Genomic DNA, 57671 nt, shown 5'->3' with positions numbered 1-57671 from the left:
TAATTCCTGTAGTTTATTGTACATTTGCTGTCTTATTTCAAATATTACATTTTGAGATACACGCTCAAAAGTCATCTGGTAAGTATACCTTATTATTGCTTTTATCACTGTTACCAAAATCATTATTCCTAATATATAAATGAGCATATTTAATTTATTTTTCATTATTACTTCATCAACAAGTTTTCCACTTAAATACGGATTAATCATTGATATAAGTGAACTTATCAATACAGCTACGAATGCGAAATAAAATCTAATCTTATACTTATTTATATATCCAAATATCCACCTAATACTACCCATTAATAATTCCTCCTTATTGCGTTTAATTCATCATTTTTAACATGTTAATTATCTAATAAAAAACTTCAAATAAAAATGTACTTTTTTATTTATATGATGTATATTCTTATATAAAAGGGGAGGAAATTATTAATGTGCAATGTAGGAATTTCAATAGAGAATTTTAATCCTGAGATTTTATATTCATTTAATTGTAATAATACAGATAGCTTTGAAGGGCAATATCATTGCCATGATTTTATAGAATTTAGTTATGTTGTATCAGGCAATGTAAATTATAAAATAGGTGATAAATTTTACACAGTAAAAGAAAGAACTTTACTTCCGTTTAACCCTGGCGTATATCATAAAGAATCATTTACAAAAGGCATTAACAACGATATAACTGAACTCCATATTGGCTTTAGAAATGTGAAAGTGGACGGACTTCCTATTAACCATATTTTAAAAGATTCTTCAGATGTACCCATGCAATTCCAGCAATATGGTGAGGACTTTCATAAATGTTGCTTAGAAATAATAGAGGAACAGGAAGCTTGTGAAATTGGAAAAGAATTAATTTTAAAAAGCCTTATTATGAAACTTATAGGTCTTTTTTTAAAAGAAACAAACTATGTAAAGAACACAAAGAAGATTAACAGATGTAATTTACCTTTTTACGATAAATCAAACATAGTTAAAATTATTATAGATTATTTTGAAAATAACTATACTGATAACATTTCTTTAGATGATATAGCAAGAAATATGTATATGAGTTCTGTATATATCTCTAAGATATTTAAAGAAAAAACTGGAGAACCTCCAATAAATTATTTGATAAATCTAAGATTGGAAAAAGCAAAGAATTTATTGCTTACTACTGAAGCACCTGTAAAGGTTATTGCTCAGTCAGTTGGATATACTGATGCTTATTATTTTAGTAAATTATTCAAAAAATATTATGACTATTCTCCTCATAAATTTAGAATTATAAATTCTAAATAAAAAGATAAGATATCTTGAAGTTAGTTTTCTTGGATATCTTATCTTTTTCAGATCTTATTTATTTTTTCCACAACATTTTTTATATTTCTTACCGCTGCCACAAATGCAAGGTTCATTTCTTCCAATGTTTATTTCATTTTTTACTGTAGATTTTAAAGCTTTAATATCATTAATGCTATAACCTTTATATTTCCATATTCTAATCTTATTAGCAAACTTACTCATTAGATTTGCTGCTACATTTCTCACATTCTCCTCATCAACTTCCATTACATCAAGTATCTTGTCAATTGACTCATTAACTTCATTTTCTTGAATATCTATTGATAAATCATCCATTATTGCTTGCAACATTTCTCTATTTGAATTAAAGGTATTGCTAAATTCCTTGCAAAAAGCTTTACCAGCTTTAGTAGAAAAACCATAATCTCTATTTGACATTACAAGTAATTCTTCTTTTGAAATTTTGGCATATTCTAATTCAGCACACTCTTTTTCTATAGTTTCAACTAAACTATCAATATCTTGTATCTCATTGTTCACGAATAGCTTGCTATCTTCTCTATATTCAGAATAATAATATCCACTTTCTCTAATTAATTCTTCAATATTATCGTTATATAAATCATACTGGCTCAATATACTTTTAATGCTTTCTATATTTAAAATTCCATAAGCCTTATTCATTCCTCTATACACATTAATTATTTCACCATTTTGTTTAATGATTCTTCTATAATCAAGTGTATTCTTATCCTCAATAATCTTTTGAACTATTTGTGGCATCAAAAATACTGCTATTCCATCTTTAAGCGTAGGATAAATAAATCCTTGTTGAATGAAATATGCACTCTTTTCAACTTCTTCTTCATCTATATCATTAAATATTTTTACTCCATCTTTATCTAAATAGCTTCTAAGCAATCTATATCTCTCTTCTTCAAATAAAAGAAGTCTTTCTTCTATTAAAGACTCGTAGTTTTCAATTAAATTGTTAAGCAATTCATCTTTCTTTAATCCCGAAATTTTTGCTAATCCTAAATTTCTTGCTATATTATATATTTCATCTTTAGATAAGCAGTTTAGTAGTTCTGCTATATCAAATGAATATACTCTTTTATTAAATTTCTTTTCTAATCTTTCTGAAATCTTTTCTAACTCTTCTTCTTCATTTTTGCAGTTTTCACATAACCAGCAATTCAATTCATCAATATAATATAAAGCTTCTGCTCCACATTTTTCACAAATGTTATTTTCATTTAAACTCATGTCCTTAGTATCCAAAAATCTAACTCCTTTTTGCAATTTTGCTTATCTCATCTTTATGTCATAATCTTGATTTTATATTTTCTTTATATTTTAGTCAACAAGCTTCAGTGAAAAAAGGGTTTACTTTGCTGTTAATAAATTGATTATTTGCTCAATTTATAAAAATTCTAATATTTTTTCTTTATTTTCTATAACTAAGTCATATCCATTATTATATATATTTCTTAATTTAACTTTATCACGCTCAAATCTACCTACATCCATTGGAATCGTTGGCCTTAAAACTATTGCATTGCCCTTATTTTCTAATTCATTACAAAATTCAAGTTCTTTATTATATTCTATGTGTCTTTTGGCTAATACTTCAGCTAACTTAGGATATTTCTTCTTATATACTTTATAAGCTATTTGATTTGCTTTAGATTTTTTCTTTCTGTAATCTATATTTCTAGTTAAAACTATAATATTTTTATCATTTCCATCTTCTATTGATTTATAAATTGGTATAGGATTTGACAGTCCACCATCAGCATAATATTTATCTTCTATATTTACAAACGGAAATAATAATGGTATTGAACAGCTTGCTTTTAATATTGTATTCTTTTCATCAAGTTTATCTTTATCAAAATATTCAACTTCACCAGTTTCAACATTAAATGCTCCTGCTAAAACTTTTCCATCATATTTATAAAACTCATCATAATCAAATATAGAATGTTTATTAGGTATTTCATTAAATACATAATCAAAATCCATTAACGAACCGCATCTAATCAAATTTCCATAACTAATATATCTTTTATCACCCATATACTTTTCCATAATTTCCAAATTTCTTCCTCTTTGTTTAGAAATATATGAATAAGCATTAGTTATACCTGCTGATACACCTATTACATATTTTAATTCAGCTTTTATATCTAATAATCCATCTAAAACTCCTGCTGTAAATAAGCCCCTAAAGGCTCCTCCTTCTAATACAAGTCCAGTAGACATTATCAATACTCCTCTCTCTTAATTGCTCTGAAATTTTCCTTATTTAATTATTATACCCTAGTGTTGTCAATTTTAACACTTGTCTTTACACTTCACATTCCATTAGATATATTTATACGCGGATGATTTACTTTTGAAAATATTATTACTAGGCAGCATAAAATAAGCATATTCTTATTTAATTTTATTGATTTTTAAATATTTAAGCAGCTTACCTTTAAAATATAATAAATGGATCAAATCAAAATTAAAAAGTAAAACTTTATAATTTCAATATGATCCACCACTAAAAAATGAGGTATTTTATGATAGGCTAATTTTATTTTAAATATTTATTTTTTATCTTAGTTGAAAATATTTCTAGTAATATTGCGCAAACAAGTATACCTATTGCAATAAATCCTACTTCTCTAACATTATAGTAAAAGTTACTTGCCATGAATAATTCAAATCCAATACCACCAGCACCTGCTGCCGCTCCCATAGCAACTGCATTCGTAAAGTTAATTTCAAATCTCATAAATGTCCATACCATTATATAGCTCATAGATGATGGTAATACAGCTTGAAATACTATCTGCCACCAGCTTGCGCCACTTGCTTTTAATGCTTCTATTATTCCTTCATCTAATTCTTCAAATGCTTCTGAATAAGCCTTAATTAAATATCCTACTGTATGGAAAACCATACCTATTACTGCTGCTTCACTTCCAAGACCTACAGTTACAGCAAATATAAGTACCCAAAGTACTGTTGGTATTGCCCTAATAAATGCTACAATTGCTTTTATAATATTTGATGCCCTAAGAGTTGAAAGATTCTTTGCAGCAAATAAGCTTAAAAATAATGCTATTACTCCTCCTATTAAGGTAGTTAGAAATGATAATGACATAGTTATCCCAACCTGCTTAATAGCATCATATATGGTAAAGTGCGTTAAGCTTGCTTCTAAAAACATGGTTTTTATATTAACTAGCGTTTCTCCTAAAGCCTTGATTATATCTATTCCTTTATAATCAAATGTAGCAAATCCCAATACAGTTAATGCTAAAAGTGATAATAAAGTTATTTTTACGTAACTTTGTGAGGGATCTTTTGATTTTATTTTTATCTTACCTGAAATACTTTTTTGTATATGAAAATCTAATGGCTTAGCATAAGTTTCAATCATAATATTACCCTCCTAACAGTATTAGAAATAAATTCTATTACAAAAACAGCTGCTACTATAGATAAAACAACTAAACTAGCCACATTATATTTCATACTTTTGTAATACAAATCAAATATAAATCCTATTCCTGTTCCTGTTAATATTCCTATCAAAGTAGAGCTTCTAATATTAGTTTCTATCATGTATAAAATCCAACTTATCATTTGAGTTAGACTAGATGGTATTACTGCTTGATAGATTATTTGTGAATAAGATGCACCTGTTGCTTCTAACGCCTCTATTGCTCCATTACTCACCTCATCTATAGTCTCAATAAATGCTCTTGTAAGTACACCAAATGATGCAAAAAACAATGCAAAATAACCAGTTAGTACATTTTGCCCAAAAGATAATAAGAATATCATTGCCCAAACAGCATCTGGTATATTTCTAAAAGCTGATGCTATAAATCTGCTGAATGTACCCATAAAATTATTTATTCTTGTAGCTTTTGAGCCCATAACGCCAAATATTAACGCTAGTATTCCAGCTACAGTTGTCGCAGCTATTGATAGTAATATGGTTTCAATAAGTTTATCCACTATGTCAGGCATTTTACTTAATGCACTAGCATTTGGAACAAAATTTACAGCCATCCATTTTATTGCCTTAGGTATTGATGATATTCCCTTAATAACATTAAACTCTGTAGCCGCTGAGCACACCATAAATAAAATAATTATAAAAATCATTACCACTGTAATAATTCTATTTCTCTTTTTTAGCGTTTTAATTTCCATTATTACACCTCTAGTCTATTATTAGACTTCCTTCATCAGATCCATATATCTCATGTACTTTTTCTTTAGTAAGCTCTGATGGAGTTCCAATGAATACTTTATTTCCACTATTAATTCCAATAATTTTATCAGAATACTTTATTGCAACATCTACTTGATGCAAATTTAATATACATGTAATTCCCATTTCTTTATTAATAGTTTTTAAATGATCCATTATTATTTTTGATGAATTTGGATCAAGAGATGCTATTGGTTCATCACATAAAATCAGCTTAGGGTTTTGAATTAATGCTCTAGCAATACCAACTCTCTGCTTTTGACCTCCACTTAATTGGTCACATCTTTTGTAAGCTTGATCTTCAAGACCTAACTTTTCTAATATTTTAAAAGCTTGTTTCTTTTCATCTTCTGTATATCTGCCTATCATTCCATCAATAGATGATTTGTACCCTAATCTTCCATGTAATGCATTTTCAATAACGCTTAGTCTTTCTACTAAATTATAATGTTGAAAAATCATACCAATCTTAGTTCTAAGACTTCTAAGTCCTTTTTTATTTAAGTTTCCAACATCGGTGTCATCAAATATGACATTTCCATCAGTTACATCTATCATTCTATTTATGCATCTAAGAAGTGTGGATTTTCCTGCTCCTGAAGGTCCTATTATTGAAATAAATTCTCCTTCTTGTACTGAGAAGCTTATATTTGATAATGCTTTTGTTCCACCTTTATATTCTTTACTAATATCATTTACCTTTAGCAGTTCCATATCATAATTTCCCCTCACTTAATTAAAGTATGCTGTATATTTAGAAATTCCACCTAAGTGGAATTTCCATACTTTATTAATTAACGATTAAAATATTACTTATTTAGATAATTCTCTTATTGGATCAAACCAAGAATCTTCTACAGTTATAAATTTTTCATCACCTGATTTTGTAAAGAATCCTTTTGTATCACTGTCTTTTTCAACAAATACCTTTTTATTATTTGCTACTTCATCTGAAGTAAATGCATCTATTAATTTTTGTTTATCTTCTTCACTTATAACTTCAGTATTTATAACAAATGGTGCATTTAATACTGGAGTGCTTGAAATAGCTACAAATTCTTTTCCACCTAATGTATTAAATGGCTCTGCTGCATCAGCTTTTACTTTATAAGTAGTTCCTACTTCATTTATTTTTCCATCAGCAGCATCAACATAATTGACTAAATTAGTATCACAAAATGCTGCTACATCTGCTTTATCTGTTAAAATATTAACTGCAGAACCTTGATGTGATCCACCATATAGAACCTCACTAAAGAATTTATCACTTCCACCTTCCATTAAATCTTCAGCGGTCAAATTCTTCCACTTATCTTCTTTAGAAAAATAAGAAACTATATTTGTAGTTGGAACCTTAAATCCCGAAGTTGAACTGTTTGACACATATGACATTCTTTTTCCTTGAATATTATCTATTGAATATTTACCATCTTTTTTATAATCTTCTGCTTTTTCCTTAGATACCGAAAGCCAACTATAATAAACAGCATCGTCGATAGTTCCTGACTCACCGCTTGCTATCATAAGTGGCAGTACCTTATCATTTTTTGTATGGGCTTCGACATATCCCTGAGCTCCCATGAATGCAATGCCTCCTGTTCCATTGGCTATTGCTTCTATTGCTATTGAATAGTCTGTTGTAAGCTTATGTTCTACTTTTTTTCCTGTAGCTTTTTCTATAATTGTTCCAATTTCATTTCTTGCTTCTTCTAAATCTCCACCTGATTCATTAGGATACCATACCATAGTAATAGTATCTGATTGTGCTTTATTACCAGTAGCCCCTGCATCAGAAGTAGCCCCTTGTCCATTTCCTGAACATCCTAAAAACATTGTCATTCCAATTGCGCAAGTCATAACTAGTGCTAATATTTTTTTCATTAAATTGACTCCTCTCAAATTTAAAAATACTTCTTATATTTTGTTTAGTTATGCATGCCATATAATTTTTCATTATTTGTATTAGGAAGGCACTTTTACATTTCAAATACAGCATACATAACAATTTTAAATAGATATTATATTACACTTAAAATATTAATTTATCTTAATTAACCCTATATTATATTAGAGTTAAATTTTGTTGTATTTTCTTTAAATTTTAAATAAAATAAAATACTAGAAAAGATTCAACGCCTCCATTGGAGATAATATTTGGCCAATATTAATATCTTCTTCTCCATATGTTCCATGAAAGTCGCTTCCTCCAGTTAGAATCAATCCATATATCTGACTAAATTCAATTACTTTTTTAACATCTTCATCATTATGGCTAATATGATTAACTTCAATGCCATCCAATCCATTAGAAACTAGCTCAGGTATTAAATCATAAGAATTGAGCTGTCCAGGATGTGCTAAAACAGCTAGTCCTCCATCATCTTTTATAGCTCTTACAGCATCTTTCGCATCAACGTACTCTATATCATGTGCACATATGCCATTATTTTTAAACAGCCTTTTATATAAATCTGAATATATGCTTGTGGTATAATCTTTTTCAATTAAAGCCTGCATTATATGCTGCTTATATAAAACTCCACCCACCTTGCTTTTTTCCTGTACAGACTTAACATCTATGTCATATCCATTTTCTATTAAGGTTCTCATTTGCCACATACTGTTTTCATTTCTTGCTTCTAATGTTGGATTACATAATTTTGAAATGTTAGCTCCTTTAAGCTCAAAATTATATCCAAGAATATGAACTTTTCTATTATTTTTAAAATCATAAGCAGATATCTCTATGCCTGGTATAACTTTTATTCCAAACTCCTTTCCCATTTCAACTGCTTCTGAAAGTCCTTTTACAGTGTCATGATTAGTTATACCAATATGTGTTAACTCGTTTTTTTTTGCCATTTCTAACACTTCTTTAGCGCTATAAGAACCATCTGAAATATTAGTATGAATGTGTAAATCACCTTTCATTTTTTCACCACCTCTTTCAATTCACAGTTCATAATTCATACCCCTTAGGGCACCCTGAACAATAATTCACAATTTTAATCAGAATCTCACAGTGTACTCTAAAATTCATAAATTCTGCATTGTGCATTTTGAATTATGAATTGCTTAAAGTTTTCCATTCTGCATATTATATGTCTTATCACATACTCCATCCATGAATTCAATATCATGAAATATTCCAACCATTGTAGTTCCTTCAGCTTTTAGCTGCTCAATTAGTTCTTTTACTTTCATTTTAGATGCATTGTCCAAACTTGCAGTTGGTTCATCTAATAGTAATAATCTAGGATGCTTTACCATAGCTCTTGCAATATTTAGTCTAAGTTTTTCTCCTCCAGAGAAATTATTAGGATAAGTATCCCAAAGTTCTTTATCTAATTCAAAATGAATAAGCATTTTTTCAGCTTCTCTTTTTGCAAGTTCCTCATCATATCCCATTTCTAAAACAGCCTGTTCAATTATTTCTCTTGCTGTCGTTCTAGGCATTACATTTAAGAATTGTGATACATACCCTATTTCATATTTTCTCAGATAGATTATTTGCCTCTCACTAGCTTCAAGTAGATTTATGAGTCCAAATTTTTTTGAGTTATACCATATTGCGCCTTCTTGTGGTATATATGTTCTATAAAGGCATTTTAAAATCGTTGATTTTCCACTTCCACTTTTACCTACTATACCTATAAATTCACCTTCATTAAGTGAAATATTTATATTTTGAGAAGCAACTATATGCTTGTTTACTGTATAAAGCATGAATGATTTTGATAAGTTTTCAATACTCAATAATTGTTCCATTTTAATTTCACCTACTTTTAATACTTTTTTATAAATTCATCTGCATCCAATAAGAAATCGTCAAATCTTTCTTTTATCTTTTCATGTGGCCAGTCCCACCATTTTATTTCTTCTAACTCATGTATTACATCCTTTGAAAATCTGTCTCTTATTTTCTTTATTGGAACTCCAGCAACTATTGAATAATTTTCTACATCATGTGTTACAACAGCTCCGCTTCCAATTACAGCCCCATTGCCAATCTTAACACCTGCCATAATTGTAACTCCATGACCTATCCATACATCATTTCCTATAATTACCTTATTGTTTTTTCTATTCTCAAAGAATTCCTCATCATCCTTATCATCAAACCCATACATTTTTCTTCTATATGTAAAATGATGAAGACTTGCTCTCTTAATTGGATGCTGAGTTGCTCCTATTCTTGCCATAGCCGCTATATTTACAAACTTCCCAATTTGAGCATTTTGAATTATGCAGTATTCTGAGCAGTAAGAATAATCATTCATAAATGAATTTTCTAAACTGCATCCTTCAAGAACATAAGTGTATTTTCCAAATGAACTATTTATTATTTTACTATTTTCATGTATATAACCGTCTTCTGATAATATTAAATCCATAATATTAAATCCTCGCTATACTCTATAATTAATTCTTGACATAAGCTTCCCATCAACAAATACTGATGTTATCACAGGTACTTCATCTAATTTTTCTATTATTAAAAGATCTGCCTTCTTACCTTCTTTTATAGAACCAATTACATTGTCCATCTTTACAGCTTTTGCTGGGTTTATTGTTACATACTTAAATGCTTCGCATAAATCAATATCATAATTTTCATTAAGCTTAAATATTGAATGAAGCATTGCTGCTGGATAATAATCACTACATAAAATATCGATGCATTTTTCCTTTATAGCTTCTGCTGCTGAAAGATTACCTGCATGCGATTTTCCGAGTAGTACATTTGGAGCACCAGCAATAGTAAGCATGCCTTTCTCTTGTGCAGCGCTTGCAACATCCATTGTAATTGGGAATTCGCTTATAGTTGCTCCAAGCTCTTCTACAAACTCGATCTTTTCTACACTATCATCATCATGTGATGCAATAGCTATATTTCTCTCCTTTGCAAGCTCTGCCATTTCTTTCATTACATCAACAGTAATAGTTGTCTTGTTACGTCTTGCTTCAACCATATCATCAATTTCACTGTCACTTACGTTCTTATATCCCTTTAAAATTTTTCTATAAGTATCAATATCACTATACTGTCCTTGCCCTGGAGTATGGTCCATAAATGATAATAGATGTACATTTCCTTCTTTTATATAATTCTTGATATTTTCCACTTCATCTATGCTGTCAATTTCAACTCTTGCATGAAATCTATGTCTTATAAGATGTTTCTCATTATGAGTCTTATTAATTACATCCATTAATTTAATTACATTTTCTCTTTTTCTAACTGGTTTATTTTCAAATAAATCTAGTCCATAAAATGATAATGAATGAAACATTGTTGTAATTCCATTATTTAAAAGGACCTTTTCAGCTTCTCTTAAACTAATGTTGAAATCCATAATACTAGTTGGTCTTGGTGATGCCATATTTTCTATATAATCAGAATGAACGTCAACAAATCCTGGCGCAATATACGAACCTTTAACATCAATTTTTTCTACTCCTATAGTTCTTACTGATCCTCTTTCCGCTATCTTTCTTATTACATCATCTTCAATTAATAAATCATATCCTTGCAGTATACCTTCTTCTGTAACTATTCTTCCATTAGTTAATAAATACAAATCTAATTCCTCCCCACTTTGCTGTAACTTTTAAGATAAATTAAAAGTTTTGCCATTCCCTAACTTTCTAATTTTTACAATAATGACTGAACTAATTGTTGTGTATATTCATGTTGTGGATCTTCTAAAATTTGATCTGTTAATCCAGCTTCAATTATTTTTCCATTGAGCATAACTATTGTTCTATCAGCAAGCATTCTTATTACACCTAAATCATGTGAGACAACAATCATGCTTATTCCAAGATCTCTTTGAAGTTTTTTTATCAAATCTAAAACATTAGCTTGTACTGATAAATCTAATCCTGTCGTTACTTCATCTAAAAGAAGTATAGGTGGATTATTTGATAAAGCCTTAGCTATTTGAACCCTTTGTTGCATTCCTCCGGAGAAATTCTTAGGTGCCTCCTTCATTCTAAAAACAGGTATATTAACTTTTTCTAATAATTCCTTTGCTCTTTCGATCATAAAAGTTACATTTCTATTACCTGATGCTATAAGATTTTCTGCTATATTTCCTATACACGAAAAGTCCATCTTTAATCCAAGCATAGGATTTTGATATACTTTTCCTAAAACATTATTTCTTATATATCTTTTTTGCTGAGAAGATTCTTCAAAAATATTTTTTTCTCCATCCTTATAATTTGATAGATACGCTTTTCCATCGGTAACTTCTTTATCAAAGTAAAGGCACTGCATCATTGTTGATTTTCCACTTCCACTCTCACCAACAACTCCTAAAATTTCGCCTTCATATACTTCAAAATTCAAATTCTGGCATGCATATACTGTTCCACATTTAGGACAATAGTTCTTTTCTAGATTATTTTCATTTAAATCCCTGCAATAGCTACACCCATCTCCAAATTGCTTTTTAAGATTCTTTACTTTTAAAATAGGCTTTTCACTACTCATTACATTTATCCCCCTATCCTTCATTTAATGAACTTATACAGTTGCTGGTATCATTACATTGATAGTATGTTTCTCCTGTAATTTCATCCACAAGCTCATCCATGTAAACTCCAGTTTTTCCACATAACCTACACACTTTTCCCGTAACATTTTCTCTTTTAAATTCATAATCCTCAAAAGCTAAGGATTCGACTTTAGTATGTGGTGGAACTGCATATATCTTCTTTTCTCTACCAGCCCCCAAAAGTATCAATGCTTCGCTATCATTCATTTTAGGATTATCGAACTTTGGAATAGGACTTGGGGCCATAACATACCTGTCATTGACCATTACAGGATGATCTGCACCTGTTGCCATCTCTCCATACTTTATAATCTGCTCAAAAAGCATAAGCCAGGCTGCGCTATATTCTTTATCTGCATGAAGTCTCTTTGTTACATATTCACTTGGTTCTACTTCTCTTAGTGGTTCTGGAGTTGGAACTTGTAATACTAGAATTTGATCTGACTTAAGTGGAACTTCTGGGATTCTATGTCTTGATTGGATTAATGATGCTTTTGATGTGTCATCTGTTGTTTCTACATCCGTTGTTTTATTTATTAATTTTTTAATATTTACTGCATTTACAGATTCATCTGAACCTTGGTCTATTACTTTAAGAACATCTTCTTTCCCTATGAGCGATAATGTAAGCTGAAGTCCACCTGTCCCCCATCCTCTTCCTATAGGCATTTCTCTTGATGCAAAAGGTACTTGATATCCTGGAATTGCTACTGCTTTTAATGTCGCTCTTCTTATTTCTCTTTTTGATCCTTCATCAAAAAATGCAAAATTATAGTTATTTTTCACAACTTTCACCTTCCTTTTCCTCTTGAATTTTACGAGCACTATCAAGCTTAGATTGGAAAGTAACGTAGTGCGGTAATTTTAAATGTGATATAAACCCAGTTGATTCTACTGAATCGATACTTAAAAGTACAAACTCTTCATCACCTGTTGGATATTTTTTATTTTTTCTTTGAAGACATTGATCTAATATGCTCATTGCTATGGCTTTACTTTCATTTTGTCCATAACAAATCCCATATCCAATATCAAATTTTCTTTCATTTTCACCTTTATCATTTATCACCGTTGTTGGCATGAAATTTTCTACTTCGGTTACCTTTATTTCTCCAATATAATAATCTTCTTCGTGTGATCCTTCTTCTATAGGATCTGAAATATATAATGGTATATTTCCAATTCTTAATTCTCCAACTGTTGGGTGGTCATCAAGGCCTGAAGTCCTTAAGCTTGAATAACCTAGAGAAATTACCCCACCTGTCTGTCCTCTTGTTAATACCTGTAATCTTTGATCTCTCGTAGATGGAAACTGCAAGCTTTCTTTAGTTACATCTTTAGGTTCTTCATTATTTTCTTCACAGTCTTCTATTAAATTCTGGCTTCTTAAATAATCTAAAACTTTGGGTAAATGTCTTAAATCATACTTTGTTTCTTTATTCTCTGATATTTTTTTATTAAATTCTTCTACCCACTTTCGTGCATCTTCTTTACTTTCATCTGCAATACTAAAATCTATAAGTCTGTGAGTATAGTCATAAGATGCTCCTAGTATTTGTCCGCCTAGTATGTCTTTAAATGATGCAGATATTCTTCTTTCAACAAACATATCTTTAGTATCAACAACATTTGTATAATGTTTTCTTGGAAGAGTAGATCTATATGCTCTTAATAAAAATACCGCTTCTTCTGCATTACCTTCTGACTGTTTTATTGCAATTGAAGCAAGCTCTTTTGAATATAAACTAGCTTCTGACATAACTACATCTATAAGTCCTCTCATTCCAGAAAATATTCCATTTATATCTAATACTTCTTTATCTTTAAGTCTTTCATATTTTAATCTTTCAATGGAAGCCTCGATAGCTTTTGTTCCACCTTTTACTGCAACATATGCCATTAGCTAAACCTCACTTTCATTTATAGAAGTAGTTCTTGGAATGCAAATAACATTATTTTTTTCATCAACATAAATCAAATCAATTCCAAGTGGGTATTCTTCATTTTTTAAACTTCTCTCTTTTATCCATTTTGTTTCACCGCTAATTTTAACCTCATTCAAATTCTTTATTCCAGGGCCTTTAAAATTAAGAATATTTGCCTCATTATTATCATTATCCAAGCATTTAAATTCAGCTATTATTGTTGCTGAATTATTAGGGTCAACTAAATCTCCTATCTTTGCTTTTTTTATGACTATATCTAAATCTTCATCACAAAAATCATCTAATACGAATATATAATCAGCTTCTTCTAGCGGTTTAACCTTTGCATAAGTAATTTGACTTATTAAACTTGAAACATCAATTGACATTTCAGAAACCACATTAAAGCTCACTTCCCTATCTAACAGCATCATCATAATTAGGAATGTACTCTTATAACAATTAATATCTATATCTACTTTATCCGCTTCTTTTTGTAGGTTTTCAATCACTCCTGGCTTAGCCATGGCATTCAATACTTTTCTATAAACACTTTGAATATCATGAACCATATTAAGCTTCATTATTTCTTTCCTCCTTGACTGTTTTATCTATTAAGAATCCATAGTAGTAAAATCAACTTTTGTTTCTAAAATTTTTTGACTTAACTTATATTCTTTTTCTTTAATAATCTTTTCTTCATTTAGTAAAAGTTCTTCCCATTTACTTATCTCTTTTAAGTTTGCTTTATACGCTCCATCTATAATTGCTAAATTAATAGCAACTTCCTCATTATCACCTGCAACAATTCCCATCCCTACGTGTCCATTAATATGTATTTTAGCTTCAGTTACTAAAACTTCTCCTAAATAGAACAATTGCTTCTTAGCTGTTTCCCTCATCTTAATCATCACTAATCCATTGTTTGGTTCATCAATGGTTTTAATATCATATTTTTCTTCTATTTCTCTTGCTAATTTTCCAGCTAACTCTTTATTACCTCTAATAAGAATTTCAGTTCTTTTTCTTCTATTCATTTGGAATTCCCCCTCACAATTTGAATTATATCTTGGTGCCATGTTAAGTGATGCTAAGAGTATGTAAAATAATGTTAAGAATTTGTTAGACATCATTTGCTTTTATAAAATTGAATTAATTATTCATATTTGAATGAAATTTTTCTGCACAAAAATAGAAACAAGTAATATAAAAAGTAATTCAATACTTTTCATATTACTTGTTTCTATAAATGGATTTATTTATTTTTATCTTGAATTAAATTTTTCAAAAACCTTATCAGATAAATCACTATCTATTTCTTTTAAACTATTAATATATAATAGTGCACTCCCATTATATTCTTGCTCTTGTCCTGTAAGAATTATTTCATAACAATTTCTTATTATATTTATAATACAATTTTCAAAATGGTCTTCTCTGCAACTTTTACAAGTTTTAAGTATGTCTACTATTCCATCAGTCGCAGTCTCTTTATCATAGACTTTAGTATCTAATAATGGAATATTTTTATGCCCATCTATAATACCTGTAACTTTATTTATCATACAATGCTTAATACATTCTTTTCCGTAGCTAATTATACACTTATTTGCATCACATTCTCTACAAGTATCTTCTGATAAACAGCAATCACACAGCTTGTCTACAACCCTGCTAAAATTTACGTCTTTAAACTGAATACTCATTAAATCAGCCTCCATATAAAATATCTATAATTTAATTGTTTCTTAATGATAATTGTTATTAGTTGACAAACGAATTATACCTTTTTATTTTCCAAGAATCAAGTATTTATAATATTTTATAACTCTTTTTACTTTATTTATACACTTATATTAATTATATCTATAATTTCCTTAACTATATTCTCTACTGTTTTTTTAGATGTATCTAGCTTTTGAGTATTCATATTATGATATAAATCAAATCTTTCCAAGCTTCTTTTAATATTTCCTTTGTCCCTTAGCCCTAATTTTATATCTTTCCCAATTCTTTTTACAAGCTCATCCTTACTACTCATTAATGTTATTTTATAGATTGAAATATCTGCAACATCAATTCTTCCTAATACGTCATTCATTACATCATCTGTAGGAATAACCCAATTAAATACTACATATTTGGTGCTTGAGTTTTTCAAAAAATTATTTAGAATATATGTAATATTGTCTAATACCATTTTTTTATTTTCTTCATTAACTATAAAGGGATTCATCATCCAGCAGCTATCTCCATCAAGCCAAAATGAATTTTCTAATTTCTTATATAATTCTTTACATATAGTTGTTTTTCCAATCCCCATAACCCCATTTATTATTATTAATTTTTTCTTCATATGAACCTCATCCCCGCAAAATTAGTATTCTATTATTTAATTGTACATAATTAAATAATAATATCCAACCTCAATCATCTATACTAATTAATTTATAGATATAAAAAACAGTATAAAATTTGAAATTTTAACTGTAAATTAAAATTATATCTTATATATGAATTTATCCCCTCTATAAATTATCTCTGTATACTCTAATATTATGTCTGTATCTTCATCTTTACAATTACTCTTTAATTTAAGAAGTGGTACTAATTCTCCACAATCTAATAACTTCCGTTCCTTTGATGTAGGATACAATACCTCTAACATACTCTTTTCTGTACTATAATTTATAAACCCTTTTTTCTTATAGTAATCAAACATAGATGTAATTTTTCTTCCTTCTCTTGATATATCCTTAAATACCTTTTGTGATACGTATGAAAAATGTATTGCTAGTGGTTCTTTATCAACACATCTTAATCTTCCTATTTTATAAACGTTAATATCTTTAGAAGCATGTAGCTCATCCCATATGCTTTTATTATATGGAATCCTTTCTGCGCATATATTTATTGTATCCAAATTAACTCCACCGCGTTTTAATTTCTTAGAAAAACTTTCATTACCTGATAAGATTAGCTCTATAGAACTCCCTCTCTTTTTAAGAAATCTTCCTCTACCTTGCAATGAATAAATATATCCCATTTGTTCAATCTTTTTATATATATTTCTCACCTTTATTCTAGGTACATTATACCTTTCCGCCAATTCATTATCTGAGGGAAGTTTCTCATCAAATTTATATTTATTTTCTCTTATATCAAGCAGAAGATTATCCATTATCTCATACTCTATGTTATTACACTCCAAATTAACACCACTCTTATAAAAATAATTATTTATTATTTTTCATTTTTATTCTCAAGAATCTCATAAGCAAATCCCGATCTTATTAAAGTATTAATAGTAGCTACATCAAATACTGATCCTAATAAATGAACATCTACATTTAATCCCTCTTTTAATTTTTCGTTAAAACTCAAAGACCTATAATCTACCATAAATTCTCACACCCTTTACCCTTTTACACTTTTAATATATACCTTTATTGTTAATTAGATATTATTCAACTGTTAAATAAATGTTACTATTTTAAAATTTCTATAATAATTTTCCCATCAATACTTTCCATGGTAAATTCTAAAAGTTCAGTGCATGTTTAGCTACATAAATAACATTACCATTTTCTACAATTTTTACTGTTAAAATAAAATTTATATTTTTTTATTGACAAGCTAATACAATTTAGATTATAGTAGTATTAATTAAATATGCTTTTTTGTTAAAGGGGAGTAATCAAAAATATAACGTCAACATCCGCGGCTAATTTTAGTCTGGTGTTATATACCCAAGTGGTGATGAGACTTTTAATATAACTTCAATAATACTAATCTTGAAGTTATATTAAAGGTCTCTTTTTTTATTATGAAAAATTAGACTTTATTCAAAATTGGAGCAAATATATATTTATTTGAAAGGAAGATTAATATGAGTAACTTTTTTAGTAAAACTACAGATGAATCATTGAAAGAATTAAACTCATCTCTAGAAGGACTATCGAGTAACAAAGCTACAGAACTATTAAATACTGTAGGAGAAAACATCTTAAATGAAAAAGAGAAAAAAAGTATGTGGTCCATATTTTTTGATCAGTTTAAAGACTTCTTAGTTATAATCTTAATTATTGCCGCTATTATTTCTGCTGTGACGGGTAATATGGAAAGCACTATTGTTATTATTGCTGTTATAACTATGAATGCTATATTAGGTACAGTTCAATATATTAAAGCTGAACAATCTCTTGATAGCTTAAAAGCTTTATCTGCACCTAATGCTAAAGTAATTAGAGATGGCAAAAAAATTGAAATTCCATCAAAAGATGTTGTCCCAGGAGACATTCTTCTCCTCGAAGCTGGTGACTTAGTTGTTGCTGATGGAAGAATATTAGAAAACTATTCTCTAAAAGTTAATGAAAGTTCATTAACAGGTGAATCTGAAGCTGTTGAAAAATTCTCTGATGCTATAAATAAAGATGAAGTAGCCCTAGGCGATCAAAAAAATATGGTATTTTCAAGTTCCCTAGTTACATATGGTAGAGCTACAATCTTAGTAACTAAAACAGGAATGAATACTGAGCTTGGTAAAATAGCTACTTTAATGGAAGAAACTCAAGAAAAAGCTACTCCGCTTCAAGTTTCTTTAGATGAATTTTCTAAAAAATTAGCTATCGGTATTATAGGTATATGTATTCTAGTATTTGCATTAAGTATGTATAGAGGAACTAATTTATTAGATTCATTAATGTTTGCTGTAGCTTTAGCTGTTGCTGCTATTCCAGAAGCACTTAGTTCAATTGTTACAATTGTACTTGCCATAGGTACTCAATCAATGGCTAAAGAAAATGCAATTATTAAAAAACTTAAAGCTGTAGAAGGACTTGGTTGTGTATCTGTAATATGCTCTGATAAAACTGGAACATTAACACAAAATAAAATGACTGTAAAAAAGATTTTTATTGATAATAAAACAATTGATTGTGAAAAAATTAATGTAAATAGTCCAATTGAAAGTTTTCTATTAAATAGCTCTATTCTTTGTAGTGATGCAACTTCACTTGATGGAAATGAAATTGGTGATCCAACTGAAGTAGCTTTAACTAATTTAGGACATAAGTTCTCAATAAACGAGATTGAATGTAGAAAAGCTTATCCAAGATTAAGTGAAATACCATTTGATTCTGATAGAAAGCTTATGAGTACTCTTCATAACATAGATGGAAAATATATAATGATAACAAAAGGTGCCTTAGATGTGCTTTTAGATAGAACTACATCAATAAGGACTTCTTCTGGATTAAAAAGATTTACCAATGAAGATGCTAATCATATTAATTCTGCTAACAAAGAGTTATCTTCACAAGGGCTTAGAGTTTTAGCATTTGCTTATAAAGAATTAGATGATAATAAAGAACTTAATTTAGATGATGAAAATGGATTCACTTTCCTTGGTTTAATCTCAATGATTGATCCACCTAGAGAAGAATCTAAAGCTGCTGTTGCAGACTGTATCAAAGCTTCAATTAAACCAATAATGATCACTGGCGATCATAAAATTACTGCTTCTGCTATAGCAAAAGAAATTGGAATACTTCAAAAAGATGATATGGCTGTTGAGGGATTAGAGCTTGATAAAATGTCTGATGCTGAACTTGATTCAAAATTAGAACACATCTCAGTTTATGCAAGAGTATCCCCTGAGCATAAAATAAGAATAGTTAGAGCATGGCAAAATAAAGGTAAAATCGTTGCAATGACTGGTGATGGAGTTAATGATGCTCCTGCATTAAAACAAGCTGATATTGGTATAGCAATGGGAATTACAGGTACTGAAGTTTCAAAGGATGCTGCTTCTATGATCTTAACTGATGATAACTTTGCTACTATAGTAAAATCAGTTACTAACGGAAGAAACATATATGCTAATATTAAGAATTCAATAAAATTCTTACTTTCAGGTAATATGTCTGGAATATTAAGTGTTCTTTATGCTTCATTACTTGCTCTTCCAGCTCCATTTGCACCAGTTCACTTATTATTTATAAACTTAGTAACTGATAGTTTACCTGCAATTGCAATAGGAATGGAAAAATCTAAAAAAGATGTATTAAAAGATAAACCTAGAGATTCTAAGGAATCAATATTAACTAAAGATTTTATGGTAGATATATGCGTTCAAGGATTGATTATTGGAATATTCACCATGATGGCTTACCACATAGGATTAACAAAAGGTTCTAATGGTGCAGCAATGACAATGGCATTTAGTACTTTATGTTTAGCCAGATTATTCCATGGTTTCAACTGTAGAGGTAAAAAATCAATATTCTCACTTGGACTTTTCAGTAATAAATTTAGTTGGATGGCATTTGGAGTAGGTATTATTTTAGTAAATTCTGTACTTCTTATACCTGGTCTTCAAGGATTATTTGAAGTTACACCACTTGCTATGAAAGATATAGCTACAGTTCATTTACTTGCTTTCATACCAACTATAATTATTCAACTTGTTAAAATAGTAAGAGACTTCATTGAAAGAAAAAATGAAATAACTATTGAATCAAACAATACTGTTTCAAATTCAAAAATAGCATAATAATTTACTATTTATATTGAAATAAAAGTTTTATTTAATCAGACTGTATCAAAATTATTATTAAAATTTTGATACAGTCTATTATTTATAATTTAAAAATTCTACTCTCTTAATTTCAATTCGTTGTAATATTCTTCTATTCTATAGTATACTAATTCTAAATCAAAAAATTATTTTTGTATTTAAGTTTAACTTACATTTAGGAGATGCAAAGTTTATGAATAAAATAATAGAAAAAGCTAAACTTACACATGAATTAACTAAAGATGAAATATTAATGTTATTAGAAAATGATAATATAAATGAAGAACTTTTTAAGGCTGCAGATTATATTAGAGAAAAATATTTAGGAAATGTAGTTAATCTCAGAGGATTAATTGAATTTACAAACATATGTAAAAGAAACTGTATGTATTGTGGTTTAAGAAGAGATAATAAAAATCTTAAAAGATACAGATTAACTGAAGATGAGATTTTTGATTTTGCAAGCAAAGCAGTAAACTATGGATATAAGACAATTGTTCTTCAAGGTGGCGAAGATGACTACTTTGATGTAGATAAAATGACTAATATAGTAAAAAAAATAAAATCACTTGGTGTTGCCTTAACTTTAAGTTTAGGCGAAAAAACATATGAAGAATATAAAGCATTTAAAGCTGCAGGTGCTGACAGATATTTAATAAGAATAGAAACTACAGACAAGCAGTTATACACAGCTATGGATCCAGGCATGAGCTTTGAAAACAGATTAGAATGTTTAGATAATCTTCGTAAGCTGGGTTATGAAGTTGGTACTGGCATATTAGTAGGATTACCAAATCAAACTTTAGATTCAATCGCTAATGATATATTATTCTTTAAAGAAATAGATGCAGATATGATAGGAATTGGTCCATTTATTCCAAATGCTGATACTCCTTTAAAGGATGCTGAAGGTGGAAATCTTACATTATCATTAAAAGTAATGGCAATAACAAGATTAATACTTCCAGATATAAATATTCCTGCTACTACGGCTATGGAATCCTTAGCCCCTAATGGTAGAATTAAAGCACTTCAAAGCGGTGCAAATGTTGTAATGCCTAATGTTACTGAAGGTGAATATAGGAAGTTATATGCTCTATATCCTGGTAAGATTTGCACTGGAGATACTCCATCTCATTGTAGAGGATGTATTACTGGGAAAATAACTGCCATAGGAAGATCTATTTCAGATGGATATGGATTTAGAGGCAATAGTAATGTAAATTCACATGACTGCTAATTATTTATAGAACTGTTGCAAAACTAGAATTTGTCCAGCAATTCTCAGTTATCAATGCTCAATGAAGAAGGATGAAAAACTTTTAGTTTTCTAAGATTATAGTATTGCATCTACATTTGCTAATACAAATGTAATCCGCTTAAGGCGAATGTTATGGCTAATGCTATAACGATGCAATAATACAATTAAAAAGCTATAAGCTTTTTTTCCTTAATTGAAATTTTATCATTGATAACTGATCATAAAAAAACAAATTCTAATTTGTAATGCAAACATAAAATATTACAAATTATTGTTCAACAAACCTATAAATGTAAAGTTAATGATAAAGATAATTTTCTCCAAACATTTTAAGTGGAATCTTAAATTCCCTAATTCCAGCTACATATGGTGCAATTTCATATAGTTGATAGTATATTATTAAATTTTCTCCAGTAAGGTAGTAGCCTTGATTATCTTTTATTCCCTTAAAATCTTTTCCTGAATCAAAATATATATCTGGTTCTAAGTTAATTTGTCTCACTATCTCCTTATTTATTATATCTTTATAATTAGAGTTTTTTATAAATAAGTCTTGTAGCATTAATAATCTTACATTCTGCTTATCAACATTATATGACGTTCTAATAGTATTTCCATGCGCTCCACCTAGGTATTCATAATAATCGTTGTATATACTAATTAATTTAGGATTATTTAAATTTACAGTATAATTTGACATTATTTCAAATGGGAAATTTGGAATGATTACATTACCTGTATTATCAAAATATTCTCTTGCAGTTTTCTCAGCATCAGCTACTTTAGGTAATATATCATTTTTAATGCTACTATTTATAGAATCTACTCTCTCTTTAAACAAATCACTTTTTAAATATGGTATCTTTATATCTTCTTTTAAATATTTATAATCATTTTTTATTACTTCTTCACTAACTTCTATTTTATTTTCAACAATTAATCCACAAGTTATCAACACATTCTGTTTATAACTTGTGGTGAAAGAAGAAGTTATCAACAATCCTATTCCTATGCCTTGAACTATATTCATAATTTATTCTCCTTAATTATAAATTAATGCTTTTTACTACTAATATATTCACACAATTCGCTGTAAATATATGTATATTAACATTTTTATAACATGTTATCCACATGCACTTGTGGATAATGTTAATAAGTTGTACTATTTTCTTATTATTGTATACTTTTTATATTTTTAGTCTAAAAGTTATTAAATATTCTGTTAAATAATACAATAAATTTTTATTTATAATAATCTTTTTAGATGGCCTCCTAGTATTTATATAATTTTTTATTTATAATGTATTGTATATTATATAATAGGAGGAAATTTAATGAAGAAATCATACCTATTGATAATATCAATAGTTACTATTATTTCTGTATTTATTGGATATAAATTTATTGATACAAACACAAGTATTATTAAAGATAATAATCAAAAGGATTACAATGAAAAATCTAATATCCAAGATGATATAAGAATAAACAATAACGACACTAACATAGATGACACTAAAGAAGATATTCTTAAAACATATAACTCTGGTTTTTCTGAATCAGATAAATTAATTAATGATAATCGAGGCATTCCAGTTTTATACTATCATTCTGTAAATATAGACTCTACTAATGAGGTTATAATAACTCCTGAACTTCTTAAAGAACAGCTTTCATATTTAAAAGATGAAGGATATGTTTCGTTAACAATGAGTGATGTAGCAAATTATTTAATAAATAATAAGCCAATTCACGAAAAGAGTATACTAATCACATTTGATGATGGATATATGGACAATTATTACAATGCCTTTCCATTATTAAAAGAATTAAATTTGAAAGCTACTATATTTTGTATTACGAATGCTTTAGACGGAAAATATTATCTATCTGAAGATGCCATTAAAGAAATGTCTGATTATGGTATAGATATTCAAAGTCACACCGTTAATCATCCTAATTTAGATAAATTAAGCTATGCTGATCAATTAGCTGAAATGATTAATTCAAAGAAAACCCTGGAAAAAATAATAAATAAAGAGGTATATGCTATCGCCTATCCTTTTGGAGATTTTAATGATGATACTATTAAGGCAGCAAAAGAAGCTGGCTATACACTAGGATTTACTACTAACAGAGGATTTTCAGATAGAGAAGATAATCTTCTTAAGCTAGATAGAATCTATGTAAGCTCAAATTATGATCTTAATACACTTAAAAATATTTTAAACGAAACGAAGAAATAAAAAATAGAACAAGATATACTTTACATATCTTGTTCTATTCTTTTATTTTTCATTAATATTATCTTCTAATTTCTGCTGAACCCCTGAATTATTGATAACGACCTTTATATCATTTTCTATTATAAATTTATTAGTCTCTGATAATTCTCCATATTTTAACGGTTGTCCTGCGACGGTTATATACACAGTATTTTCTTTACTTACCATTTCATTTTTTAAACCATATTTTAAAATATCTGTTATTACATCATCAATTTTTCTATTTTCCGCATCTAAATTTGAAACCAGTACCTTCCCTTTTTCTGTTGGAGAATGTGAATAAATTACCCTATCATATATATTGACATGCAACTTTATATTAGATGTAGTTTGAACAACTATTATACTGCTAGCTGTTGTATACTTTGAATATATGTTAAAACCAAATATCATTAAGAATAAAAGTAAAATACATACAGGTATTTTATATATTGCTGATCCAATTTTTTTCTTACCTTCACCCACAGCCCCTAAAGTTAATTCACCCTTTAATTTTATTTTTTTAAATTCTCCTGTTGAAGTTAATATGCATGCTGAATTATGTAATAGTAATTTTATTATTATTCCCCTATATGTCTTCTGCTTAATAATATTATGTCTTGTTTCTCTGTTTCTTTGCTTTAACTTAATTTTTAAATATTCTTGTATAAACTTATATTCAGGGTTATTTATTATAATAAAATATGCAACAATATAATCTTTCCATTTTTTTATGTAATCACTTTTTATTTTGGTTGCTCTTGATAATTTAGGTATATTTAAATGTCTACTTAAATTTAAATTATCTCTTAATTCCTCATTCTCAATAATATAATAAGCAATATTTAAAGCTATATTTCTTTCCTTTTCTTTTAAAGGAAAATTAACTAAATCCTTAAGAAAAACATTATACATATTTAAATCTTCTATTAATAAATTAATTTGTTCATTTCTATTATCCCTATCTGCTGAATCCATTAATATAATTGGTGAAGCAGAAGTAAATTCGTATTTATCCTTCATAAATTTTATATTTTCCATTATTTATATACCTCACACATTGATATCAAAATACAACTTCGCTCATATTATATTATTATAACATAGAAAATTATAAGTTAGTTCTAAATCAATTATTATGGAGCATTTTATGAGAAAAAAAGTTATCTACGTAAATTTCACAAAAAAAAGAAGAGTTAATTTTATATCTTTCATTTTCTACAGAATTGTTAATTTCATATTTAATAAATTTAAAGTCAAGCATAAATCTCAATGTAATCAGCATTTAAATAAACAACGTATATCTAACTAATTTTTCATGAAATTTATTTTTTGTGATAAAATAAAAATAAAAATAATAATAATAATAAATCAGAGGTGAAAGTATGAGAGTTGGATTAGGATACGATGTTCATAAATTAGTTGAAGATAGAAAATTAATTATAGGCGGTGTTGAAATACCATATGAAAAAGGACTATTAGGTCATTCTGACGCTGATGTTCTTATTCATGCCATAATTGATTCAATTTTAGGTGCCTGCGCTTTAGGCGATATAGGTAAACATTTTCCAGATACTGATGAAAATTATAAAGGAGTTTCAAGCATGGTTTTATTAAAAGAAACTGCTAAACTAATTTCAGAATCCGGTTATAAAATAAATAATATAGATGCTACTATAATAGCTCAAGCCCCTAAAATGTTACCTTATATAGATAACATGGTTGTTAATATATCAAATGCTCTTAATATAAATAGAAACCAAGTTAACATTAAGGCTACTACTGAAGAAGGTTTAGGATTTACTGGTGAAAAACTGGGTATCTCTGCTCAAAGTATAGCTTCTATTGACTAAATTTATTAAATAAAAGATGAGTAAGTCACTACTCATCTTTTATTCATACATATTTAAAATACCTCTGTAAGTTTTCTAAGCAAAACCTTTCTAAATTTTTCTCCATTTACTTTATTACCAATAGCTGTTCTACTAATTTCTTTCCATTCATCAATTGACATTCCCAACTTCTCTTCTAATTCCTCTTCTGTACTTGTCATTACACTAGAAGAAATTACAAAGTCAGCTAACTCTTCAGGAGTTGTAAAGAATTTTATATATATAAATTCCTCATTATCTCCCATCCATTTTTTATTAAAAGCTCTTGAAAATTTCTTTAATTCTCTTTGAATATTTGAAGACCTCATTTCCCAAAGCTTTGATAAAAATTCATAGTCTTCTTTCATTTTAGAAACTACATCTTTATCTATAATATTATCTTTAGATGCATTTCTTATAACATTATCAACACTCACAAAAGGAATATTAGTTATAGTCTTTAATTTTCCATATATCCATTTATAAAAAGACTCCTGCAAAAAAGAATATTGAATATATCCTAACAAACTCTTTGTATTAGGAAAATAACCCCAGACATTGTTCAATCCATTATTTTTACTGAACATCATTGTATGAAAATAAAAAGATTTCTCTGTAGGTGAATCCTTCATAAACATATGCCCACGTATAGTTTTATTTTCTCTGACAACGTTTTCCCAAAACTTAATGGAATTATAATTTTCTCTCACCTAAATCACCGTCCTATTGTGGTTTATTTCTAATTAAATTTAAAGGTCTATATTTATTCCTTCAATTACATTATATAGTATATTGTACTGTTTATTCAAGTTAAATATACATGTTTATTTATTAAAATTCTCTTCTTATAAGGTAAATTTTAACTTGTAATTATTTAGTAATTATTGTTTGATATAGTAACATATTATTAATTCTAACCATAATGATATAATAAAATTGATATTTTTTATTCATTAATTTATAATATTATAGGTTAAGTTTAATAATAAAAAATCAATTTTATCAAAATTCTAAGGAGGATAAACTATTGCCTTTATGTGAAATATGCAATGCACCAGCTGACATACACCATATTGTTCATAGAAGTGAAGGTGGACTTGATATAGAGTTAAACTATAAATATCTGTGTCCAAGACATCATAGAGGAAAGTGCGGTCCTCATCATTGTAAAGAAGTGGACATTAGATATAAATTAGAATTACAGAATAAATTACTTTATATGTTAAGAAAAGAATACTACTCTTTTAAGGAATTATCATTAGAACTTAACTTACCAAATAATGCCCTAAAAAGAATAACTAAAGATTTAAAATTATATAAAGAGGGCTATAAAAAGAATGATGTTATATTAAAGATTATGGGTGGAAAACTATATTCTGAAGATATGATAGTTAATTTAACCTTAGATAGATTAATTAATAATATAGATTAATGTACAAGTTAGGAGCCATCAAATCTTATAATATTTTTGATGCTCCTTATTTTTTAATATTTTCTAGAATTATTGACATAAAAACATCTAATGATTATAATAAAAAATAATATGATAACACGTTGATGAGGACAGTAAGCTAAAATCTTATTTTCAGAGAGAGAATATGCTGGTGTGATTATTCTTAAATAAATTTAGTCTGAAAACCACCTCTGAGTGGCTCTAATAAAGCCCGTTTTTATCACGTTACGATAAATTTAAGTGACCTAATATAGTTATATTATTTTATATCTTATTTTAGGTAATTAGAGTGGAACCACGGATATTACTTCGTCTCTATATTTTTGAGACGGAGTTTTTATTTTGTAAATTATTATAAACATCATATAAAACAATTAATTTCATATTTTTGAAAGGAGTCTTAAACAATGATAAAAGTTACTTTAAAAGACGGTTCTATTAAAGAATTTGAAGCTGAAATATCAGTTCTTGACATTGCTAAATCAATAAGCGAAGGATTAGCTAGAAATGCTTTTTGTGGAATAGTAAATGGTGAAGTTTGTGATTTAAGAAAAATTATTAATGAGGATGTTGAATTAAGTATTTGTACTTTTGATTCTCAAGAGGGTAAAGATGCTGTAAGACATAGTGTATCACATGTCTTAGCTTATGCTGTTAAAAGATTATTCCCTGAAACAAAATTAGCTATAGGGCCTTCTATCTCTAATGGATTCTATTATGATTTTGATAGAGAAACTGCATTTACTACTCAAGACTTAGAAAAACTTGAAGCTGAAATGCAAAAAATAATCAAAGAAAATCCTGAAATAACAAGATTTGAGCTTCCAAAAAATGAAGCTTTAGAATTAATGAAAGATGAACCTTATAAGGTAGAATTAATTAATGATCTTCCTGAAGATGAAGTAATTTCATTCTATAAAATGGGTGATTTCACTGATCTTTGTGCTGGTCCTCACGTTATGTCATTAAAACCAATAAAAGCAATCAAACTTACTAGAAGTGCTGGTGCTTATTGGAAAGGTGATGAAAAGAACAAGATGCTTACAAGAATATATGGAACTGCTTTCTTAAAGAAATCAGAACTTGATTCATTCTTAGAAGCATTAGAAGAAGCTAAAAAGAGAGATCATAATAAGTTAGGTAGAGAACTTAAATTATTTACTACTGATGAAAAGGTAGGTCAAGGTCTTCCTTTATTAATGCCAAAGGGAGCTAAAATAATTCAAATTCTTCAAAGATGGGTTGAAGATGAAGAAGAAAAAAGAGGTTATGTTTTAACTAAAACTCCATTTATGGCTAAGAGTGATTTATATAAAGTATCTGGTCACTGGGATCACTACAAAGATGGAATGTTTGTATTAGGTGATGAAGAAAAAGATGATGAAATATTTGCTTTAAGACCTATGACTTGCCCATTCCAATATACTATATATAATGCTGAACAACACAGCTATAGAGATCTACCAATAAGATATGGTGAAACTTCTACTCTATTTAGAAATGAGGCTTCTGGTGAAATGCATGGTCTTATAAGAGTTAGACAATTCACTTTATCTGACGGGCATTTAATAGTTACTCCAGAACAATTAGAAGATGAATTCAAAGGAGTAGTTGAATTAATAAAATATATAATGGATACTCTAGGAATATCAGATGATATAAGCTATAGATTCTCAAAATGGGATCCAAATAATACTGAAAAATATATTAATGATCCAGAAGCTTGGAATAAAACTCAAGATATAATGAGAACTATTTTAAATCATTTAAATATAGATTATGTTGAAGCTGATGATGAAGCTGCATTCTATGGTCCAAAACTTGATATTCAATTTAAGAATGTTCATGGTAAAGAAGATACAATAATTACAGTACAAATAGACTTTGCTTTAGCTGAAAGATTTGATATGACTTACATTGATAAGAATGGTGAAAAGAAACGTCCATATATCATTCATAGATCATCAATTGGATGTTATGAAAGAACTTTAGCTATGCTTATAGAAAAATATGCTGGTGCATTCCCAACATGGCTTTCTCCAACTCAAGTTAAAGTATTACCAATCTCTGATAAATATAATGATTATGCAGAATCTGTTACTAGAAAACTAAGAGATAATGGAATAAGAGTTGAAACTGATTATAGAGCAGAAAAAATTGGTTACAAGATTAGAGAAGCTAGACTTGAAAGAACTCCTTATATCCTAGTTGTTGGTGAAAAAGAAGCTCAAAACAACGAAGTTTCTGTAAGAAGTAGAAAGAACGATGATGAAGGTGCTATGAACCTAGATGCATTCGTTGAAAGAATTGTTACTGAAGTTAAAAATAAAGAAAGATAAAAATAATGACCGCCTTACTAAATAGTGAGGCGGCCAATTTTTATTACTTAACTTATTAGCTTATCTTCTTCTAAATTACATTCATCAATTGTTTCCTCTTTATCCAATTCATCATCTATAATGTTCCCCATATTATTTTCTTCATTGTCTAAAATTTCTTCATTGACTTTAAACTGCTTGACTTCTTCTGTTAATGAATCAGATTCATTTAATAGTAAATCTGCTTTTTGACTTACTTTATCACCAAGTTTAGATAAATCAATAGCAGAAATTGTTATTTGATCTATTGATTTAGATGTGTCTTCAACCATATCTGATAATTCATCAACTGTTTTAACTATATCTTCTTTGCTATTTGTTATATTGGCAAACTCAGCATCTATGTTAGATATTTTAGGTGCTATTTCTTTAACTAATATATTAATTTCTGAAAATGAACTCAAAACATCGTATATTATTTTTCTTTGCAACTCTAATTCTTTTTCCATTTCCTTAGAATCACTAACTATTTCTTTTGTCATAATCATTAATCCATTTATTATCTTATATATACTGTGAGATGAGTCTTTACTTTGCTCAGCAAGCTTTCTTATCTCATTTGCTACTACATTAAATCCTCTTCCTGCCTCTCCTGCCCTAGCTGCTTCAATGGCTGCATTTAATGCTAAAAGATCTGTTTGTTCCGCAATTCCATTTATAATATCTGTGATTCTATTTACCGTCATCATTTGCTCTTCTATTTGATTTACACTATTAGAAAAGACTTCAAAAGTAGAATTCACATTTTCAATTCCATCATTTAAATCTTCAATATTTTTATTTCCACTACTTGCTTTATCATTTACTATAAGAACTCTTCTATTTATTGAATTAATATTCGATTTTATAATATCAAACTTTTCACTAAACATACCTAGTGTATTCATTATGCCTTTAAATTCATTATCCTGTTTAGCTGTGCTACCCGCAACACGTCCTATTGATAATGATATTTCATTAGTAAACATTGATAATTCTGAAGAAATTTCCGATAAATCTGATGATTCATTTTTAACTTTATGTGCGTTATCTCTAACAGATTTTATCATATTTCCTACAGACTCTTTAGCATTATTTACGCTTCTACAAATCTCACTTATTTCATCTTTTCCTTTAAGAAATTTTTCATTTAACCTGCTCTCAAAATCTCCATTTGCTATAGTATCAACATAATTTTTAGCTATTATTAGCTTTTTAGTAACCCTAAATAAAAAAATTATTATAATACTTGATATAATAACCATCATTATTATTGTTGCTATAACATCTACTAATTTTAATCCACTTAATGCTTTAAACAAATCTTGTTCTTCAACTGTAATTCCTAATGAGAGCCCTGTATTCCCTATAGGTGTATATGACATATATCTAAACTTACCACCATAATTATATTTTCCTATACCACAATCAGTAGCTATAATCATACTCTTTCCTATGTTATTTAGTTTGTCTAAAACTTCATTTTCAGATTTCATATCTGTAATATTCTTATTTTCTTTAATCATTTCACTATCGCTTGAAACTATAATATTTCCATAACTATCTACAATAATTATACTGCCTGTCTCTAAAAATTTTATTTCATCAACTAATGATATAAAATCACTACAATCCTTAGTTGATGTTATCATTCCTATAACTTCATTTTCTGAATCTACTATGGGTGCTGAATATGTTACAACTTTTTTATTCGTTTCAGGATCTAAATATGGATTCGTTATAGAACTTATTCCTGTCATAGAATTAATATAACTTTGAGATGTTTTAGTATTCTTTATTTTACCTGATGTAGTTATAAAGTTTCCTTCTTTGTCCCCTACACTCATCTCAATAAGGCCTTTCTTTTCTGCTGTTTTCTTTAGAAAGTTCACCTTTTCTTCAATACTAATTTCTTTATTTGTCATAATAGGAGTACAAGCCAATGCTTCTATATTATCAATCTCTCCATTTATTCTATCATTGGCCTTACTTGCAGCTACTTTTGTCATCTCCTTCATTATTTCTAAATTACTACTACTTAAAGAATTACTAGCAAATTTATATCCTAATGTTGATATTGTTGTGAATGCTAGCAATAAAATTGGAATTAAGAATATGAGGATCTTTGTTCTTATACTATTAAATTTAATCATTTTTCCTCCTATAAACTTATGAATTATATTATTTCCAATATATATAATATTCCATTCTCATAAAGTTCCAATTAAGTTTATATTAAAGTTCTGTTAAATAGAATAATAACTATGTTCATTAATATTAGCTAAAACATAAGCTGAATAACACTTGTTATTCAGCTTATGTTTATATTATAATTCTTTAAATTCTATAGTTTCTCTTGTTACTTCTAATGCTTCTTTGCCTAATCCCATATGCTCGTATTCAGCTTCTCCTCTTTGATTATCATATGGATCTATCCTTAAAAACTTCTTACTTGGATATAATTCATACTGAAATTCTGAATTTGCAACCATTCTAAACGGATCTATATTTCCAAAATAGAACTTCCATCTTTCTTTATCTCCTTTTCTATATGCAGAACCTCCAAAAGAAGGATCTGCAAACAACCATCCATATGGTGCTATATAAAATTGTGCCCAATCATGACAACCTACTGATAAAGGTGATGCAAATAATCCTGACTGCCATTTTGCAGGTATTCCAGCACATCTACATAATGTTATGAAGAGTATAGCTTGAACTCCACAATCTCCTTTTAAATTAAGTCCAGCATATTCTGCTATATTTTCTATTGTAAAATATTCTCTTACAAATGAATATTTTACTTTTGTTGTTACAAATTCATAAATCTTTTTTGCTTTTATTAGCGGATTTTTTTCATCTTTAACGATTTCTTTACATAACTCTCTTATATATGGGGTAAACATTATATGTGGTGGCAGTTCATTTATTTCAAAATCAGGCTGTATATCACTTACTTCTTCAGGTTTAAGCTCCACATAATTTACGGTGCTTTTATATGAATACTCCACTGAAAATTCTCTATTATTATCTGTTATATTTTCCTCAAAATAAACAGTTCTTTGTTTATAATCTTCATCATTCATATTTTTAGCTTCTGGGACAGTATTTATTATCTTAATATCACTTAATTGTTTTGATTTAGCAGGAATAGGAATATGAACTTTTATTTGTTTGCCTTCCTTTATAGAATCATCTTTTATTTTCATTTTACTCCTTAAATGAACAAAATATGATTTAGTGCCTTTTTCTTTTATTTCTCTTATTATATTATTTAAAAATTCATACTCTTTTTCATTATTATTTATTTTATCTTTATCCATAGCTCTCTTCGCGAACTCTTCTCTTGTCTTTATAATAGTTTCACAAAAGCTATCTTGAAAATAAACTTCACCATTAATAAAAATCCAATCTGCAGTACCATCCTCTTTTAACATTATTAATTCCTCTTCTGTAAAGTCTTCTATATTTTCTTTTCCAACTTTAAGAGCTTCTTCAAATGTATATGGATACTCCCCCTTAATTATTTTTATAATCTCTTTCTCTAGGCATAATTTTTTCTTTAATACTTCTGGAATATCTCTTTTCATAAGACTGTTAATTAACTTTTCTTCTTCATCAAAATTGCCATTACATTTTAATTTCATTACATCTTCTGGTAAATTAATTTTTAAATATTCTACGTTTTCCATACCAATTCTCCTAACTCTATGCTTTAAATAAAATTTGAGCCACACATTGTGTGTTTCTTCTATTTTCTAAATATATACACTGTAAAATAAAAAATTATAGTTTAAAAAAACAAAAAACTAACAATGACAATCATTAGCCATCATTAGCCTTTTATATTTTAAACTTCTTCTAGTGCCTGTTTAACATCTTCAATTATATCTTCAATATTTTCTAATCCCACAGATATTCTTACAAGTCCAGGAGTTATTCCCGCTGCAACAAGCTGCTCATCATTAAGTTGTCTATGTGTTGAACTTGCTGGATGTAATACACATGTACGTATATCAGCTACATGAACTACATTTTCAGCTAATTTTAAACTATCCATAAACTTTATGGCATTTTCACGTGGTCCTTTTATAGAAAATGATATTACTCCACTGCATCCCTTAGATAAATACTTTTTAGCTAAATCAGCATATTTATTCCCATCAATTGTTGGATAATTAACAAATTCTACTTTATCATTAGAATTTAAGAATTGTGCTACCTTTTCTGCATTGCTACAATGCTTTTCTATTCTTACTGGAAGAGTTTCAAGTCCTAAATTTAGCAGAAAGGCTGCTTGGGCAGAAGGATAACATCCTAAATCTCTCATTAATTGAACTCTTGCTTTAGTTATATAAGCTGCTTTTCCAAAATCTCTAGTATACATAACACCATGATAAGATTCATCTGGTTCAACCAGTTCTTTAAATTTACCATTATCCCAATTGAAATTTCCACTATCAACAATTACTCCACCTATTTGAACCGCATGTCCATCCATATATTTTGTTGTTGAATGAATTACTATATCAGCTCCAAATTCTATTGGTCTACAAAGAATAGGCGTTGCAAATGTATTATCTACAATAAGCGGCACATGATTCTTATGTGCTATTTTTGCAAATTTTTCAATATCAAATATTGCTATTGCTGGATTTGCTATTGTCTCACCAAACACCACTTTAGTATTAGGTTTAAATGCTTTTTGTATTTCTTCTTCTGATGCATCTGCATCTACAAATGTACATTCAATCCCAAACTTTTTAAGAGTAACTGCAAAAAGATTTATTGTTCCCCCATAAATTGTTGCTGCACTTACTATATGATCACCTGCATTAAGTATATTCAATATACTTATTAATGCAGCAGCTTGTCCAGATGTAGTACAAAGGGCTCCAATTCCACCTTCTAATGATGCTATTTTCTCTTCTACAGCTGCAACTGTTGGATTAGATATACGTGAGTACATATGCCCATCAGCTGTTAAATCAAATAATTGACCAATTTCATCTGTACTATTATATCTATATGTTGTACTCTGGTATATAGGTAATGCAACTGGTTCTCCATTTTTAGGATGATACCCTTCATGCAAACATTTAGTTTCTATATTCATAATATATAGCCCCCTTGTTATAAATAAATCATATTAATTATACATTAAATATTCATCTAAGTTAATATCAATTTATTTATACCCAATATGATGCTTCCATGTCTGGATATATATTTTTAATTACTTGGATTTGTTTCCTACATTCTTCAAGCTTCTCTTTTGTATCTTTTAATTCTTTTTCTTTAATTTTTAATGATTCTTTTAATTCCAAAGCTAAATCATTTATACCGTCTATAGTATTTTGAAGATGAATAATTTCTTGGTATTCATTTTTAAAATGCATACTTCTCTTTGCTTCTTCAATAAGCAATTTTTCTACATTATTTATATTAGCATCATTAACATACTTAGCATTCTGCGCTTTCCATATTCCAGTTGACATAGCGCTTTTAATTGCTCCAAGCTTTTCTTTCATTTCATCTATTGTTTGATCATGTTCTTCTTTTTGAGCTATTAAATTTGTATAATTCAAATATGATGGCAAATACTTAATTTTGTCTGATGATAATACATTCTTTTTAAATTTATCTAAATCTTTTACATATTTATTACTCATTACAATATAATCTTTAGAATTTTTTTCAGTATCTAGCTCTAATTTTTTCTTCTCATTAACTAATTTTATTAAAGACATTTGGCTTTTTTTCTCATATATAATTAAATCATTATACTGCTGTTGCTTTAATATCCAAAAATCAGATATTTCATTATAGGATTCTAAATCTGTGAATTCCTCTATAATCTTATCTGCACATGTAACCATAAATACGAAAAGTGGCAATAAAGCTTCCTGCTTTGCCTCAAATTTATTAAGCGATAATCCTCCTTCTGAAATAAATAAATCAACAATTACTCTTTTTTCTAAAAACTCTTTAAGTAAACTTCCATTAGTAATTATAGCCTCTAAACCTAAATCATTATTAGAATAATATAGTTTAAATAGTAATCCACAAGCTAAAGCATATGCAAATTTGCTATCCATACTACAAAGAACATTAATAAATCTAAATATATCAGAACTAATACTATTCCTAATATTAATCTCATCAACAACTAATACGTTTAATCCCTGATAAATATATTTTTTTTCTTCTTCATTAAATTTTTTAATGTTATTAAATATATCGTCTATTAAATTAGATTGCATTACTATTTGATTATTATAGTAATTTGATTTAATATTATTTGTTATTCTTTGTAAATAATAAATACTTATAGCTTTTAGATAATCCGAATATCCCTTAACCCATTCTCTGCTTTTTAAAAATTCATGTGCTTTCTGTACTATATTATCTAAATTTTCTGTGAAACCTTTTCTATTACACACACATTTTACTTCAACCTTAGCTATATTAATCAATCTATAATAGATATGCAATTTTATTTCTGCATCAGAAACATCTGAAATTTCTTCTATCTTTTTATTTATATATTCATCAATTCCTTCTTTATCAGGTATTCCAAATATATTCTTTGCTGTATTCATTAGAATTGATTGTACACTGAATTTATTACTTAGTACATACAATCGCTTAAGAGAATTCCCCCTTAAATTTAAGAATCCTTTATAAAACTCATAATATTTAATTTGTTTGGTTATTTGATCATTTAAAATCTTCTTTAAAACTCTGACATTCTTATTAGCTTCATCTATATTGTTGAAATATATAATCATTTCCTCTTCAAAAAGCTTATCTTCTTTATTTATATTTATTCTTGTCCTACTTTCTTTCCCTATCAAGTCATTCTTATATTCATCCTTATAAGAAAAGGTGATTGTTGCCAAAATGTCTTTATATTCCTTACATAAGATACTAAGATTCTTATATCCTTTTCTTAACTTATCTAATGATTCATTTATTAATAACTCATATTTTATTATTTCATCTTTATTACCCTCGAAATTGCTTGCTAGCATCTTGAAATCTTGATTATTTATTTCAACTTTTACTAACTTATCTTCCTTCTCGCTTATTAACGTCTGAATCTTATCCCATTCACTTCTCAATGTGTTAAGTTCTTTCATTTCACTTTCATAACTTGATTCTATATCCAAGATACTATCTTCATAAATTTTAATTTCTTCAGATAAATACTCCTTTTTTTCTTCTAAAAGAGCTTTTTCCTCTTTTATAGCAATCACAACTCTATTCAATCCACTAACATTTTGAGAATTATTAGCTAAATCTATAACCCTTTCTCTAAGAGCATTTATTTGATTTTCTTTACTCACTATATCATCTATAGTTTTTTCCAATTCTTCTTTACTTAAGTCCAAATTATTCGGTAAAATGATTACAGCATCATCTTCATTAAAATCAGATACTTTTTCAATGTCCTTTATATACCATATAAATATTCTATTTGCCATTTTTAAAAGATCTGTAGAATTAAATATTTTTGCATTCTCAATATCATAATTTTCTTTATTTATCCCATTGAATCGTATTGTATTAATACATTTACATATTTGTTCAGGAAAACATATATTAAAATTATACTTTATACTTGTAATTAAATTTCTCATATTTTCCTTTGAATATATACCATACTTTTTGGCAACTTTTCTAACAATGTCTTCTACTATTTTTCTTAATAATATTTTAGTTATCATTGGATACTTATCAGAGGCGCATTGAGCCTTTATTATATCTGTATAGTATTCGCTTAAACTAGTATTTTTTAAATAAAAAAAATTTCCTTTCTTCATAAATTTCCACCTTAATTCGTTGTACTACATGCATATAGAAAATTTAGTTTATATTAAAGCTTGTAATAAACTTATAATATAATTTTAGAAGTTGTTATTATAGAGTCAACTGGTACATCATTCTTATCCATTGGAACATGATCAATTATTTGAAAATCATAAGCCAATGCAACTTTATTTATTCGCTTATAATATTTCTCGCTAATCTTACTAAAATATCTATCATAATACCCTGCACCATATCCCATTCTGCCTTTATTGTTATCAAAAGCAACTCCAGGAACAACTATTAAATCCAATTCATTTGGATCAATAGATAATTCTTCATTTGATGGTTCTAAAATTCCATAAGCATTCCTTATTAATTTATCGAACGAAATAATGTTTACTGCATCCATATTCCTAGTCTTTATTTCTGTTCTTGGTACATATACATTTTTATTATCTTTAATTGCTTTTAATATTATATTTTTAGTATTTATTTCTGAACCATATGATATATAAATAAATATATTTTTAGCACATATATATTCTTTACTATTCAGAAATTTTTTTTCAATTATATTATCCATCTTTTTCTTTTCATGTGTATCTAGATTATTTCTTGCTTCTAATATATTTTTTCTTATACTTTTTTTGTCCATAATAACTCCCCTCTATTTATTCGAACCACATAATTGCTATATACACATAATTATAGATTTATACATATATTCTTATAGGTGTATATTTTTTATTATTACTGGTGTCTTCTTAAATGCTATATCTTTTCTTATTTCTTTTGTTTCTTTATCTATAGTTATTTTATATATATTAGGGCAGCCTTCTTCTCTCCATTTTCTCATATATTTTGGTGTTGCCTCTATTTCATTATAATATCTTTCATCAAATTCATCTGAAAACTCTAAATAGCTTACTAAACTATATCGATCTATATTTATTTTTTCTTTATCATAATTTTTATATATAGGGAAAAAGAATCTTAGAGGAACTTCATAATCATATCTTGATCCCTCTTTTAACTTCTTTGATTCCATAATTGCTCTTTTGAATAAATTATTTATATCACACTCTTTAATTTTTAATTTAAATAATATTTTTCCGCTTTTATTTTTTTCTAATTTAATTTTTATCATTTGCCTCTCTCCAATTTATTTTTTAGACAACTAATATACTATCATGATTATATCTAGATTGTCTAAAATAAAAGTGGATGGTTAGATACTTAACCATCCACTTTATAAAATTATTTATTCTTCTGTAGATATATACACTATTGGTAATGCTAGAAGTATACCACCACCGATTATGTTTCCAATAACTACAAAGAAAAGGTTCTTTAACACTAACATCATTGGAAGTCCGCCTAATGCAAAGTATCCTACTGCAAATACTCCTACATTTGCAATACTATGTTCAAATCCAGCTATTATAAATGTAAATACTGCAAAGAACATCATTGCAAGTTTTCCAAATTCTGTTTTCATTTTTATTCCACTTAAATATGCTAAACAAACACTAAAGTTACATAGAGCCCCTCTTAAAATCATTTGAGGAATTGATAATTCTAATTTTGAAGCTACAAGTGGCTCAACATAATTTTGAATTGCACTTAAAGATGCACCACTTTTTATAAATAAATATCCAAATATTATTAATCCTATTGCATTTCCTAAAAAGCTATAAGCCCATATTTTTAAAGATTTAGCTAATGTAACTCTTTTTTCATACATTCCAACACACATAACAAAGTTATTTCCAGTAAATAATTCACCACTTAAGAACACAATCATAGCTATAGCAAAACAGAATGTTGAAGCAACTATTATCTTAGCAACTTCATGTGATACAGGATACATTATTCCTCCAGTTGTATAAGATAGTATTATAGCTACCATTATATAAAATCCTGTTAATACAGATCTCCCAATATATTTTCCTGGCTGCTCATCAGCATATCTCACTTTTTTTTCTGCTAATTTGTTGATTGTTTCTACATCACTTCTGTACATATTGTCCTCCTAAAATTTCATTTTTTCTTATGTATCTTAATTTAATGAGATGTCTCCATTAAAATTATAATTAATATTAGAATTCTCTAATATATTGCTTTGTATGCATCACTTAAAAAGTCCAACTACTTTATTCTACATCAAATTTTAATTTTGTCAAAATATATTTAATTTAATTAATTTTGCAATCTTTATTTTTTACTTTTAAAGTAATTAAATTAAAATTTGTATTTTTATTACTAAAAAAATAATAAAAGCTATTTTAAGTTCACAATTTACATGTGATTTGTAGTAAAATATTCTAAAAGCATTATATAAGTGGAGGCGAAAACTTTGAATTATGATATCAAGATAATAACCAAACAAGAAAATACTCCAACTTTTTGGTATGGTGGAATGTCAGCTGAATTAACAGCATATCCTCCTTCTTCTAGCTTCGCTAAAAGAGATTTTTTATGGAGATTAGGATTTGCTAAGATTGATATCCCAGAGTCAAACTTTAGTGCATTACCTGGAGTTTCTAGACATCTCATGGTTACGAACGGTAAAATGACTATTGAACATGTAGGACAATATACTAAAACACTATCAGAACTTGAAGTTGACAATTTTATTGGAGACTTTGAGACAAAAACACATGGAATATGTTCTGTTTTTAATCTAATGACAAGAGAAAATTATAAAGGTAGTTTATTTCCATTAATAATAAATCATAAATCTAGTCATGAATTATCACATTCTATTTCATATAATGAAGAAATTGTTTCTGTATGCTTGTACCCTCTCGCCGGATCATTTAAAATAATAATTAATAATCATAGCTTTGCGATACATACAGGTGATTTATTAAGAATTGACTGTATGGAATCAGATTCATCTGTTAAATTCAATTTAGTAAATGAATCTTATGAGCATTGCAAAATAATAGTAAGCATAATATACAAATAATTATATAAAAATTTTATTATAATAAATGACTGCATTAAAGTTCTTCATTAATGCAGTCATTCTAATTACATGTTTTAGAATTTCAATATCATAGTTTCCATACTATTTAATTCTATAAAAGATTTAACTTCTACTAATTTTTCATTAATTAAATCCTTAGCAATAAACTCTTCATTTAAATCTATTATTTTTTTGCAATCATTATTATTTATAATAACAATAACATTTTCATCTTTAAAGCATCTTTTAAATGACACAATATTATCTTTACAATAGATTTCTTTATAATCACCATAAATCAATGATTTGTTTTCTTTTCTTATCTTTATTAGCTTTTTATAAAAATCTAATAATTCTAAATTTTGTTTTTCTTTGTCCCATATCATGCATCTTCTATTATAAGGATCATCTCCCCCGTTCATTCCAATTTCATCACCATAATATATATACGGAATTCCTATATAAGTAAATTGGAACGCTATTGCAAGCTTAAGTGAATTTATATTTTCATTACTTTCTGTTAAAAATCTTTTTGTATCATGACTATCTATTAAATTCCACATTTGCCTTGTAATTGAATCCATATAAAGCATTCTTGTTATTCCCAATATATTTGAGAATTCTTCACTACTTATGACCCTTTTAGCAAAAAAATCTGTTAATGCATTCTTAAATGGATAATTCATTATCCCATCTAACTGATCACCTTTAAGAAATGAGTTGGCTTCATGCATTATTTCCCCAATTACAACTGCATCTTTCTTTGTATTCTTTATCCTCTTTTTAAATTCTCTCCAAAAATCATGTCCTATTTCATCACATACATCTAATCTCCATCCATCGATACCTATTTCTTTTACCCAATATTCCCCTACTCCTAATAGATAATCTCTTACTTCACGATTATTAGTATTAAACTTTGGCATATTCCTATGATTTTTTCCAAAGGTATAGTAATTTCCTTTATTAAAATTAACAGGATAATTGTCAACAAAATACCAATCAGTATATTTAGACTTTTCTTGATTAGTAAGTAAATCTTGAAAAGCAAAAAAATCATCACCTGAATGATTAAATACAGCATCCAGTATTATTTTTATATTTTTTGAATGACACTTATGCACTAATTCTTTTGCCACTTCAACAGTGCCAAACTCTGGATCTATATTAAAATAATCACATGTATTATATTTATGAGCAGTATTTGATTTAAATATTGGTGTAACATAAATCACATCTACACCTAAGTCTTCTAAATATTCTAACTTATCTATTATTCCCTTAAGATCACCACCATATCTAGAACGATATGATAGATTTTTTTCTTCCCCCCAAGGCATTACATATTCTGGATTGATACTTGAATCCCCATTGCAAAATCTCTCAGGAAATATCTGATAAACAATGCTCTCCTGCATCCATTCTACTTCTTCATATACATCTTCATGAGCTATATAAGGAAAAATGAAGGGATAGCTATTTCCTTCTGAAACGCCTCTTTCTGTTAGATAGTATTCTTTTTTATCTGTATCTATTAATTTAAAGTAATACTCATATCTATTTCTATCTGTATTAATATCGCATTGAAAAAAATCAAATAATTCCGATGTAGCTACAACATCCATACTTTTATTTTCATATGGTGAGCTTTCAAAATATTTATCTTTATAAAAGACGGTACATTCTTCTATATCTTTTGCTGCTGTTCTAACTCTTAAAGTCAATTTATTACAATCTTTAGCATAGCAATAAGGTGCCTCTGTTACATGATATATTCCATATTTATTCATTTAAAAATCGCCTCCAGAAATTCTCTTTACTTTGGTGGCTAGTACCTATAACATCCCCGGGTAAGAAAAGTTACTATACCTTAATTCTTACATTTCAAATTATATTGTTATTATAGCAAATACTATTGATTAAAATTGTATATATTTAATATAATATGTATATACATAATCTTAGTTTATACATTAATTTATATTTTAATATTTCAGGAGGCAGTACTATGAGTGAATCTTTTAAATCTGATAATAATATTTTTAATAACAGAATAACATTTCTTATAGGTTTAAGAGCTAAACCTGAAATACTTGAAATAATAAGAAATAAACATATAGGTGAAAAAATTGATGAGATTTCAATTCAAGATAAAAAAAATGATTTAATCATTTGGAATGCAATCTATACAACTGAAGTTGTTAAAAATGGTGTTTTAAAGAAATATCTTCATCCAATATATAATAAGTTTTATGATTTAATTCCTACAAAAAAGACATTGGAAGATTTACAACAACTAGAGATTCAGATGATAGACACATATATAAACCTTTTAATAAATGATATAGAAGTAACAGATAACTTTGTAATCAATAGGATTTTAAAACATCTTCATTTAAATATCGAAAGTCATGTTTCTCTAGAAAAACTGTCACAAGACCTAAATCTTTCACAAGGATATATATCTGACTGCTTTAAAAAGCATATGGGCATAACCATCATGAATTATGCTAAAAAAATAAGAATAGAAAGAGCTAAAGTTTTACTTCTTACTACTAATGAAAGCATATTAGAAATAGCCTTAACTCTTGGATTTCATGATCAAAGTCATTTTTACAAAGTTTTTAAATCTTTTACTGGAATGTCCCCATCTAAATATAGAAACACTAACTTTGGATAATTATTTCTATAAAACAAAGCTTTGAAGAGTGAACTCTTCAAAGCTTTTCTTAGAAAATAATATTTTTAATTATTAGACTCATTATAACTTTCTGTATCTACAAGTACATATGAACTCTTAGCTGGTAATATAACTTTTGAACCTTCAACTTTTCCTAATGTTTCTACCCCTGCCTTGTTACCATCTACTACTACTGTCCAATCTTCAGATGATAATTGGACTTCAACCGCTTTATCAGTTGAATTAAACATTACAGCTATTTTATTCCAAGAGTCGCCTACATTTTTCCCATTTAAAACATATGCTACAACATTATCTCCTTTAAAATCTTTGCCATTCTCTAAGAAAGTAAGATTATCCTGAATCTGTTTTGTAGTATCCATTCTAAATGCCTTATGAGAACTTCTAAGTTTTATTAATCCTACATAATATTCATATAGATCTTTATATTCACCAATTCTATTCCAATCAAGTTCATTAACTGAATCTGGAGACTTATAACTATTCCCTTCCAAGTTACCATTCTCATCACGTTTAGTTCTAGCAAATTCTTCTCCTGCTTGCATGAATGGAATTCCTTGAGATGTCCATACTATTGTTGCTGCTAATCTATTCATAGCTAAGCGGTCTGATTCACTTGCATCCGGCGCACTTAACTGTAATCTATCCCATAACATATGATTATCATGAGATGTTACATAATTAATTGTTTGATATGGTTCATTAGCCCATGCCTCTTTTGAATAGTTTACTTTAGAATAATCTATTCCATCATGCTGAGTTGATGCAACTATACCAAATTTAATTGTATCCTCTAAATCTTCCTTACCATTAATATAACCAGGCGCATTCTCTGTAAATACATGTCCTTTAAGTCCATCTCTTAAATCATCACTAAACATTGCTACTTGTGATTTTCCAAATTTAGGACCATTAGCCTTTAATGCACTATTTTCTGGAACCAATTGTGTTGTTCCTCCACTCCATCCTTCACCATACATTATTATTGATGGATCAATTTTATCTAGTTCACTTCTTATCTTTTTTACTGTATAAATATCATACACACCCATTAAGTCAAATCTAAATCCATCAACATGGTATTCATTAACCCAATATTTTAGTGAATCTATAATAAATCTTCTAGCCATATATCTTTCTGTTGCAACTTCATTACCAGTTCCTGAACCATTTGAAAAATTTCCATCTTTATCAAATCATTAATATTAAGATCTTATAAATAAAGTTATAAAAACTAGCTTTTATTTTTCATAGCTTCTTTTCTTATCTTCTTAAGAGCTTTTTTAGATCCTCGTTCTATATCTCTTTCCAGTTTCCTTTCCTTAAAACTCATAAATAATTGATTTAAATCATATCCTTCCGGATATAATTCTTCAGCTTTTATTTCCAATTTAATCCTCTTGTAATTAACTTCTATAAACTCTTTATTCAATAAAACGACAATGTTATTAAATTGATCTATCCCTTTATAAACTATTGCACTTATATTTTTGTCTAGTAATAAAACTTTATCTCCAACACTGTATTCATATTGTTTTTCATCCTCAGCCTCATCTATCTTTTTCTTATTAATTTTAGTGCTATCTATAGATGAGTAATTATAATTTTTCTTTTCTATATATTCCTTACTTCTTTGAATTATATTTTCGTTAATTCCCATTTTTCTTGATATATATAAAGCATTACTATTTCCACTTTTTCCAATAGAAAGCTTATAAAGGGGTTCTAATGTATCCTTCTTAAATTCCATTGCAGCATTCTCAAAATCAGGATGATTCTGCGAGAAATTTTTTATCTCTCCATAGTGAGTGGTTGCAACTGTTATACATCCCTTGTGATAAAATTCTTCTAAAATAGCAATAGCAAGTGCTGCCCCTTCATTTGGCTCTGTTCCGCTGCCTATTTCATCAAATAATAATAGTGTACTTTTGTTGCTTTCTTTTAATATTTCAGAAATATTCTTTATATGGGATGAAAATGTGCTTAAAGAATTTTCAATACTTTGATTATCTCCTATATCAACGAATATCTTATCAAATATAGATAACTCACTATTATGGGAAGCTCCTATATGAAATCCACTTTGGACTGCAAGAGTTAAAAGTCCTATTGTCTTTAATACAACAGTTTTTCCACCAGCATTTGGACCAGTTATAACTAAAGTTCTAAAATCTTCTCCAATTTTAAAATCCAATGGAACAGGATTTTTTATTAATGGATATTTAGCATCCTTTATATTTATATAGCCATAATTATTTATTGCTGGTGCTATACCATTTATTTCTTTGCTATATTTAGCCTTTGCCAGAATCATATCATACTCAGCTATTACTTCTATATTGACTTTAAGCTCCTTGCTTCTTTCATATATCATTTCACTGATAGTTGATAATATTTTATATTCTTCTATACTTTCGTCTGCTTTTAAACTATTTAATTCTGTAGTATATTTTCCTATTACAGACGGTTCAATAAAAATTGTATTTCCCTTAGAAGATGTTTCAACTATAGTTCCTTGTACATGATTTTTATATGAAGATTTTATGGGAACAGTATATCTTCCATTCCTTTGACTTATAAAATTCTCTTGAAGATATTCTTTATTGTTTGGATTTTTAATAAACTTTTCTAATTTATCTTTAATCCTTTCTTCACAAATACTAATTTGTTTTCTTATTCTCTTCAATTCTTTGCTTGCATTTGAATCAACTATACTTCCACTTATACATAAATTTATTTCTTCTTCAATATAATTTAATTCTGTTATATTCTCACCATACAAGCTTAAAGTCTTTGCATATCCTTCCTTGTCTTTAATAAATAATTTTATTTTTCTACATCCTCTTAAAAAATCATTTATAGTTGTTAATTCCGAAGGTTCAAGAACACCGCCTTTTTCTAATTTATCTAATAGTGTGCTTATATCAAAAATTCCTTCAAGAGGTATATTATAGCCTGCATCTATAAGTCTTCTGCCTTCTGATGTTTCATCTAACATCCTTTGTATCTGTTTTATATTATTACTTGGAGTAAGTTTATCTATTAACTTCTTTCCAAGTCCACTTTTGCAATAAGATTTAACTATTTCTTTTAATTCATTATAATGTAATTTTTCTAAACTTTTATTATTCATTTTTTCTCCGACTTTCTCTATAGTATTCAAGTCTACGAAAATCCATATAGATTTCATATTTTTAAAAACTTATCCACAAAATTATATTTAAGTTTCATACTTTTCCACAAATTGTGTTATAAGCACAAAAAAACTGTGGATACTTCCACAGTTTAAAAACTTCATAATTATTAAAGGATAGTAATATCCTTAGAAGTAAATTTCGTAAACTCGTAGTATCATAAATTATAGTTAATTAATTCAACAACAAATAAAGGTAGAAAAATACCTATTTTGAATTAATTATTAAGTTACTATAAATTGATACTAGACACTCACAAAACAACATCCTTTTCTTTGAAATCTATATAATTAGATAATATTATACTCCGATGCTACTGTCAATAATAAAATAAAATGAACTAAATAGAATTTAACCTATTTAGTTCATCTTCATTATTTCATCTTATAGATGCCAAATATCTTCATTATATTGTGCAATTGTTCTATCTGAAGAGAAGAATCCAGCCTTACTAATATTTATTAATACTTTCTTATTCCAAGTTTCTCTATCTTCATAATCTTTAAACGCAATATCTTTAACTCTAATATAGTCTTCAACATCAAGTAATGTCATAAACCAGTCTTTATTTATTAATTCTTGATGAAGTCTTGTTAAGTTTTCTTTATCTCCAACTTTAATCATTTCATCGCTTACTATAAAATCTACTAATTTCTTAATTTCAGGTTTTTCATAGAATTTTTTAGAAACATAATCAGCTTTCTTATAGTGTTCTATTACTGATTCTGGAGATTCACCAAAGATATATATATTTTCATCTCCAACTAATTGATGTATTTCAACATTTGCTCCATCTTCTGTTCCAAGTGTTAATGCACCATTTAACATAAACTTCATATTACCAGTACCTGATGCTTCTTTAGATGCAAGTGAAATTTGTTCTGATATATCACAAGCTGGTATTAATTTAGATGCCTTAGTTACATTATAGTTTTCAACCATAACTACATTTAAGTACTTATTAACTTCAGAATCATTATTAATTATCTCTTGTAAGCAAAGTATTGTATGAATAATATCTTGTGCAATTATATAAGCCGGTGCAGCCTTTGCTCCAAATATCATTGTGATTGGAGTAGTTGGTACCTTACCACTCTTTATCTCTAAATATTTATTTATGATGTATAAGACATTCATTTGTTGTCTCTTGTACTCATGAAGTCTCTTAATTTGGATATCAAATATAGAGTTTTCATTTATTTCTAAACCTTGAGTTTTATTTAAATAATTCTTTAGTTCAATTTTATTATGTTTTTTAATTTCACCAAGTTTATTTAATACATCTTTATTATCCACAAACTTAGCTAATTCTTCTAATTTATCTGCATCTTTTTTGTATCCATCACCAATAAGTTCAGTAATATAGTCAGCTAATTCATTATTACAATGTAATAACCATCTTCTGAATGTTATACCATTAGTCTTATTATTGAATTTTTCTGGATATATATCATAGAATGGTTTTAATTCTTCTTCTTTTAATATATCTGTATGAAGAGCAGCAACACCATTTACGCTGTATCCATAGTGAATATCCATATGAGCCATATGAACTCTTCTTTCATTATCTATAATATATACTTTTTCATCATTATATTTAGCTTTAACTTTATTATCTAATTCTCTTATTATTGGCATTAATTGTGGAACTGCTTTTTCTAAATAATCTATTGGCCATTTTTCTAAAGCTTCTGCTAATATTGTATGGTTAGTATAAGCACAAGTTTTAGTAACTATTTCAATAGCTTCATCCATTCCAATTCCTTTTTCACCTAATAATCTTATTAATTCAGGAATAACCATTGATGGATGTGTATCATTGATTTGTACTGCTACGTGTTCATGTAATTTATGAAGATCATATCCATTTTCTTCTGCCTCAAATAAAATTAATTGAGCAGCATTACTTACCATGAAGTATTGTTGATAAACTCTTAGTATTCTTCCAGCATCATCACTATCATCTGGATATAAGAATAACGTTAAGTTCTTTTCAATATCAGTCTTATCAAAATCAATTCCTTCTGTAACCAAAGATTCATCTACTGTATCAATATCAAATAATCTTAATTTGTTACAAGGCTTGTCATATCCTGTTACATCAATATCATAAAGAGTTGATTTAACTTTGAATCCACCAAATGGAACTTCAAATTTAATATCTGTTTTATTTAACCAGCTTTCATCTGTAAGCCATGGATTTTTAACTGCTTTTTGTTTATTATCTACAAATTTTTGTTCAAATAGTCCAAAATGATAATTAAGGCCTACCCCATCTCCATTTAAACCTAATGTTGCAATGGAATCTAAGAAACATGCTGCAAGTCTTCCTAATCCACCATTTCCTAGAGAAGGTTCTAATTCCATTTCTTCAACTTCAGTTAAGTCCTTACCATTTTCAGCTAATACTTTTTTCACTTCATCATAAAGACCTAAGTTAATTAGATTATTAGATAATAATTTACCTATTAGGAATTCTGCTGAAATGTAATATAATTTCTTTTTTCCTTTATTTGTTCCCTTTGCTTTTTCAGTTGATTTTGTTAATTGTAATAATGCTGAATAAATTTCTTCGTTAGTAGCTTCTTTAATAGTTTTTGAAAATTTCTTTTCTAAGATTTCATTCAAATTCTTTTCTACCATATTCATATCTCCTATTCATATAATTTTATATTTAGGTTATTATATTCTTTAATGAAAACGCTTGCGTTGATTTATATTTATTTTATCAAGTTTTTCAAACCCACTTTTGTACATTTCTCTTTTTTTTTGTACATTTATTATATAACTTTTTTATTTTCTTGTATAATCAATAAAAATTTATGAAACAAAAAAACATCCAAATCATATATGATTTGAATGTTTTTGAATTTATTCTTCATTTTCTTTTTGTTTTTCTTGACTAGGCTTCCATTCATCATTGTTATCTGAATTCAGTAGTTCTTCTGATGCTAGTTCTGGTTTTATTTCTGTTTGTTGAACTTCTAAATTTCCACATACATTATTTATATTTAATTCATTATCAAAATTATATATAACAAAAGTATCACATAGTATATCATGCAACCCACGCTTTTTTGAATCAACAGCAATCATTATATACCCTATAAAGATTATTAACCCACTTAAATATCTACCAATACTTTCACGATAAATCACATCGACTAAAGATAGTTTTTCTCTATTTTGTTTTATAACCTTAATTTTTAAAGCCTTTTTTCCTAAAGTGGCTCCATAAAAATAAGTCATTAAAACAAAATATACTAATGATAGCAAATACAATATTATATCAACTGCTGAAAATTTAAATAATATTGGTTTACCAATAAATATATCTGGATTTATTATAGATATAAAAAAGTAGGGTATCTTTATTACTAATAAAGCTAGACCAACAAGTATGCAGTCAATGATATATGCTGCTAATCTTACAAAAAAGCCAGCATATAATGTATTCTCATTATTCTGGTTTAGCATAGTACATCAATCCTCCATTACCCTGTTTTTCCAAATATTCAGATATTACTTGTGCATCTGACTTAGATTTTAAATCTCCAACTTTTGAGAAAAGTGATGCAAAAATATTTTCTTGTTGTTCTGGAGTATATATTGTTATATCTTCACCTATAGCATCCATCATAGCCTTTTTCATATTTTCATAAGTATCGATATTATCAATTAAACCTAGATTTAAAGCTTGCTTTGCAGTGTAAATTCTTCCATCAGCAATAGGCTTAACTGTATTTATATCCATGTTTCTTCCTTCTGCCACAATACTAGTAAATTGTTCATAAGACTCATCAACCATACCTTGAAGTATTTTGCGTTGTTCATCTGTCATCTCCAACCCACTTGATCCAATAGCCTTATTAGGACCACTTGTTATATCTATTTCTTGAATTCCAAGCTTATCATATAATCCCTTAACATTAGTCAATGACATTATGACACCAATAGATCCTGTCCACGTATTCCTATTGGCATATATTTTATCAGATGCCATAGATATATAATATCCACCTGAGCAAGCTCGTGATCCCATGTAAGTCCATATAGGTCGTCCTGTTTCTTCTTTATATTCTTTTAATTTAAGATAAAGTTCATCACTTTCGTAAACTCCACCACCCGGGCTATTTACATATAAAATAATTCCTTTATTATTTGGCGCATCAATCATAGAATCAATATAATTTAATGTACGTTCATGATTATATGAAGCAGGAGTTGAAAATAATCCTTGTGATTCTGATGTATTCATTATAGTTCCTTCTACATCTACTACCCCAACAAAATCTTCTGATGGCAAAGACACATCATTAGTAGTAAGCATAGATTCTATTGATTCCTTAGCTTCATTTTTACTAGCAATGCTATTAGCTAATGTATTTGTAAATACACTTATTGCTCCAACAAAGGCAAACACTGCACCTGCCACAACTAGTCCTATTATTTGTTTTTTATTCATTAATAAATTTCCCTCCATTAAATCCATCTACTATTCCTATACTAATAAGTATACTAAATATAATATTATAATTATATATTATTAATCTTAAATACTTCTTAAAATCTAATTTTATTATCATTATTTAATGAAATTTAAAAAGCTTATAACTGTAACTGAACTATAATCCATATATAATTTTATAGTATACTCATTATTATAAATGCGTACATTCTAATCTTTAACTTACTAAAAAGTGTAGCCATAATATTATGGCTACACTTAAAATCAATAAATTTACATATTTTCCACTTTCATAGCTCTCATAGCATTTAAAACTGCAAGAAGCGCTACTCCAACATCTCCAAATACTGCTTCCCACATAGTCCCCATTCCAATTGCTACAAGTCCTAATATTATAATCTTTACACCTAAAGCAAAAACTATATTTTGCATTACTATACTTCTTGTTTTCTTTGCTATTTTTATAGCAGAGGCAATTTTTGAAGGCTCATCTGTCATTATAACTACATCAGCAGCTTCAATTGCAGCATCTGAACCAACACCGCCCATTGCTATTCCTATATCTGCTCTAGCTAAAACTGGAGCATCATTAATTCCATCTCCTACAAATACAATCTTGCCTTTAGGTGATTTTTCTTTAAATAATAATTCTAATTTTTCAACTTTTTGATCTGGTAATAATTCAGCACAAACTTCATCTAATCTTAATTCCTTAGCAATTTTACTTCCAACTTTTTCATTATCACCTGTAAGCATTACTGTTTTCTTAACACCTATAGCTTTTAAATCCTTTATTGCCTTTGCTGAATCTTCTTTTAATTCATCTGAAATAACTATATAACCTGCATATTTTTTATCTATTGCAACATGAACTAAAGTACCTATTGTTTCCACTTGTTTATAAGGTATATTTTCTCTATTCATTAATTTATAGTTACCAGCAAGCACCTCTTTACCATCAATAATAACCTTAACACCATGACCTGATATTTCTTCATAATTCTCAATTTTATATTTATCTATTTCTTTACCATAAGCCTTTAATATTGAAGCTCCTATTGGATGATTAGAGTAATTTTCTGCATAAGCTGCATAAGCTATAAGTTCATCTTTTGAAATATTATTTTCTGAATTTATTTCTGTTACTTTAAATATACCTTTTGTAAGTGTTCCAGTTTTATCGAACACAACCATCTCAACATCATTTAATGCTTCAAGATAATTACCACCTTTAACAAGTATTCCATTCTTTGATGCTCCTCCTATTCCTCCAAAGAATCCAAGAGGTATAGATACAACTAAAGCACATGGACATGATACAACTAAAAATGATAATGCTCTGTAAACCCAATCTGAAAATGTTGCACCTTCTATGAAAAGTGGTGGAATTATAGCTAATGCTAATGCTGCAAAAACAACAGTTGGTGTATAATATCTAGCAAATTTTGTTATAAAATTCTCTGTTGGAGCTTTTTTGCTGCTTGCATTTTGGACTAAGTCTAATATTTTTGAAACAGTAGAATCTCCAAATTCTTTTTCAACTTCTATAGTTAAAAGTCCATTTTTATTAATAACTCCACTTAAAATACTATCTCCTCTTCCTACTTCTCTAGGAACACTTTCACCAGTTAATGCAGCAGTATCTACCATGGAACTTCCCTCAATCACCTTACCATCTAATGGTACCTTTTCACCTGGCTTTACTACTATAATATCTCCAATGCTGACTTCTTCTGGATCTACTTTTTTAATGTCACCATTTATCTTTAAGTTAGCAAAGTCTGGTCTGATATCCATAAGAGCTGAAATAGATTTTCTAGAACGATTAACAGCCATATCTTGAAACATCTCTCCTACTTGATAGAAAAGCATAACTGCTACACCTTCTGGATATTCACCTATAGCAAAAGCACCAATAGTTGCTATACCCATTAAGAAGTTTTCATCAAACACTTGACCTCTGCGTATATTTCGTAAAGCACCTAAAACTACCTCTCCACCTACAAGGACATAACTTATTAAATACAATACTAATTCTATTGAATTAGAAAATTTCATTACAGTTGCTATTCCAAAAATCAAAGCACCTATAATTAATCTAATAATCTCTTCTTTATTATTTTCCTCTTCAACTTCTTCATTTTTACTTTTTGATTGACTATCTTTACTATCAATAACAACTACATTGACATCTGGTTCAATCCTTTTAACTATATCCTTAACCTCATCAATAATATCACTTTGTTTTGAAGAATCTTCTATCTCCATGATTAGTTTTGTTGATATAAAGTCTACTATGGCAGATTTTACTCCATCTATATTATTTGACTCTCTTTCAATTTTTGCTGCACAGTTACCGCAGCATAATCCTTCAAGTAAAATCTCTTTTTTTAATATCTTATCATTAATCTTTTCCCTAACCTTTACCTTACTCTCAATATTAGTAACAACATTAGTCACAGATTTTATCAAATCTTCTACTTTATTAACTTCTTTTATTTCTAATGTTAAAGTTTTTGTCATAAAATTTACATTAGCATAATGAATTCCATCTAATCCATTTACCTTTTCTTCTATTTTAGATGCACAGTGTGCACATCCAAGGCCTTCTAAAATAAATTCTTTTTTTACTGGTGTCTGGTCATTTTTATTTCTCAATTTAGCATTAATAGGACTATTTACTGTTTTTATATTACTTGCCATAATTCTTTCACCCCCAAATTTAATACTAATTTCTTTCTGATATATGAATCAGACCTTGATCAAAAATACTTTTAACATGTTCATCATCTAGTGAGTAGTAAACTACTTTACCTTCTTTTTTATATTTTACTAATCTCGCTTGTTTTAAAACTCTTAATTGATGTGAAATAGCTGATTGAGTCATTCCCAAAAGAGCTGCTATATCACAAACACACATTTCTGCTTCAAATAGTGCACATAATATTTTTATTCTTGTTGAATCTCCAAGAACTTTAAATAAATCAGCTAAATCATAAAGAGTTTCTTCCTCTGGTATAGATTTCTTAACTTTACTTACTATATCTTCATGGATTATAGTACAATTACAAACTTCTATATTATCATTCATATCTATCACTCTTTTCATTTGAATATATGAATATTTATTCATATATTTATTATATGCATTATAATTATATTTTGTCAATAATAACCGAATTTTATTTTCAAGTTTTCAAATAAAAATTATACTTATAATACTTGTTATGTTTTATAACATATATAACAATGATGAGTCTTATATTTTATTAGCTATAATTAATACACAGCTTTAAATTCATTTTTGATTCACTTCCTTTAACTATATAAAAAATAAGACATAGAGTATCAGATATATTCTGTACTACTCTATGTCTTATATATTTATACATACTTATTTTTAATGTAGGTTTTGAATAAAGTTTGATTGAAATCTACTTCTAAAGGCTCGATTTTGCGTAAAATTGAAATCTATAATTTTAAATAAAGTTTAATCAAAATTATATACTTTCAATAATTAGCTTGTATTCATTTTTATAATAAAGTTTGATTAAAAGTCTTATAAATTATTACCTTATATATAACTAACAAAGTGCTTATAGATTATGCTATTTCATAATAATATAATCTAATTCTAAATTATCAGCTATTAAATTATATGCAGTGATAAAATCAGTTACAAATTCTTCTGCCAAACTAACATTTTGGCTATACCAAAATTCAAATAAAAGCTCAGTTCCATTCAAAATCTCTTCCACATATTTAAACCATCTTTTATATTCAATGGCTTGATATTCATTTTCTGTCCAATCTCTAAAACATACATCATATTTTAAAATTATATCATTTAAAGTTTTCTCAAATTTTGAATACATCTCATAATTTTTTAATAATTTAAATAATCCCATTTCAACATCAACTGGCAAAAATATAATATTATCAGTTGAACTATTTATATATTTTAATGCTTCTCTAGCATCTTTTTTCTCTTTCACATCAAAATCTAAAACTATAATACTATTTAAAAATTCAGGTATCTTTTTTTTATGTAATTGAACATAATTACTCCAGCCTAAATCAACATCTATAATGTTAATATAGTTTTTGCAATCGGTGTTTAAAACTTTTCTGAGTAAAAATAATAATAAGCTTTTAGCTCTACTATCCTCTAAATATACATTTATACTTTGCTTTATAGTTGAAGGTTGTAAATTAATATCATTGATTATTTCGTTTAATGAACTAGCACTTTCTATATTTTTCCCTTTTATCACCCTTGTACCATCTCCTATATAATTAGGTTCTAAATATATTATGGTACTATTATATGATAAATCTTGTTCACTAATACCTTTAGGCTTATTTTTCATTTCATCCCTTTGACACTTATTAACTTGTTTTAATATCATAGGAGAATGAGTTGTGAATATGATTTGTATACTATATTTTTGCGATACATTCAGCAAAAAATCAACTAGTTTTTTCTGTGAATATCCATATAATGTAGAATCAATTTCATCAAGTAACAATATGCCACCTTTGTATTCTTTATAACATTCTTTTAGCCTTTTAAAAGATAAAACAGCTAAAATAATTCTTCCAACATTACTTTCTCCCGCTGAATTCGTATATATATCATGTGTATTATCATTTACTCCAACAAAAACTTTTGAGTCTATAGTTTTTTCCATATATACAGAAGAGTTAGTAGTATTATGTATTGATAAAATTTCCCTATAATATTTTAAAAATAATTCATTTTCTTCATCTGTCAGAACCATTCTAGACTTATTAGTTGCTTTACTTTCACCTATTGGAAATAATCTACTTAAACTTAAGTAATATACTGGAAGTTGTATATACCCTGATCCCTTTGCTTTACTTTTAGCATTCCAAAATCTAATTTCATTTGGATTCCTTTTAGTTGGTCTTGAAATGCTTGTCATTGTAATTTCATTATTAGGATAATATCCCTTATTATATAATTTTAATGTCCATATATGCTCTCCAACTTTATCATTTTTTGATATTTTAAACTTTTCTTTAAATTGCGACTTAAAATTATACCCATCAATAGTTTTAGCTCCGTACATAGAATTTGTTCTGGAAATAGTAAACGGCTGTCCTATTATTCCCAGTAGTGTTGTTTTTAAAGTTGCATTTCTACCTGCTATTGCAGTTATATTTTTTCCAAGCTTAAATTTCATTTTTTCTATTGCTCTAAATTTTTCAATCTCAATACTTTGAATAATCACTATTACATCCCCAATCTATATTCATATTAATATATTCAAAATACCTATTAACATATATAAACTATTTATTATCCATCTAAAATCTCACCTTAAATTTAATTTAATTTTCTTTTTAACCAAATATTCATTACTTGGACAATAAGTTTTATCCTTAAATATAATAATTTCAGAGCCTTTTCTATTATTAGCAACGCTATAATTAATATCAAATCTTTTTATATAATAATTTTTATACAAATCTACAATCTCAGGGAAATCATCATAAGTAACAATCCAATGACTATTAACATTTTTAGAGATTGATTCTGATATTTTTGCATGATCTTTAGGATTAAAAAAATTCTTATATAATTCTTTTCCTTTATTAAAATATGGTGGATCAAAATAAACAAACGCTTCATCTCCATATTGAGGAAGTATCTGCTCAATAAATTTTCTCACTTCTTTATTGTATATCTTTATCTGATTCTTTCTTGCAGCAATTAATTCTATTTTTTTTATAAGAATATCTTTATTATATCTTGCATCAATCAAATAATTTCCTTCTTGATTATATCCACCTATTGGCCCAGCTTTTAAAATTCCTGATCTATTTGTCCTATTTAGATAGAACGTTGCAAATCCTAATTCTACTGAATATTTATCATTTTTATTACTATATATCTCTTTTTGCTTTTTCCATTCTTCAACTGAAATTGGAGTATTTTTTATAAGCCCCAATAATTTATTAGTATCATTAATAACTGCCTTCCAAAAAGAATAAATTGCCTTATCATAATCATTTATTATTATTTGTTGAACTTTATTATTAAATAATAAAGCCAAAGCCACTCCTGCTCCACCAGCAAAAGGCTCAATGTATGTGCAATTTTCAAATCCAATATTATCAATTACCACTTCAATAAATGGAGCTATTTTACTTTTTCCACCAGGATATCTTAATGGAGAAAAATTCATCATACATACCGCCTTTCTATAGATTAACTTTCACCGAAAATTCTTGTATTATACTTAATTTAATTATATATGGTTATTCTAAAAGGAACAATGCATAAATTTATTGTATATTTTCTTTTAAAAATTTCTCCAAAATATCCGTTCCAGGATTTAAACTAATTGCTGCATATTTATGAGATAATGCAATTGGCAGTATAGCATCATCATATATATCTATACTTATTTGATTAATTAAATTAAATATTATGTCTTTGTTTTTATAGTTCTCAGATTTAAAGATGAACCTTCCAAAATCACCTTTCTTACTCTCTATTGGATATAACATAGAAATAACAAATTTTTTTGCCGAATCCGAATAAAATAAATAATCTTGCCCAAACAAAACTTCTTGTCCAAAAAACTTATTATTTACTGGTGATTTTTGTACATATTTAAACCTATAATAATCATCTACTAATAAA

The 57671-nt window shown here is 27.6% G+C and carries 50 protein-coding genes and 1 other annotated feature (2 of these 51 running past the window's edge); of the genes, 9 read left to right on the top strand and 41 right to left on the bottom strand.

From position 1 onward, the window contains the following. A protein-coding gene (locus CNEONATNEC86_RS01890; protein WP_058293446.1) for an ABC transporter ATP-binding protein crosses the window boundary here: on the bottom strand, nucleotides 1–306 show its 5' end (the start). 1449 nt of this gene lie to the left of the window's left edge; the window shows 306 of its 1755 coding nt (coding positions 1–306); it begins with the start codon at nucleotides 304–306; the stop codon falls past the left edge of the window. A 132-nt stretch (nucleotides 307–438) separates the two neighbouring features. On the opposite strand from CNEONATNEC86_RS01890, the gene CNEONATNEC86_RS01885 reads away from it, so the two are divergent. Beyond that, complete coding sequence (locus CNEONATNEC86_RS01885; protein WP_125149673.1) at nucleotides 439–1293, top strand: AraC family transcriptional regulator; 855 nt, start codon at nucleotides 439–441, stop codon at nucleotides 1291–1293. A 54-nt stretch (nucleotides 1294–1347) separates the two neighbouring features. Here the strand turns inward: CNEONATNEC86_RS01885 and CNEONATNEC86_RS01880 are convergent, their stop codons facing one another. The 19 genes from CNEONATNEC86_RS01880 to CNEONATNEC86_RS01790 form a co-directional block, all read right to left on the bottom strand. After that, entirely contained in the window at nucleotides 1348–2577 is a 1230-nt protein-coding gene (locus CNEONATNEC86_RS01880; protein WP_159135450.1) for an SEC-C metal-binding domain-containing protein, read from the bottom strand. Between the two features lie 141 nt (nucleotides 2578–2718). Then, the gene (locus tag CNEONATNEC86_RS01875; protein ID WP_058293448.1) at nucleotides 2719–3561 is read right to left on the bottom strand and encodes a patatin-like phospholipase family protein; all 843 of its coding nucleotides are present in this window, start codon (nucleotides 3559–3561) and stop codon (nucleotides 2719–2721) included. A 319-nt stretch (nucleotides 3562–3880) separates the two neighbouring features. After that, nucleotides 3881–4732, bottom strand: coding sequence for a PhnE/PtxC family ABC transporter permease (locus tag CNEONATNEC86_RS01870; RefSeq protein ID WP_159135449.1), 852 nt, complete (start codon nucleotides 4730–4732; stop codon nucleotides 3881–3883). Further along, nucleotides 4729–5514 (bottom strand): PhnE/PtxC family ABC transporter permease, encoded by a 786-nt coding sequence (locus tag CNEONATNEC86_RS01865; protein WP_125149670.1) that lies wholly within the window; start codon nucleotides 5512–5514, stop codon nucleotides 4729–4731. The genes CNEONATNEC86_RS01870 and CNEONATNEC86_RS01865 overlap by 4 nt, the downstream gene beginning before the upstream one ends. Nucleotides 5515–5524: 10 nt before the next feature. Next, nucleotides 5525–6289: a phosphonate ABC transporter ATP-binding protein gene (gene phnC / locus CNEONATNEC86_RS01860; RefSeq protein ID WP_159115504.1), complete on the bottom strand. Its 765-nt coding sequence runs from the start codon at nucleotides 6287–6289 to the stop codon at nucleotides 5525–5527. Nucleotides 6290–6388: 99 nt separating this feature from the next. Beyond that, a complete protein-coding gene (locus CNEONATNEC86_RS01855) occupies nucleotides 6389–7456 on the bottom strand; it encodes a PhnD/SsuA/transferrin family substrate-binding protein (protein ID WP_159135448.1) in 1068 nt (355 codons plus the stop codon). 237 nt (nucleotides 7457–7693) lie between these two features. After that, complete coding sequence (locus CNEONATNEC86_RS01850; RefSeq protein ID WP_159135447.1) at nucleotides 7694–8506, bottom strand: PHP domain-containing protein; 813 nt, start codon at nucleotides 8504–8506, stop codon at nucleotides 7694–7696. 144 nt (nucleotides 8507–8650) lie between these two features. Further along, on the bottom strand, nucleotides 8651–9343 hold the full coding sequence (locus tag CNEONATNEC86_RS01845) for a phosphonate C-P lyase system protein PhnL (protein WP_159135446.1): 693 nt from the start codon (nucleotides 9341–9343) through the stop codon (nucleotides 8651–8653). A 17-nt stretch (nucleotides 9344–9360) separates the two neighbouring features. Then, a complete protein-coding gene (locus tag CNEONATNEC86_RS01840) occupies nucleotides 9361–9969 on the bottom strand; it encodes a DapH/DapD/GlmU-related protein (RefSeq protein ID WP_159115501.1) in 609 nt (202 codons plus the stop codon). Nucleotides 9970–9984: 15 nt separating this feature from the next. Beyond that, nucleotides 9985–11157 (bottom strand): phosphonate metabolism protein PhnM, encoded by a 1173-nt coding sequence (gene phnM, locus CNEONATNEC86_RS01835; protein ID WP_159115500.1) that lies wholly within the window; start codon nucleotides 11155–11157, stop codon nucleotides 9985–9987. A 74-nt stretch (nucleotides 11158–11231) separates the two neighbouring features. Next, nucleotides 11232–12074 (bottom strand): ATP-binding cassette domain-containing protein, encoded by an 843-nt coding sequence (locus CNEONATNEC86_RS01830; RefSeq protein ID WP_125149664.1) that lies wholly within the window; start codon nucleotides 12072–12074, stop codon nucleotides 11232–11234. 13 nt (nucleotides 12075–12087) lie between these two features. Further along, nucleotides 12088–12924: an alpha-D-ribose 1-methylphosphonate 5-phosphate C-P-lyase PhnJ gene (locus CNEONATNEC86_RS01825; RefSeq protein ID WP_125149687.1), complete on the bottom strand. Its 837-nt coding sequence runs from the start codon at nucleotides 12922–12924 to the stop codon at nucleotides 12088–12090. Then, nucleotides 12914–14038, bottom strand: coding sequence for a carbon-phosphorus lyase complex subunit PhnI (locus CNEONATNEC86_RS01820; protein ID WP_159135445.1), 1125 nt, complete (start codon nucleotides 14036–14038; stop codon nucleotides 12914–12916). The genes CNEONATNEC86_RS01825 and CNEONATNEC86_RS01820 overlap by 11 nt, the downstream gene beginning before the upstream one ends. Before the next feature lie 3 nt (nucleotides 14039–14041). Further along, nucleotides 14042–14647, bottom strand: coding sequence for a phosphonate C-P lyase system protein PhnH (phnH, locus tag CNEONATNEC86_RS01815; RefSeq protein ID WP_125149662.1), 606 nt, complete (start codon nucleotides 14645–14647; stop codon nucleotides 14042–14044). 30 nt (nucleotides 14648–14677) lie between these two features. Beyond that, complete coding sequence (gene phnG, locus CNEONATNEC86_RS01810; protein WP_125149661.1) at nucleotides 14678–15100, bottom strand: phosphonate C-P lyase system protein PhnG; 423 nt, start codon at nucleotides 15098–15100, stop codon at nucleotides 14678–14680. Between the two features lie 228 nt (nucleotides 15101–15328). Further along, on the bottom strand, nucleotides 15329–15769 hold the full coding sequence (locus tag CNEONATNEC86_RS01805) for a hypothetical protein (protein ID WP_159135444.1): 441 nt from the start codon (nucleotides 15767–15769) through the stop codon (nucleotides 15329–15331). Between the two features lie 137 nt (nucleotides 15770–15906). Beyond that, the gene (locus tag CNEONATNEC86_RS01800) at nucleotides 15907–16419 is read right to left on the bottom strand and encodes an AAA family ATPase (protein WP_159115497.1); all 513 of its coding nucleotides are present in this window, start codon (nucleotides 16417–16419) and stop codon (nucleotides 15907–15909) included. A 144-nt stretch (nucleotides 16420–16563) separates the two neighbouring features. Beyond that, the gene (locus tag CNEONATNEC86_RS01795; protein WP_230132122.1) at nucleotides 16564–17274 is read right to left on the bottom strand and encodes a GntR family transcriptional regulator; all 711 of its coding nucleotides are present in this window, start codon (nucleotides 17272–17274) and stop codon (nucleotides 16564–16566) included. 32 nt (nucleotides 17275–17306) lie between these two features. Further along, entirely contained in the window at nucleotides 17307–17465 is a 159-nt protein-coding gene (locus CNEONATNEC86_RS01790; protein WP_159135443.1) for a hypothetical protein, read from the bottom strand. A gap of 487 nt (nucleotides 17466–17952) precedes the next feature. Between CNEONATNEC86_RS01790 and CNEONATNEC86_RS01785 the strand changes: the two genes are divergently transcribed. Further along, nucleotides 17953–20616, top strand: a complete 2664-nt coding sequence (locus tag CNEONATNEC86_RS01785; protein WP_159135442.1) for a cation-translocating P-type ATPase — start codon at nucleotides 17953–17955, stop codon at nucleotides 20614–20616. A gap of 217 nt (nucleotides 20617–20833) precedes the next feature. Next, nucleotides 20834–21880: a [FeFe] hydrogenase H-cluster radical SAM maturase HydE gene (gene hydE / locus CNEONATNEC86_RS01780; RefSeq protein WP_058293453.1), complete on the top strand. Its 1047-nt coding sequence runs from the start codon at nucleotides 20834–20836 to the stop codon at nucleotides 21878–21880. A 319-nt stretch (nucleotides 21881–22199) separates the two neighbouring features. Here hydE and CNEONATNEC86_RS01775 read toward each other — a convergent pair whose 3' ends face one another. Next, nucleotides 22200–22931 (bottom strand): DUF3298 and DUF4163 domain-containing protein, encoded by a 732-nt coding sequence (locus CNEONATNEC86_RS01775; protein WP_058293454.1) that lies wholly within the window; start codon nucleotides 22929–22931, stop codon nucleotides 22200–22202. A gap of 307 nt (nucleotides 22932–23238) precedes the next feature. Here CNEONATNEC86_RS01775 and CNEONATNEC86_RS01770 point away from each other — a divergent pair, with 307 nt between their 5' ends. Further along, nucleotides 23239–24150: a polysaccharide deacetylase family protein gene (locus tag CNEONATNEC86_RS01770; RefSeq protein ID WP_058293455.1), complete on the top strand. Its 912-nt coding sequence runs from the start codon at nucleotides 23239–23241 to the stop codon at nucleotides 24148–24150. 42 nt (nucleotides 24151–24192) lie between these two features. On the opposite strand, the gene CNEONATNEC86_RS01765 is transcribed toward CNEONATNEC86_RS01770, so the two are convergent. After that, on the bottom strand, nucleotides 24193–25209 hold the full coding sequence (locus CNEONATNEC86_RS01765) for an anti-sigma factor domain-containing protein (protein WP_058293456.1): 1017 nt from the start codon (nucleotides 25207–25209) through the stop codon (nucleotides 24193–24195). Nucleotides 25210–25553: 344 nt separating this feature from the next. Here CNEONATNEC86_RS01765 and ispF point away from each other — a divergent pair, with 344 nt between their 5' ends. Next, complete coding sequence (gene ispF, locus CNEONATNEC86_RS01760) at nucleotides 25554–26021, top strand: 2-C-methyl-D-erythritol 2,4-cyclodiphosphate synthase (RefSeq protein ID WP_058293457.1); 468 nt, start codon at nucleotides 25554–25556, stop codon at nucleotides 26019–26021. Between the two features lie 53 nt (nucleotides 26022–26074). Here the strand turns inward: ispF and CNEONATNEC86_RS01755 are convergent, their stop codons facing one another. Then, entirely contained in the window at nucleotides 26075–26749 is a 675-nt protein-coding gene (locus tag CNEONATNEC86_RS01755) for a hypothetical protein (protein WP_058293458.1), read from the bottom strand. Nucleotides 26750–27066: 317 nt separating this feature from the next. On the opposite strand from CNEONATNEC86_RS01755, the gene CNEONATNEC86_RS01750 reads away from it, so the two are divergent. Together CNEONATNEC86_RS01750 and thrS are read left to right on the top strand one after the other, a co-directional pair. After that, nucleotides 27067–27471, top strand: a complete 405-nt coding sequence (locus tag CNEONATNEC86_RS01750) for an HNH endonuclease (protein ID WP_058293459.1) — start codon at nucleotides 27067–27069, stop codon at nucleotides 27469–27471. Between the two features lie 113 nt (nucleotides 27472–27584). Further along, nucleotides 27585–27812, top strand: a binding site (T-box leader). 87 nt (nucleotides 27813–27899) lie between these two features. After that, nucleotides 27900–29831: a threonine--tRNA ligase gene (gene thrS, locus CNEONATNEC86_RS01745; RefSeq protein ID WP_159135441.1), complete on the top strand. Its 1932-nt coding sequence runs from the start codon at nucleotides 27900–27902 to the stop codon at nucleotides 29829–29831. A gap of 47 nt (nucleotides 29832–29878) precedes the next feature. Here thrS and CNEONATNEC86_RS01740 read toward each other — a convergent pair whose 3' ends face one another. From CNEONATNEC86_RS01740 to CNEONATNEC86_RS01710, 7 genes are all read right to left on the bottom strand, one after another. Next, nucleotides 29879–32002: a methyl-accepting chemotaxis protein gene (locus CNEONATNEC86_RS01740; RefSeq protein ID WP_159135440.1), complete on the bottom strand. Its 2124-nt coding sequence runs from the start codon at nucleotides 32000–32002 to the stop codon at nucleotides 29879–29881. A 174-nt stretch (nucleotides 32003–32176) separates the two neighbouring features. Continuing rightward, complete coding sequence (locus CNEONATNEC86_RS01735) at nucleotides 32177–33541, bottom strand: transglutaminase-like domain-containing protein (RefSeq protein ID WP_159135439.1); 1365 nt, start codon at nucleotides 33539–33541, stop codon at nucleotides 32177–32179. 158 nt (nucleotides 33542–33699) lie between these two features. After that, nucleotides 33700–34965, bottom strand: a complete 1266-nt coding sequence (locus CNEONATNEC86_RS01730; RefSeq protein WP_159135438.1) for an O-acetylhomoserine aminocarboxypropyltransferase/cysteine synthase family protein — start codon at nucleotides 34963–34965, stop codon at nucleotides 33700–33702. A 76-nt stretch (nucleotides 34966–35041) separates the two neighbouring features. Beyond that, on the bottom strand, nucleotides 35042–37675 hold the full coding sequence (locus CNEONATNEC86_RS01725; protein WP_159135437.1) for a coiled-coil domain-containing protein: 2634 nt from the start codon (nucleotides 37673–37675) through the stop codon (nucleotides 35042–35044). A gap of 71 nt (nucleotides 37676–37746) precedes the next feature. Then, nucleotides 37747–38319 carry a 5-formyltetrahydrofolate cyclo-ligase gene (locus CNEONATNEC86_RS01720; RefSeq protein WP_058293465.1) on the bottom strand — a complete coding sequence of 191 codons (573 nt, stop codon included), beginning with the start codon at nucleotides 38317–38319 and terminating at the stop codon, nucleotides 37747–37749. Nucleotides 38320–38391: 72 nt separating this feature from the next. Further along, nucleotides 38392–38811 (bottom strand): hypothetical protein, encoded by a 420-nt coding sequence (locus CNEONATNEC86_RS01715; RefSeq protein ID WP_058293466.1) that lies wholly within the window; start codon nucleotides 38809–38811, stop codon nucleotides 38392–38394. A gap of 114 nt (nucleotides 38812–38925) precedes the next feature. Beyond that, nucleotides 38926–39687, bottom strand: a complete 762-nt coding sequence (locus CNEONATNEC86_RS01710) for a formate/nitrite transporter family protein (protein WP_125149653.1) — start codon at nucleotides 39685–39687, stop codon at nucleotides 38926–38928. 333 nt (nucleotides 39688–40020) lie between these two features. On the opposite strand from CNEONATNEC86_RS01710, the gene CNEONATNEC86_RS01705 reads away from it, so the two are divergent. Beyond that, complete coding sequence (locus tag CNEONATNEC86_RS01705) at nucleotides 40021–40635, top strand: HutD family protein (RefSeq protein ID WP_159135436.1); 615 nt, start codon at nucleotides 40021–40023, stop codon at nucleotides 40633–40635. A 74-nt stretch (nucleotides 40636–40709) separates the two neighbouring features. Here CNEONATNEC86_RS01705 and CNEONATNEC86_RS01700 read toward each other — a convergent pair whose 3' ends face one another. After that, the gene (locus CNEONATNEC86_RS01700; RefSeq protein WP_159135435.1) at nucleotides 40710–42425 is read right to left on the bottom strand and encodes a glycoside hydrolase family 13 protein; all 1716 of its coding nucleotides are present in this window, start codon (nucleotides 42423–42425) and stop codon (nucleotides 40710–40712) included. 218 nt (nucleotides 42426–42643) lie between these two features. Between CNEONATNEC86_RS01700 and CNEONATNEC86_RS01695 the strand changes: the two genes are divergently transcribed. Beyond that, complete coding sequence (locus CNEONATNEC86_RS01695; RefSeq protein ID WP_058293470.1) at nucleotides 42644–43315, top strand: helix-turn-helix domain-containing protein; 672 nt, start codon at nucleotides 42644–42646, stop codon at nucleotides 43313–43315. A 65-nt stretch (nucleotides 43316–43380) separates the two neighbouring features. On the opposite strand, the gene CNEONATNEC86_RS01690 is transcribed toward CNEONATNEC86_RS01695, so the two are convergent. The 10 genes from CNEONATNEC86_RS01690 to CNEONATNEC86_RS01645 all read right to left on the bottom strand — a co-directional run. Further along, nucleotides 43381–44466 (bottom strand): alpha-1,6-glucosidase domain-containing protein, encoded by a 1086-nt coding sequence (locus tag CNEONATNEC86_RS01690; protein ID WP_159135434.1) that lies wholly within the window; start codon nucleotides 44464–44466, stop codon nucleotides 43381–43383. Nucleotides 44467–44570: 104 nt separating this feature from the next. Further along, the gene (locus tag CNEONATNEC86_RS01685) at nucleotides 44571–46469 is read right to left on the bottom strand and encodes an endonuclease MutS2 (protein ID WP_159135433.1); all 1899 of its coding nucleotides are present in this window, start codon (nucleotides 46467–46469) and stop codon (nucleotides 44571–44573) included. Between the two features lie 445 nt (nucleotides 46470–46914). Then, the gene (locus CNEONATNEC86_RS01680) at nucleotides 46915–49173 is read right to left on the bottom strand and encodes a glycogen/starch/alpha-glucan phosphorylase (RefSeq protein ID WP_125149648.1); all 2259 of its coding nucleotides are present in this window, start codon (nucleotides 49171–49173) and stop codon (nucleotides 46915–46917) included. Nucleotides 49174–49401: 228 nt separating this feature from the next. Further along, the gene (locus CNEONATNEC86_RS01675) at nucleotides 49402–50007 is read right to left on the bottom strand and encodes an RDD family protein (RefSeq protein WP_125149647.1); all 606 of its coding nucleotides are present in this window, start codon (nucleotides 50005–50007) and stop codon (nucleotides 49402–49404) included. Beyond that, nucleotides 49991–50995: a signal peptide peptidase SppA gene (gene sppA, locus CNEONATNEC86_RS01670; RefSeq protein ID WP_058293474.1), complete on the bottom strand. Its 1005-nt coding sequence runs from the start codon at nucleotides 50993–50995 to the stop codon at nucleotides 49991–49993. The genes CNEONATNEC86_RS01675 and sppA overlap by 17 nt, the downstream gene beginning before the upstream one ends. A gap of 276 nt (nucleotides 50996–51271) precedes the next feature. Next, nucleotides 51272–53701, bottom strand: coding sequence for a heavy metal translocating P-type ATPase (locus CNEONATNEC86_RS01665; RefSeq protein ID WP_159135432.1), 2430 nt, complete (start codon nucleotides 53699–53701; stop codon nucleotides 51272–51274). 25 nt (nucleotides 53702–53726) lie between these two features. Continuing rightward, complete coding sequence (locus tag CNEONATNEC86_RS01660; RefSeq protein ID WP_172437848.1) at nucleotides 53727–54089, bottom strand: ArsR/SmtB family transcription factor; 363 nt, start codon at nucleotides 54087–54089, stop codon at nucleotides 53727–53729. Nucleotides 54090–54606: 517 nt separating this feature from the next. After that, the gene (locus tag CNEONATNEC86_RS01655; protein ID WP_159135431.1) at nucleotides 54607–56253 is read right to left on the bottom strand and encodes an AAA family ATPase; all 1647 of its coding nucleotides are present in this window, start codon (nucleotides 56251–56253) and stop codon (nucleotides 54607–54609) included. An 84-nt stretch (nucleotides 56254–56337) separates the two neighbouring features. Continuing rightward, on the bottom strand, nucleotides 56338–57213 hold the full coding sequence (locus CNEONATNEC86_RS01650; RefSeq protein ID WP_338145588.1) for a DNA adenine methylase: 876 nt from the start codon (nucleotides 57211–57213) through the stop codon (nucleotides 56338–56340). A gap of 97 nt (nucleotides 57214–57310) precedes the next feature. Continuing rightward, a protein-coding gene (locus tag CNEONATNEC86_RS01645) for a DNA double-strand break repair nuclease NurA (protein ID WP_159135430.1) crosses the window boundary here: on the bottom strand, nucleotides 57311–57671 show its end. Its footprint extends 1031 nt past the window's final position; the window shows 361 of its 1392 coding nt (coding positions 1032–1392); its start codon lies beyond the right edge, outside the window; the stop codon is at nucleotides 57311–57313.

The organism is Clostridium neonatale (genome assembly GCF_900465025.1).
Classification (GTDB): Bacteria; Bacillota; Clostridia; order Clostridiales; family Clostridiaceae; genus Clostridium; species Clostridium neonatale.
The sequence above is the reverse complement of the archived record's forward strand: the minus strand, read 5'-3'. Positions and strand labels throughout refer to the sequence as shown.

Bases quoted from the DNA above. Each gene is read 5' to 3' on its own strand.
- hydE (WP_058293453.1), top strand. From the start codon at position 20,834: ATGAATAAAATAATAGAAAAAGCTAAACTTACACATGAATTAACTAAA.
- CNEONATNEC86_RS01710 (WP_125149653.1), bottom strand. From the start codon at position 39,687: ATGTACAGAAGTGATGTAGAAACAATCAACAAATTAGCAGAAAAAAAA.
- CNEONATNEC86_RS01660 (WP_172437848.1), bottom strand. From the start codon at position 54,089: ATGAATGATAATATAGAAGTTTGTAATTGTACTATAATCCATGAAGAT.
- CNEONATNEC86_RS01730 (WP_159135438.1), bottom strand. From the start codon at position 34,965: ATGAATATAGAAACTAAATGTTTGCATGAAGGGTATCATCCTAAAAAT.
- phnC (WP_159115504.1), bottom strand. From the start codon at position 6,289: ATGGAACTGCTAAAGGTAAATGATATTAGTAAAGAATATAAAGGTGGA.
- CNEONATNEC86_RS01690 (WP_159135434.1), bottom strand. From the start codon at position 44,466: ATGGCTAGAAGATTTATTATAGATTCACTAAAATATTGGGTTAATGAA.
- CNEONATNEC86_RS01725 (WP_159135437.1), bottom strand. From the start codon at position 37,675: ATGAAGAAAGGAAATTTTTTTTATTTAAAAAATACTAGTTTAAGCGAA.
- CNEONATNEC86_RS01790 (WP_159135443.1), bottom strand. From the start codon at position 17,465: ATGGTAGATTATAGGTCTTTGAGTTTTAACGAAAAATTAAAAGAGGGA.
- CNEONATNEC86_RS01805 (WP_159135444.1), bottom strand. From the start codon at position 15,769: ATGAGTATTCAGTTTAAAGACGTAAATTTTAGCAGGGTTGTAGACAAG.
- CNEONATNEC86_RS01885 (WP_125149673.1), top strand. From the start codon at position 439: ATGTGCAATGTAGGAATTTCAATAGAGAATTTTAATCCTGAGATTTTA.
- CNEONATNEC86_RS01685 (WP_159135433.1), bottom strand. From the start codon at position 46,469: ATGAATAATAAAAGTTTAGAAAAATTACATTATAATGAATTAAAAGAA.
- CNEONATNEC86_RS01720 (WP_058293465.1), bottom strand. From the start codon at position 38,319: ATGGACAAAAAAAGTATAAGAAAAAATATATTAGAAGCAAGAAATAAT.
- CNEONATNEC86_RS01700 (WP_159135435.1), bottom strand. From the start codon at position 42,425: ATGAATAAATATGGAATATATCATGTAACAGAGGCACCTTATTGCTAT.
- CNEONATNEC86_RS01875 (WP_058293448.1), bottom strand. From the start codon at position 3,561: ATGTCTACTGGACTTGTATTAGAAGGAGGAGCCTTTAGGGGCTTATTT.
- CNEONATNEC86_RS01770 (WP_058293455.1), top strand. From the start codon at position 23,239: ATGAAGAAATCATACCTATTGATAATATCAATAGTTACTATTATTTCT.
- CNEONATNEC86_RS01855 (WP_159135448.1), bottom strand. From the start codon at position 7,456: ATGAAAAAAATATTAGCACTAGTTATGACTTGCGCAATTGGAATGACA.
- sppA (WP_058293474.1), bottom strand. From the start codon at position 50,995: ATGAATAAAAAACAAATAATAGGACTAGTTGTGGCAGGTGCAGTGTTT.
- CNEONATNEC86_RS01715 (WP_058293466.1), bottom strand. From the start codon at position 38,811: ATGATAAAAATTAAATTAGAAAAAAATAAAAGCGGAAAAATATTATTT.
- CNEONATNEC86_RS01675 (WP_125149647.1), bottom strand. From the start codon at position 50,007: ATGCTAAACCAGAATAATGAGAATACATTATATGCTGGCTTTTTTGTA.
- thrS (WP_159135441.1), top strand. From the start codon at position 27,900: ATGATAAAAGTTACTTTAAAAGACGGTTCTATTAAAGAATTTGAAGCT.
- CNEONATNEC86_RS01865 (WP_125149670.1), bottom strand. From the start codon at position 5,514: ATGGAAATTAAAACGCTAAAAAAGAGAAATAGAATTATTACAGTGGTA.
- CNEONATNEC86_RS01665 (WP_159135432.1), bottom strand. From the start codon at position 53,701: ATGGCAAGTAATATAAAAACAGTAAATAGTCCTATTAATGCTAAATTG.
- CNEONATNEC86_RS01765 (WP_058293456.1), bottom strand. From the start codon at position 25,209: ATGGAAAATATAAAATTTATGAAGGATAAATACGAATTTACTTCTGCT.
- CNEONATNEC86_RS01800 (WP_159115497.1), bottom strand. From the start codon at position 16,419: ATGAAGAAAAAATTAATAATAATAAATGGGGTTATGGGGATTGGAAAA.
- CNEONATNEC86_RS01830 (WP_125149664.1), bottom strand. From the start codon at position 12,074: ATGAGTAGTGAAAAGCCTATTTTAAAAGTAAAGAATCTTAAAAAGCAA.
- CNEONATNEC86_RS01775 (WP_058293454.1), bottom strand. From the start codon at position 22,931: ATGAATATAGTTCAAGGCATAGGAATAGGATTGTTGATAACTTCTTCT.
- CNEONATNEC86_RS01820 (WP_159135445.1), bottom strand. From the start codon at position 14,038: ATGGCATATGTTGCAGTAAAAGGTGGAACAAAAGCTATCGAGGCTTCC.
- CNEONATNEC86_RS01650 (WP_338145588.1), bottom strand. From the start codon at position 57,213: ATGATGAATTTTTCTCCATTAAGATATCCTGGTGGAAAAAGTAAAATA.
- CNEONATNEC86_RS01740 (WP_159135440.1), bottom strand. From the start codon at position 32,002: ATGATTAAATTTAATAGTATAAGAACAAAGATCCTCATATTCTTAATT.
- phnH (WP_125149662.1), bottom strand. From the start codon at position 14,647: ATGAAGCTTAATATGGTTCATGATATTCAAAGTGTTTATAGAAAAGTA.
- CNEONATNEC86_RS01785 (WP_159135442.1), top strand. From the start codon at position 17,953: ATGAGTAACTTTTTTAGTAAAACTACAGATGAATCATTGAAAGAATTA.
- CNEONATNEC86_RS01850 (WP_159135447.1), bottom strand. From the start codon at position 8,506: ATGAAAGGTGATTTACACATTCATACTAATATTTCAGATGGTTCTTAT.
- phnG (WP_125149661.1), bottom strand. From the start codon at position 15,100: ATGAATAGAAGAAAAAGAACTGAAATTCTTATTAGAGGTAATAAAGAG.
- CNEONATNEC86_RS01870 (WP_159135449.1), bottom strand. From the start codon at position 4,732: ATGATTGAAACTTATGCTAAGCCATTAGATTTTCATATACAAAAAAGT.
- CNEONATNEC86_RS01695 (WP_058293470.1), top strand. From the start codon at position 42,644: ATGAGTGAATCTTTTAAATCTGATAATAATATTTTTAATAACAGAATA.
- CNEONATNEC86_RS01680 (WP_125149648.1), bottom strand. From the start codon at position 49,173: ATGGTAGAAAAGAATTTGAATGAAATCTTAGAAAAGAAATTTTCAAAA.
- ispF (WP_058293457.1), top strand. From the start codon at position 25,554: ATGAGAGTTGGATTAGGATACGATGTTCATAAATTAGTTGAAGATAGA.
- CNEONATNEC86_RS01735 (WP_159135439.1), bottom strand. From the start codon at position 33,541: ATGGAAAACGTAGAATATTTAAAAATTAATTTACCAGAAGATGTAATG.
- CNEONATNEC86_RS01845 (WP_159135446.1), bottom strand. From the start codon at position 9,343: ATGGAACAATTATTGAGTATTGAAAACTTATCAAAATCATTCATGCTT.
- CNEONATNEC86_RS01840 (WP_159115501.1), bottom strand. From the start codon at position 9,969: ATGGATTTAATATTATCAGAAGACGGTTATATACATGAAAATAGTAAA.